Source organism: Komagataeibacter saccharivorans (genome assembly GCF_003207825.1).
Taxonomy (GTDB): Bacteria; Pseudomonadota; Alphaproteobacteria; order Acetobacterales; family Acetobacteraceae; genus Komagataeibacter; species Komagataeibacter saccharivorans.
The window spans coordinates 57,672-106,895 of sequence record NZ_NKTY01000009.1 but is presented as its reverse complement, the minus strand read 5'-3'; the positions used below and the strand labels follow the sequence as shown (position 1 = coordinate 106,895).

Here is a 49,224-nt window from a genome sequence, read left to right as displayed (position 1 = left end):
TGGAGATGGGTCGCAACACATTATGACAGATGCCCGAATGTCTTCTTCTCAGCCATATGCCTCGCTGCAACTGTCATCTCCTGGTTATGAGTCCGGAGCCTACCTTCGCCGATGAAATCCGGCGCGTGCTGCGTGAATGGGGTACGGAGCGTTTCAATTATCTGGTCAACATGGCCGGAACGTCCCATAGCAGGCTGTTTAGTGACGTGACCGAAGACGATTTCGACGCCGCCTATCGCGTCCACGCCAAAGGTCCTTTTTCCTGACCCAGACCCTGTTGCCGCTGATCGCGGACGGTGGCCGGATCGTGAACATCTCATCCGGCCTGACGCGCTTCGCCTATCCCGACCGGGTTGCCTATGCGGCCATGAAGGGGGCAGTAGAAGTTATGACGCATTACATGGCCAAGGAACTCGGGTCTCGCCGCATTGCCGTCAATACAATGGCGCCGGGTGCGATCCAGACGGATTTCTCGGGAGGTATGGTGCGGGACAATCCGGACATTGCGCGCCATATTGCAGAAGTAACCGCACTCGGACGTCCCGGCCTTCCTGACGACATCGGCCCGATGATCGCCTCCCAGCTGTCCGAGGACAATGGCTGGGTGAACGCGCAGCAGATTGAAGTCTTTGGCGGCCCGGCCATCTGAACGGGCCGTTCCACAAATGGCATGCCGCAATGCTACCGTCAGGATACCAGCAGACGTTTGCGTGTAATCTTGCCAGATACGGTGGTTGGCAACTGCCTGACAAAGCGGACTTCCTTCAGACCAATCCAGCGCCCGAGGACTTCGTGGACCCGTGCTGCGATTTCGTCGGCAGAAGGTGCACATTCCGCCTCGGGATGAGGAACCACGTAGGCGACAGGTCGCTGCCCCCTCAATTCGTCGGGGGTCGCGACTACAGCACAGGCATGAACGGCAGGGTGTGAAGCGATGATCTTTTCGATCTGTACGCCCGAAATCCGTCGACCTGCGACCTTTATGACGTCGTCAGAACGACCGAGCATATGCACGGCACGGTTGGCTTCGATCATGCCTTCGTCGAAGGTACGATAATACCTGCGTGTTTCATCAAGATACGCTGCAGGAGCACGGATCACCCTGTCCCTCCAGACACCCGCCAGACAGCCAGGAGGCAACGGCAAGGAGAGAACAATCTCGCCGCACCGTTCCCCCGGTATGGACGACACGATGGCCGGACGGAATCCCGGCGCAGGCCGTCCGATATCATTCATGAGCGCCACCGGCTCACGCTCGGGCAGGCCGAAGAAATGGGCGGTGATGCTCCACCCGGTTTCGGTCTGCCACCAGTGATTGACCACGGGTTTGCGAAAATAGGACCGCGCCCAGTCCAGCAAGGTTGGATCCGCATATTCCCCGGCGATGAAGATGCGGGCCGGCGCAGGCAGGATCGCTCCTGACAGATGGCGGCTTTCCTGTCGCATGAGTCGCATCTGTGTTGGCGTCGTGAACAGGCATTTCACCTCGTGCTCATGACAGAGAGCGTGAACGGCGGAAGCAGAAGCGCCCCCTTCCACGATTACGCTGGTGCAACCGCTGATCAGCGGCGCATAGACGCCATAGGAATGGCCGACGACCCAGCCAAGATCCGATGTGGTGAAGAAGGTATCTCCGGGTTTGCAGCCATAGATCAGTTCCATGGACAGCGCGAGTGCTACGGCATGACCACCGTTGTCGCGCACAATGCCCTTCGCATGACCCGTCGTGCCAGATGTGTGAAGAATATAGAGAGGATCTTCGGAACGCAGCGTTACCGGCTCTGCTGGCGCGAAGTGTTCCAGCATGTGGAAATCATGAGCCCGCACCGGCAGAAGTGAGGCCGGACAGGCTTTGCGCTGCACGATCACGCAGGCTTGTAGCCGATGCGCGGCCTCGGCCAGTGCCTCATTCAGGGCAGGTGCGGACGGGATTGCTGTCTGGCCCTGAAAGCTGCAACTGGCAGCGATGATGACTTTCGGCGCTACGTCATCAATCCGGCGCGCCAGTTCCGGCCCGGCATAACCCGCAAAAACCACGACATGTACGGCACCGATCCGCGCACAGGCCAGCATGGCGATGGCTGTTTCGATCATGGTCGGCATGACGATCAGGACACGGTCGCCTTTTTCCACCCCGAGCGAGCGTAGACCACCGGCAAACCCGGCTACCCTGCCCTGCAGTTCCCGGTAGGTTACAACCTGCCGTTCTTTTGTAGCGCAGGAATGCCAGATCAATGCTGCCTGTCCGCCGCGACTATTTTCAACATGTCGGTCCACGGCATTGTGGCAGGTGTTGAGCGTGGCGTCAGGAAACCAGTCATGCCAGCCATCCGCCCGCGTTCTGCATGCGATTCCAGGCGCCTGCTTCCATGTGATGCGCCGTGCGGCATCCAGCCAGAATGCCTCTGGCTGGTTCAGGGCTGCGTCATACATCGCTTCATATGTTGTCCATGGAAGCATGGCGCTGTCCTCCGTTCAGGCTACGGGCACGTCTTTGCCGATGATCTGGCTGGCCAGCCACGCCGCATCACGCGAGACACCGGAGAATCGTCCTGATCCCCATGTGTGCAGCCACGGCAGGCCGAGGAAGTAGAATCCCGGCGCGTCGGTTACGCCGCGATGCCAGACCGGCTTGTTGGCCCCGTTGAAGACCGGAACGTCGATCCAGCGATAGTTCGGACGGAAGCCGATGCACCAGATGATCGAGGTGATCCCGGCAGCCTTCAGATCCAGCGGGGTGTTACTGCCATCGGGCTCCCACACAGGTGCATAAGGAGCTTCGGTTGGGGCCGTGATCCCTTCGCGGGCGATATAGGCGTCAATGGACTTCTTGATGTCGGCATTGGTCTTGTCCGCATCGTTAAGGTTTTCTTTCAGGTCTGGCGCGCAGTGCGCGATTTCGTCACGAATGGTCTCAAGCGTGCCATGCAGGCCCACGCCCTCCCTGGCAAAGAACCGCAGATCAAGATCGTGGCCTCCATTTCGGCCGGTGACATAATGATTGGTCTTGTCGCGTGCACCGTCACGCAGGGGGTGATTATCCACCGTCAGATCGTAGAAGTGCATGTCCGCAAGCCAGTCCACCACGTCGCGGCCACGATAGAAGCGCGAGACACGCGGGGCGGAGCCGACGCAAAGGTGGACCTTGCGTTTTTCAAGAAACAGGTCCTCGACGATCTGCGCACCGGACTGACCGCTGCCCACGACCAGAACCGCGCCGTCCGGAAGCTGGGCGGCATTGCGGTAATCCTGTGAGTGGACCTGAAAGATTGATGGGTCGATCGCACTAGCATAGCCGGGGATAACCGCATCCTGATAGGCACCTGAAGCGATGACGACATGCTTTGCATGCCATATCTCTCCGCCCGCCACCACGCGGTACCCCCCGCCTTCATGGCGCGTGATGGAGGTGACTGCCGTGTGTTCACGAAGCGGTGGATTGAAGGACTCAACAAAGCCTTTGACGTAGTCGATGATTTCCTGCTTCACCATGAAGCCGTGAGGATCGCTCCCTTTGTAGGGATGACCGGGGAGTTCGCACTGCCAGTTTGGTGTGACCAGGCAGAAATTGTCCCAGCGTTCATCGTCCCACGAATGGCAGGCCGTCTTTGCTTCAAAGACAATGTGCTCCACCTTCTCATGACAGAGATACCAGCTCATGGAGAGCCCGGCCTGTCCGCCACCCACGATAATGACGGGAATGCTTTTTTCGTTCTGTGTCATGGTCGTTCTTTTCGTCTCAATAACTGAAAGACAGGACACGCACCTGCGCGTCGGGTCGATTGAGAAAGGGCGCACTGGCCTGCCGGATGGCGTGCAACTGGCCAAGGGCGCGGCTGCACGGGAAGCCATAGCGGGCACAAACCCGCTCACTGGCTTCCGTCAGGGCCGTGTCCGCCTTTTCAAGGAACTCCCGGACCGGATAATTCTGACCGGGCGTGAAATGGTCTCTTATGACCAGTGATGGGGAGTAGCAGTCGGTCTCCGTCCCATCGGGCCAGCGCACACGAAAGGTCATTTCGGGCATGGTGACAAAGCTCCTGAATCAGGGGGCATCGGCATGCCATAGAGCTGCCAGACGCCGGTACGCAGGGAGGTGCCGACCTGCCACGCTGCGCCAGTCGAAACGGCGGGCCGTTGCGGGGCCGCTGACCCGGAAATGGTCGCGGCTTTTGACGTTCAGCGCGTCCCGCAAGGCCAGAAGCAGGGTGTCGGAACACGTCAGGTCGCACCACAGCGCATCCGCCCGCGAAAGGTGCCCGGTGAAGGGGGCAATCTCCGGCACAATGGCAGGCGTGCCACAGGCCAGCGCCTCCAGCGGGCACAGGCCGAACCCTTCTGTTACGGACGGATAGGCCAGCACGGCGGCTTGCCGGTAAAAGGCTGGCATGTCGTCATCCGCAACCGGTCCGGTTATGGTCACGTGATCCACTGCACCGCTTTCGCGCAGACGTGCGGCGAACAGGGCACGGTAGGCAGAATGATCCAGCAATGAAGCCCCGCCCGCCACGACCAGATGCACATCAGGCTGTTCGCGCCGAAGGGCAAGAAACGCGTCGAGCAGTTGCAGGGTATTCTTGCGGCGCTCGATGCCGCCGACGGTCAGGATCAGGCGACGGCCAGCCGGCAGACGATACCGTGCCCGCAGCGAGGCATCATACGTGGTTGGTGTGGGCGAAAAGCGCATGGGATCGACCCCGTTGCCGACGACGGGGGCCTCGCGACCATGTTCGTCACGCAGGATGCCTTCCCACAGGGTACTGACGGTAAAGAGTTCGGCCGCCGCCATGAAGCCCCGCTCCTGCCGTGCAGCAAGGACGGGGTTGGAGAAATGATCGAGATGGTGGACCGTGCGGGCAAAGCCCGGTATCCGCCCCTTTTCCACCAGATCGGCCAGCGCATTGGCGCTGATGGGGTCCTGCGCGTGCAGCACGTCAAAATGCTGCCCATTCAGTGCGTCCCTGATTTCACCAATGCGGCGTTCCACCAGCGTTGGCAGATCGGTCTCCGGCACAGCCGGAATACAGTATGTGGCGCAGCGGGGCGCGCGGAAAAAACCGGTCCCGGTCACATCCGGGGCGATCAGCGTCGCGTCATGGCCAGCATCGCACAGGGCTTCCGCCAGCGCCATACCATGCACCACACCGCCGCGCGGATTGGTGGAATGGGTCAGGATGCCGATGGACAGACTCATGGCGCAAATCCCATGAGCGGCGTCCGGGCAAGATCCCAGAAGGTTTCCTTCTCATCCGTCCATGTGACATCCACACGCCGCGTCTCATTGCACTGGCCGATGGCAGAAGCTGCAATGCCCCGCCCATGAAAGCGGGCGATGACCGCATCCGCATCTTCGGGATGCACCGTGAGCAGATAGCCATAGCTGGGGAATGCGGACAGCCAGCGTTCCATAGGCGCGGCATCGGGGCGCGGAATGTCATCAAGCGTGATCGTCATGCCCACGCCTGAACATTCGGCCAGCATGAGGGCAGTCCCCAGCAGCCCCGCCATACTGATGTCCTTGGCGGCACGGCTTAGCCCATCCTCGGCTATGCACGGAAGAAGTTCGAGATCCCCCCGCAGCCGGGCCGCCCCTTCGGTGCTGCACAGGGCGGAGCTTGCATCCCAGAACGGATGCGGATCGTGCCAGCGGCCACGCAGGTCGATGGCGGCGATCAGAACGTCGCCCGGTCGGGCATCGAAGCTGGTCAGCAGATGACGGGCACGGCCAAGGATCGCCACTGACAGCGAGTTGTGAGTGCTGCGCATGTTGGTATGTCCGCCAACAACAGGCACGTCATAGGTACGTGCTCCATCATGCAGACCGGTCAGTATGGACGCGGCCGTCTCGGACGTATCGCTCCACAACGCATCCACCACGGCCACCGGACGACCACCCATGGCCGCGATGTCGCTGACATTGACCATTACGCCGCAATACCCGGCAAACCACGGCATTGAGCGGACAAAGCTGTCCTGAAATCCCTCGCTGGCCAGCAGGAGGTAGCCGTTACCGTCCGGAATTGCAGCGCAGTCATCGCCAAGGCGGATGGCATCAGGATTTGCAGGCTTCAGGATCGCAGCTGCTTCAGCAATATCCTGTTTGCCCGCAAGGGCGCGACCGTGACGCAACGTGCGCAGCAGTGAGGCAAGTTCGTATGCCATCACGCCACCTGCCGCGGTCGGGGTTGCGGACGCAGCAGCCATATCTGGTCCTGACCGTGCGCCGGATAGCGCGCAAGGTCGGCCTGCATGTCGTGATGTGGCAGACCGTGCAGCGTGATGACGCCGAGACCCTTCCAGTGCAGGCGGCGGAAAAACAGCACATTCTGTTCCTGGACCTGTGCCAGGAACCGGGTGGCCCCAAGTCCATGCGCCGTGCTGACCGCCATACGGATAAGTTCCGCCCCGATCCGTCCGAGCTTGCGATGATCGGCATGGACCGCCAGACGGGAACCACGCCAGACACCGGGCTTGGCTTCATGGATACGTACCGCGCCCACGATCCGGTCCGGCATTCCCGCGATACAGCAGGCCGCGATGATGGGAATGGCAACCGCATCGATTGCGTCCTGGTCATCCTCTGAAAAAACGTGCTGTTCTGTGCAGAACACTTCGCGACGCAGCGCGTGATACCCGGCACGTTCCCACGGTGTGCGGGCGAGGCGTACGACATATTCCGTGGGGATGAAGGGGCGGTCTTTCACGCCTTCGAGCATCATACTCATTGTTCGTACGCCGAGAGCGAGGAACAGGCGCCACACCGGCCACACCCCGCCCGGATGTCGGTGGATTTCATGTTTGCCTCGCGCAGCATCCGGCCCAGCGGCGCCAGCACGGATTTCATGAACTCGGCTGAAGGCGGCGCGTGATTTTCCAGCGGTGTGCCGGAAATGGGCACGAACGGCACGACGAAGGGATAGACCCCGAGCGCAATCAGGCGTTCGGCCAGAGCCAGAATGTCTTCGGCGCTGTCACCAAGACCCGCGAGAATGTAAGTATTGACCTGCCCACGTCCGAAGATCGGCACGGCGGACGCAAAAGCGTCCATATAGCGATCGACGCTGACTGTGGCCTTACCGGGCATGATCTTCTCGCGCACGGCCTGTGTTGCGGCTTCGAGATGCATGCCCAGACTGTCGGCCCCCGCCTCGCGCAGACGCTGGAGCCAGCCGTGGTCACGCGGCGGCTCGCACTGGACCTGAAGCGGCAGGTTCACTGCCGCCCGGATGGCACGGGCTGATTCCGCCAGCACGGCAGCGCCCCGATCAATCACGTTGGGTGTCCCGGTGGTCAGTACCATATCGCGCACGCCGTCGAGTTCCACGGCGGCTTTTGCAACTTCGGCCAGTTGCGCGGGCGTCTTGCAGGCGATCGTCCGGTCGGCCTCCAGCGACTGGCCGATGGCGCAGAACTGGCAGGACGTGCGCCGGTCGGTATAGCGGATGCAGGTCTGGTGCACCGTGGTCGCCAGCGTGTCACGGCCATGCAGAAGGGCGATCTTCCAGTAGGGAACGCCATCCGCCGTGCTCAACCCGTAGAAGCGTGGGGCCGTTGGGAAATGGATCGTGCCCAGTGTCTGACCATCACGCAGCAGCGTGCTTGTTCCACTCTGGTCAGGCAGACTGGCCTGAAACGGAGACCGTCGCGCACCGGACGTATAAACCGGAACCATGACGGTCTGACCCGCGATGGTGATTGTCTTGTGGTCGGAAGGACCGGCGCCGCCCTTGCGGGCTATACCCCCGGTCTGCTCGCCGATCTGAAGCCCGAAGGATTGCAGGTCAGTGACAAGCCTGCGGCCGGAAAGCGTGCCGCGTGTTGGAACGGTCATGGCGCAACCTCATCTGTAGATGCAGGAAACAGATCGGCTTCCCCAACGTAATGGACAGTGCGGGCAGGCTTCCGGTCATGAAGCAGGCTGAGCAGTTCGGGTCGTGCGTAATGCCCCACGGAATCCATCATCCGCTTGCGCTTGGTAATCAGGGCGAAATCGAGATCAGCGATCACCATCCCCTCGCCTTCCGTCAGGGGTGTGCCCAACAGCTTGCCTTCAGGTGAGACGATGGCGGTGAAGCATCCACCCCGCAGCGGCCCTTCCAGTGCAGGGTCGCGCGCTATGTCCCTGATCTGATCTTCCGTGAGCCAGCCTGTGGCGTTCACGACAAAGCAGCCGGATTCCAGCGCGTGGTGGCGGATGGTGACTTCCATCTGGTCGGCGAAGATCTGGCCCACCAGCGAACCGGGGAACTGCGCGCAGTGGATTTCCTCATGCTGGGTCATCAGTGCGTAGCGGGCGAGCGGGTTGTAATGCTCCCAGCAGGCCAGAGCGCCAATGCGTCCGGCCGCACTTTCCACCACTTTCAGCCCCGAACCATCCCCCTGCCCCCAGACCATGCGTTCATGATAGGTGGGCGTGATCTTGCGGCGTTTGAGCAGGATCTCGCCTGTCGCATCAAAGATGATCTGCGTGTTGTAGAGCGTGCCGAAATCGCGCTCGTTCACGCCCAACACTACGACCATGCCGGTCTGGCGCGCGGCCTCGGCCACCATGTCGGTCACCGGACCGGGGATGACGACAGCGCGTTCGTAAAGCGCCAGATGCTCGCCGCCGAAGCGGAAAGCCGGCTGGATGAACGAGAAATAGGGATAATAGGGCACGAAGGTTTCAGGAAAGACCGCAAGCGCAACGCCTTTTTCGGCGGCATCGCGGATGGCCTGACAGACTTTCCGGGCAGTCCCCAGACCATCGTCACCAAGGACGGGGCTGATCTGGATGGCTGCGGCGCGAACGATACGGGACATGGCTTGCGGTAATCCCTTCGGCCTTCAGAGAGTCCAGGTATTGAGGATGAAGGCGTTCTCGCGGCGGGCCAGCAGGATGATGTCGAGCACGTCCTGCGGATTGATCGGCGTGATGCCGGGGATAAGGTTCTGCTCGCCGTAGCCATAAAGGGCCTGAAGCGCGAAGCGGCAGGCATAGACTTTGCCGCCTTCTTCAAGGATTTTCGCGATCTGCTTATTGCAGTTCATGTGCCCCGGAAAGGCCTCGTCACCCAGACGGGGAAAGCCGCGCTGCACACCAAGGGTCACACCCGGACCGTACAGCAGCACCGACGTCTCGAAACCCTTGCGGATCAGGCGGGTGGCCTGCAGCAGGTTGACGAACCCGACGGAGCCTTCATTGGCGACGGTGTGGAAGGTGATGAGGGCTTTTTCGCCGGGCTTGGCTTTGACGTCCTCGAAGACCTTATTTTCATAATTGACGAAGCAATCGCCATCTTTATGCGGAGCGTGTTCGACTTTCGGCATGGTATGTCTCCCGTGTGCTGCGGTCTCCGGCGGGAAGCCGGGACTGACCGCGTTGCCGAGACGAACGTGGCACGGGATGGCGGAGAGCCAAAATATTGTATGCCTTCTGACAAGCGTACAAACGGCTCAAATAAAATCAGACAAAGCCCTTATGCCAAGACAGAGGCATACAAAAAATATACAGAAACCATACAATCGTAAGAAATTACCGTAAGTGACTGTTTTAACACGATTTTACAATCACGCATTCGTGAATAAAGTGCCTTTTTGTTTTCCGGAATATCCGCCTTCCATCTCATGAAATCAGAAGATTTCGTCAATTCCGGGTTCTACCATCCGGTCACACAATATCGGCAAAACCGGGGGAGCGTTTGTGCTGCAGGACAGACAGCACCCCGTGCAGGGATTCCTCAAGGCTCGCGGCATCTGGTGCGCTGCCCAATGCGATCCGCGCCCGCTGCGGGGGCTCGCCACTGATGGTGAAAACGGTACTGGGCACCAGCGCCAGACCCCGCCTGCGGGCATAGGCCACAAAATCCGCACTGCCCCACCAGTCCGGCAGTTTCAGCCAGACATGCGGTCCGTCCGGATTCATGCAGTGCCCCTCCCCAAGCACCTTGCGGGCAATGGACTGGCGCAGGCGCAGTTCCGTGCGGATGGCATGCAGGATCGTATGGGCCTGCTGCGTCTGCATCCACCGCGCTGTCAACGCGCTAAGCAGGCCGGCATTGGTCAGGGCTATGGCCCGGATGGCCGCCGTAACCCGCCGGGTCATATCCGCATTGGGCAGGGCAACATAAGCCGTGCGCAGGCCAGGACTGATCGTCTTGGCGAGGGTGGCCACATAGCTGACACGGCTATGGTCTAGGGCTGCAAGTGCTGGCAGCGGATTGTCCATCAAAAGACTGTAGGGGTCGTCCTCGGCAATATGCAGATGATGGCGCTGGGCGACCTTCAGGATGTCCTTGCGCCGTTGCAGGGACATCGTGGCTGTGGTGGGATTGTGGATGGTCGGAATGCAGTAGAGCATCCGGGGATGATGCTCGGCGCAGACCCGATCAAGCTGGTCCGGCATCATGCCTTCCATGTCACTGTCCACACCGACCAGAATGAGATCGAACTGCGCTGCGATGGTCCGGATGCCTGGATAAGCAATACGATCGGTGACAATGACATCGCCGGGCTGGGTGTGCGTGCTGACGATCGCCGCAAGCGCACTCTGAGCGCCCGGTGAGACAAGGATTTCGTCCGTTCGCCGCTGCCCGATGACGGGCGCGATCCATTTCGCGCCCAGCTGGCGTTCTTCCTGTGTGCCGCCCGTTACCCGATAGGACATCAGGCTGTTCAGATCCTGCTGCTTCAGGATAGCCGTAATATCGCTCTGGATAACGCGTTGAAGGGGCGGGTCCTGCGGGATGGGCGGCAGGTTCATGGTCAGGTCAACCACGGCGGGACCGGTATGACGCCAGTGGCTTTCCCCTGCACCAACACGGACAAAGGTGCCCCGGCCGACCGTCGCGTCAATCAGGCCACGCCGCCGCGCCTCGGTAAACGCCCGGGTCACGGTCGTCAGATTGGTGCCAAGATGCTCCGCGATTGTTCGCTGTGGCGGCAGCCTGTCCCCTTCGCGCAGATCTCCCTTGCGGATGGAAAGTGCCAGGGCATCAGCCAGTGTCATGTATATCGCATTCGGACTGCGGCTGATCTCTTCTTTCCAGTGGACCAGATAAGGGTATGCAGACATGGTATGAAAATTCCATACATTCAATGGAATTCCATTTGACCATGTGCCATACAATCAGCGCAATAACGATACCGGCAAGACTGGATATTCGGCGCAGGGGGGGCTTACCCATCTCGACCGGGAATGTATTTCTGCGGGAGGCTGAAGATTCTATACAAGGTGGCTGGAAGACCAGACCTGAAATTAAGGCAATGAGAAGTTATTAGTCCGAGAACAGGATGAGATGATCAGAACCGATCTCGGCAGGACCATGTCGGAATACAGGCACTGCACAATGGTCGTGCTCGCTATATGCTGCGCACTCCTGTCAGTAGTGGCTGATGCCAGCGACCGTCCTGCCCCAAGGACCACTGCCAATATCGTAGATCCGGACATCGATGAACGTGTTATGACCATACCTCTCCGGGCGGGCGGGTCTGTCCGGGCCATCTTCAGTTCTTCGGAGCGGTCACGGGCAACGATCATCATGTTTCCTGGCGGAACAGGTGACATCGGTCTCGGGCAGGACGGGCGCATCCGGCATGCCGACAACTTCGTCGTGCGAACCCGCGAGGCATGGAATAGGCACGGCTATGCGGTGCTCATTCCGGACACGGTTGGCCACCGCAATCTTCGGGGGCAGCGTAGTTCCGCGTACTATGCCCATCTTGTCGAGGATATCATCGTTTTCGTACACTGGCAGGATTCAGGCCCTGTTTTTCTGCTCGGTACAAGTCAGGGTGCGATTGCCGCCGTCAATGGCGCGGTCCATGCCGCTCCGGGGGATATTGCCGGTGTTGTGCTGACTGAATCGGTGTCCGTTATGGGAAGTAGCGGGGAAACCGTTTTCAGTGCCCATCCAGAGAAGGTACAGCCGCCGGTTCTTGTTGTTGCCAATCGCGATGACCGATGCAACGTCGCCCCGTCACAAGACGCAAAACGAATTGGCTCGGCCATGACAGGCAGTCATGAAGTCACCGTGTTAATGGTGGCAGGCGGTAAAACCCGGTCTGGAAAAAACTGTGGTTCGCTTACGCCACACGGTTATTTCGGCATTGAGGCAGAGGTCATTACCAGGATCATTACATGGCTGGATGCCACGATCCGAACTTCTACCTTGAGATAGAACAAGGCGCTTGTTGGAATATGGATCTGTGTTTACCCCACCGTCAGGCATTTTGTTCAGCAGCCTGTTCCGTCAGGATAACCGGGATGCCATGCGCCAGTCTGGACTTGCGACGGTTTTGTGCCGGTCAGGAAGTGATTACGCCCCCCTTGCTTCGAAAGCGAGGGGGCTGATGTCGCCCAGATATGAATGGCCTCGGCGTGGATTTTAGGCTCATGACCTATTGATTTGTGTAGGGAATTTTGATTCAGGCTTTGCAAGGAGATTGAAGATGAGCGAATTGTTTTGGCTGACGGATGAACAGATGGAGCGTCTGCGGCCGTTCTTTCCCAAGAGCCATGGTAAACCTCGCGTTGATGACCGCCGCGTGCTGAGCGGCATCATTTTTGTGAACCGCAATGGTATGCGCTGGCGTGATACGCCCTATCTCAAGGCACACCGCACGGCTTCAAGCCTGCGGTTAAAAAAGGGGATCCATGTCGCTTGATCGGACGCACTAAAGGGGAGCATGAACACCAGGCTGCATGCGGTCACCGATCAGAACGGACGACCGCTGAGCTTCTTTATGACAGCCGGACAGATCAGTGATTACACCGGAGCCTCTGCTCTGCTGGACAGCCTTCCCATGGCACAGTGGTTGCTGGCGGATCGGGGTTATGATGCTGACTGGTTCCGGGATGCCTTGGAGGAAAAAGGGATCAGGCCCTGCATTCCGGGAAGAAGATCCCGCGGAAAACCAGTCAAATACGACAAGCGAAAATACAAAAGACGCAACCGCATCGAAATCATGTTCGGCCGCCTCAAGGACTGGCGGCGGGTCGCAACACGCTATGACAGATGCCCGACCGTCTTCTTCTCAGCCATTTGCCTCGCTGCAACCGTCATCTTCTGGCTATGAGTCCTGAGCCTAAGAGGAATTCAGATGCATCCGGATGTCCCGGAGAAAACGGTCTTGGATATGTTCCTGGCCGGGTGCGCGGCACCGGTTCTTTTGACGGGTTCCATGCCCGCACGGCCTCTGTCACGAAAACCTGCCTGGTCCGCTTTGACAACAGTCGGTATTCCCTCTTCAGCAGTGCGGTTGGTCGCCCGGTGGAATTCAGGGCTTATGCCGCTCGCATCGAGATCCGGCAGGATGACCGGACGATTGGTGTCCATGTCCGCCCGTTCGGGCGGGAGCGGACGGTTTATGATCCATGGCATTATATTGGAGTACTGGGGCGCAAGTCTGGCGTCCTGCGCAATGGCGCGCCGTTTCAGGACCGTGTCCTGCCCGTCTCCATTGAACGGATCCGCAGGCGGCTGGTTGCCGTGCTCTTGAATGGCAAACCAGACTGCCTGTTCCGTCGGTCCCTGCGTCAGCCCTCTCCTGCTGGTTCTGTCCATATTCTGTGCCGTGGCCATTATCGGCCCCCACGTTCCGATGGAACGCGGGGTTGCGGTCAGGTCAGATCCTGCCCTTCAGCCGGATGTCGCCTGACGAAGCACCGACCAGGATCGGGCGTGTCCCCGGCACCTTGCGCCATGCATGGTCATGTGTGGACCAGTACTGCAGGGCACGGGGAGCTATATGCAGCGTAATGTCCCGGCTTTCCCCGGCATCAAGATGCACCCTGTCGAAAGCGACAAGGCTTCTTACGGCAAGATCGGCACCGGGTACAGGCGTCCCGGGGGCGTCGATATAGACCTGAGGAACTTCATCCCCCCCGGCCCCGCCGCTGTTCCTGATCCTGAACCGGACGTCCAGGCCACCTGCATTATTGGCATCAATATGTAGCCGCGAATAGGCAAAACGGCTGTAGGACAGGCCATGCCCGAACGGGAACAGGGGCCTGCGACCGGATTTAAGGAAGGCACGATAGCCAATATTCACCCCTTCCGAGAACACGGTCTTTTCGTCCTGTCCCGCGCCGGAGCGCTCCTTGTGCATCGGGTCGGTTGCGGGATAATCGCTCAGTTGCCTGCCCCATGTAACGGGCAGACGGCCAGCAGGATTGACCTGTCCCGTCAGAACCCTGGCTGCGGCAACGCCACCCCGGTCGCCTGACCACCACATTTCCATCACGGCCGGTGCCTTATCAAGCCAGGGCAGCGCCACGGGCTGGCTTGTATTGAGCATGATGACCGTATGGGGATTGGCGGCCAGAACGGCCTCCGCCAGTTCATTCTGCTCACCCGGAAGCTGGAAGGGCGGCTGGCCCCGGCTCCACAGGAAAAGGATGACCTTGCGTGCATGCCGGGCGACATCAACCGCATGATCCCGGTCCGCCCGGCGTGTTGCTGGCGTTGCCCATGCCAGCCTTAGTCTTTCGGGGGTACCGGAATCATCGGGTACGGCATGGATCACAACCTTATGTCTGCCGGTAGCCAGTTTGACCGGCACACGCACGTTGTCCAGTCCGTCCGTGCCCGGTAGCAGGTTATCCTGATTGGGTTCGACAATATCCCCGTGCAGACCGCCCTTCAGGGCATGGGTGCCGCCGATGCGCGTGCCATCCACGATAATGTCGGCCCGCGCACCCAGCACATGCAGGCACAGCCAGTATTCCCCTTCTTCATCAATCTGGAGATCACCGCTCCAGTCCATCGTGCTGCCTGCGGGCACGGTGGCGCCCGTAGCTGCGGTCAGGGCAGAAAGTGGCGCCTGCCCTGCCTTGCGCCCCATGTCCTGTGGCACGGGGCTGATAACATGGTCCGCGGCGATGACGTGGCCATCCATGTCATCCGCAACGGCGGTCTGGATATGGGCCTTCCCACCCCCGATCTGGCGCAGCGCGGTAACGGGGCTGACCTGATGATCAGGTTCACCCAGTGAACGTTCATTGGGTTTGCCAACCGCAATAACCTGTGAGCCCCCCGGCCCGATAACCGCCAGGTCCGTCAGGTCATCAGGGGTGAGCGGTAGCACATGATGGACATTCCTGAGCAGGACGGCAGATGCAGCACTGGTGCGTTCATTGATGTCGTCAACCTGCCCGGGCGTAAGGCGCGTGCCTGTCCCCTGACCCGTCGTGCCCGGCAACCGACCGAACAGGGCCATTTCAAACAGGACACGCCCCGCCGCGCGGTCGATTTCAGCCTGCGTCACCGCCCCGTCGTGCAGGGCGTCATACAGGTTTCTGAACTGGTGATTGACGGGAAACAGGACATCCCACTTTACCGGCTCGGGCTGCGGTTCTTCGGGAATGGTCCCTTCAAAGATACGATGCATGGCATCAAAGTCGGGTGGCGGAACATGGTGGGGCGGCGGCGTATTGTCATAATAAGCGGGAATGATGCCCGCAAAGGGATTGGTCGGATTGAGGTGCCCCGGCATTTCCATGTCCAGACCCGCCGTCAGGCCCAGATTATCATGCACCGCGCCCCAGTCCGATACGACAAACCCTTTGAAGCCCAGCTCATCACGCAGCACATGGTCCATAAGCGCCCTGTTTGCGCAGGCGTAAGGTCCATTGATCATATTATACGCACACATGATCGATGCAACATGGGCGTTGATGGCGGCTTCGAACGGGGCCAGATAGATTTCGTGCAGCGGCTGTTCATCAATAAAGACATGTTGGCCGTCAGTATCGTAGCCGATGAAATGCTTGGCATCGGCCATGACGTTGCGTGACTGGATGCCGCGTATTTCAGCAGCACCGATCACGGATGTCAGGGTCGGGTCCTCGCCAAAAGTATTATAGGCCCGGGAATAGGTGATATCCCGATCTATATTGATGAAAGGCTGCAGGACAACGTCAATATTCAGTCGATTGGCTTCATCCGCAATCAGGACGCCATTATCAAATGCAAGCTTCGGGTCGAATGTGGCCGCAACCCCCATGGTCGCGACTTCAGCGACCGATGGTTTGCTCAGCAGCAGTCCCGGCGGTCCGTCCGCCATGCGCAGCGGTGGCACATTCAGCCGTTTTACGCCCGGCAGGTAGCCTGCCTCCCCATCATTGTGCGCCGCAGGTTCTTCCGTTCCCCGGATAAGGTTCAGCTTTTCCTGAAGGGTCATCTGCTTCAGCAGGCTGGACGCGATACGGGTTGCCCTGACGTCCGCATCCTCCTGGTCGGCAGCCTGCGCGGGGTGGAAGGGATTGCAGACCGACAGGGCCAGACAGCAGGCACTGCCATATAGAAGTATTGTGCTGCGTTTTTTCAGGATCCGGGCCAGTCCATGGACTGGCCTGTCTGGCCAGCGCGAGGTGAGGGCTGCAAGAATCCGGGTTGGCATGACCATGTACCTGTCCCTTTCTAATATTATACATACCTGCGCCTGACCGTTTTCCCGACCAGGCGCATGATACCGTCCCGAAGGGTCTGCTACTGCAGGGGGACAGAAGTCCGGTCCTGCGCGGGTTGTGACCCCATGGCGGCAGGATCTTTCGCAGGACGCGGACTGTATTGCTGATGGATATGAGGTTTTTAGAACTTCATATCTGCGCGGAAGTAATAGAATCCACCGTTGAAGGCCAGTTGCGACGCATAATAATCATACTTGGTCACGCCATAGGCACGTCCCTGCGCCGGTACTTCGGTCGGGTGGGTATTGAAGATGTTGTTCCCACCAATGGCCAGATGCAGGTTGCGCGTTGCCGCGTAACCGAATTCCAGATCGGTCACCCACCGTGGTTTTGCTTCAAACGGGAAGAACGTATTGACCGACCATGCATTCGGACCCGTTGTATATTGCATTTCGTCGGTCACGGAACCCCAGCGTGTTTCACGCAGCGTTGCGTCAAATCGACCCAGTGACCAGTGCCCGGACATGATGATCTTGCTGCGCGGCGTTGTCGTTGTCAGGAACGCAACCTGCTGGGCATTCAGTACGGGGGTACCGTTACTGTTATAGGACATGTGCGATACACGTGTTCTGTTCAGGTTCAGGCCAAGTGACCAGTCAACACGCCCATACTTCTTGAAATCGGTCAGATAGGTCGCGGTGATGTCCAGCCCCTGCGTACGTGTGCTTGCCCCATTGGTGAAGTAGTTGACCGAAACGGCCGAGGGATCGAGGCTGGTCGGCACTGGAATACCGGACAGATCGATGGCGTTCAGCGCTTCCGCGCCCGAGGCGTACCCCCCTTCCACAATACGATCACGGATATTGATCTGGTAGACATCGGCAGCAATATGCAGTTTTTTCAGCGGATTGATGACAATACCGCCGCTAAGGTTGGTAGAGCGTTCTGGCTTGAGCGCCTTGGCACCCAGTGACCGTGCTGCCGCCGAATTGACGGCCAGCACGCCACTGGCGGCTTCGGGGCTGACATTCAGGTTGGTGAAGTTTTCTTCCGCCAGTGTCGGGGCACGGAAGCCGTTGCTGATCGTGCCACGGATCGCAACCCACTTATTGATCTCATAACGGGTGGAGACCTTGCCGCTGATTGCGTTGCCCACGTCGGAATAATGTTCCAGACGGCCTGCCAGATCGACTTCCCAACCATTGAGCGGCTTGAAGTTTACATCCGCATAGCCTGCGTAGATATGGCGCCCATGCACGCCGGATGCGACGTCGGGCAGGCCAGGCAACGCCTGTGAACCATTGCCGTAAAGCGACGCGGCGTCACCTGCGCCCATCTCGTACTGCTCGTTACGGTTTTCAAACCCGAGCGCCACCGCCACCGGAGCCGCGAAGAACGGCGCCGCGATCGAACGGCGCAAATCGACGTTATTGACCCACTGCGCATTACGGTAATTGCCGATCGAGAAACTGTTGGGGGACGTGCCCGTGGCCTGCAACAGATCCAGGTTGATCGACTGATCCAGACCACTATGGAACCAGTCAGATCCATACGTGCTGCTGACATCCCACGAGAAACCAAAGAAGTTGTCCCCCTTGAATCCCGCAGTCACACCCATGTCGTTTTCGTCTGATGTCTGGATCGGGCTGTAACCGTTGGGATAGATTCCAGAGTAGCCGCTTGGCATGGTGCGGTAAAATGCCCAGGCCTTGGCATCCCTGTGGGCATAGGTTGCGTTGCCGTAAAAGGTTACGTGTTCCGTAAGCGGCAGATTGAAGTTGACGCCCAACGCCTCGCGGTCACTGGCCGGGATACCGAACAGCCGGTCGACCTTGGCGTTATAGCGTGTATCCGTGCCGTCATGATGGGTTGGGTCCTGGTGACGGTAATCGAAGCTGAGCTGCAGGGAACCGCCATGGCCGATCCTGAAGCCCTCATTGAACATGCCGCCCGCGGTAAAGCCCTGATTGTTCCCGTAATTGCCAACGAGGCTCTGGGCGGAAATGCCATGATCCTGTGATTTCAGGATGATGTTGACCACACCGGCAACAGCGTCGGACCCGTACTGGGCGGCCGCGCCATCACGCAGGATTTCGATATGATCGATCATGGACATCGGAATCATATCAAGATCGGTTGGGGTCGATCCCTGCTGTGAACCGGGAGACGCATAGATATTGGCCGTCGGGTGGCGTCTTTTCCCGTTGATCAGGATGAGCGTCTCGTCCGGGTTCAGGCCGCGCAGCGATATGGCATCGGTCAGACCGCCTGCCCCGGTGCCGAATGCAGGCGTCGTGACCGACGGCGATGTCACGATCAGCGCATCACGCAGGTTCGTCTGGCCCGTGCGCAGGATCTGCTGCTTGGTGGTCACATCAACCGGGCTCATGCTCTGGTAAAGCTTGCGGTTGGTGGTACGGGTGCCCGTTACGATAAGCTGTTCCGCCTCACCCGAATTACGGGTGGTTTTCTTGTCTTTGGTCTGTGTTTCAGCCGTTGCCGCAGCGTACCCCGGCATGGGGACGGTGGATATTCCTGTCAAAAGGAACAGAAGAAACGGCAGCTTCCTGTTACGCATCCAATTCTCCATCCTGATTACTGTTATGAGAAGCACGCAGATGCCGTGACTTCGAAAAAGGGATTACCCGGTTGCGTGTAAAAGGCGTGGTCCGCGCCGTACCGACCGGGAGTGACGTGGGGTAGAGAAAGTAAGTCTTTCTTCACGTGAATATGGACACATCGTATGAGAAGCTTATGTCTAAGTCAATACGAACTAAAAACGTTTCTCACTAAAAATGCGGTTGGTCATTTCTGTACGATAAAAATAAAAGTATTTTATTTCAGTATATTAGATCGATTTACCAACGGTAAAAGTTACGGTATCGAAAATTTGCGTCAGGTCATGTTGCAAAAATGCCAGAATAGCTGGCGGGATCAAGTCCATCTGGATTTTGGCAAAATATTACTGCACCGATATGTAATATCAATTTGGTTTTGTTCTGGTCCATCCGATTGGACAGCGTGTCAGGTCTAAAATCCAGCCCGAAAACATTACAAAAACGAAACGTACGTTTCCGGGGAAGATTTCTTTTGGGAAACTATAGAAAATGCCACCTTCATGAAAAAAAAAAGGTGGCACGCAGGATTGTCTGTTATTTATATAAACGCGTTGTTCTGAAATAATATCCAGATCCCCATGGCCGGATAAAGCCACGGGGCTGGAGGTGCCGTCGTGACGCGTTACACTACAGCCTTGCCGCCGCCGATAAGAAAACCATTGCCCAGCGGATCATATTTCGAGACCACCAGTTGGGACAGCGCGGTGATCCAGGCGGAACCGGTTACGCGCGGCACAAGATAGGTGCTGTCGTTTTTCCGTTCTTCCTTTACAATCCTGCCCCGATAATGTGTTCCCATGATGCTTTCGTTAACGAAATCATCGCCTACCTTTAACAGACCCTTTGCCACCCTGACCGCCATCCTGGCACATGTGGCTGTTCCACAGGGCGAACGGTCAAAGGAGTGGGCACCGGAAACCGGAACATTCAGCCCATCGGCCCCTTCCGCCCGCGGTTCATCGATCCAGACGATATTGCCCACCGATGGCACGACGCCGGTCAGGGGATCGGATAAGGTGGATGTCCGGCCTAGTTCCTGACGGATGAATTTAGCTTTTTCAATCAATTCATCTATCAGGTCAGGCTGAACTGACAGACCGACACTGTCTGATTCAACAAATCCATAATACTGGCCGCCATAGGCTATTTCCACGGTTGTTTTTTTACCATGGCCAGTATCGACCTCAACAGAGCCAATATAATATGCTTGGGGAATCTGGAAGGAAACGGCCTGGCATCGGCCGTCCTTTATTTCCACTTCTATCGCCAGAGTGCCTACGGGCGTCAGGAGTGGAAGTTGAAAATGCCCGTCCGTGCCCAGGTCAATCGACGGGATCAGCGCCAGTTCGCACAGTGTTGTCACAACACCGATCGTGGCGTGTCCGCACATATCCGGATAGCCGTTTGCATCCATGAATACGATCCCGAAAGGTTCACCGGCAGCGCTGGGCGCAATCAGCGCGGCGGCAAACATTGACCGGTGTCCACGCGGTTCCAGTACCGCCATCCGCCGAACCCAGTCGGCCTGAGTTCTGAAGTGATCCCGGGCCGCGGTGGGGGAAAGGCCGACAAGGTTTTCGCCGCTGTCCATAATCACGCGTGTTGTCTGGCCACAGGTATGGGAATCCACAACATGCAGGGTCCTTGCGTTGTCATATGACCCGTTGTGATGAATAAGGCGCGTGCCGTAATCGTGCATGTTATTACTCATGTTTTTCCTATCTGGACAGAAGAGGGAAAAGGAAATACTCACCGGGGTCACAAAAGACGCGCAGCTTCGTCAGCAGGAAGTCTGTTTCACCGTTCCTACGGAAAAGGTGGACATTTTTCGGCATGTCAGGACCAGCCCGCAGAACGAGATGATGGACACGGCATAAAATATGACAATCACGCCGTTGAAGGACCCGGTCCTGTACAGGATGGTCGTAGAGATCAGGGGAATGAACCCCACGATAACCGACGCGATGGACTGCCCCAGTGCCAGACCGGAGGAGCGTACCTGAACCGGAAACAGCGCCGTCAGCAGGCCGGGCTGGGTACCAATCATGCCGGCATGGAAAATGCCGTTTGTAATGACAAAGGCCGCCATGATGACATAGGGGTTGCCAGTACCGACCGACATGAAAAACGGGTATATGGAAATGGCGGAACACAGGATGCCAAGCCCGTAAACAACCGGTGCGCCCAGCAGGTCGGCCAGCCGCCCGAATACGACCATCATGACCGTATCAGCAGTCATGGAAACAAAAACCGACGCAATCAGGATACTTTCATTCACATGCAGCCACGCGCCATAAGAGAGCGAGACGGTTGTGGTCATGAGAACATAGATCATCTCGGACAGGATCAGGGTGGAGGCAGCCAGGACCGACGTCTTGTAACTGCGGATCACTTCCGTCATGGGGGTCTGGACGCCGTTTTTTTCTGCAACCCGGGCAAATTCGGCCGTGTCGCCCACCTTCAGCCGGATCACGACACCAAGCACGACAACCACGATACTGACCAGAAATGGCAGGCGCCATCCCCAGGTCAGGAACTGGTCACCGCTGATGGCGCGGAAAAGGAAAAACAGCCCCGACGAAAGTATGAACCCCACTCCGACCCCTGCCTGGCTCCACGCGCCATAAAATCCCTGCTGCTTCGGGGGGGCGTTTTCAGTCGCCATAAGGATCCCGCCACTCCATTCCCCTCCGGCTGCAAATCCCTGGATCAGACGTAGCGTAATCAGGGCGATGGGGGCGATGATGCCCGCCTGCTGGTAGGTTGGTAGCAGACCGATCAGGAATGTCGCCCCACCCATCAGTGACAGCGTCCATGTCAGCGTGGTCTTGCGGCCATACCGGTCTCCGACCGAACCGAACACGATTCCACCCAGTGGCCGTGATACAAAGCCCACTGCATAGCCCACAAAGGCACCGCTGGTGCTGAGTATGGGGTTGCTCAGGGGGAAAAAGGATGGACCAAAGACCAGCGCGGACGCCAGCCCGTACAGAAAGAAATCATAAAATTGCAGCGCATTGCCAATAGATGACGCCAGTATTGGCAAAATGACCTTGAAGTGCCGCAACAGTCCACGTTCCACACTGAATACTCCAGGTATGAGGGCAGTTATATCCGGAAAGAAAACCCGTCAGAAACAAGACGGGATGACAGGCAGCAGTGCTGCTTATCGGGTCATACGGGTGCCTCAAGTCGCCGCTTCCCATCGGCGCAAAGCCGCGTGTCCGGGCTGTTCAGGGCGGCGCGGTCCCATAACCGGCAGGTCACGGCCTTGTGCTTCTGGTCCAGTCCTTCACAGTAATTGGTGTATTTACAGACGCGCATGCTGTCGGCACGTCCGGCCCGCGCCTTGAGCAACCAGTCCGGGTCCGCCATGAACTGCCGCGCGCTTGCAACCACATCGGATGTGCCGTCTGCCAGCATCGTTTCCGCCATCTCCACGGTATGAACGCCGCCGGCACAGATGACGGGCGTGTCAAAACCGGCGCTACGGAGTTGCGCGCGGATGAAGCGCGATGCTTTTGCATTACGGCCAAACGGCCCGAAGGAATCTGAGATCGCGTGTGGAATGCATTCATATCCGCTTGGGCCGGTATAGGGATAAGCCGCCTCACCTACCCGTGGCTGGAGCGCATCTTCAAACTTCCCCCCACGGGAGAGTGAGAGAAAATCAAGTCCGCGCGCCGCCAGCCGCCCTGAAAACCATGCAGCATCTTCTACCGTGCTGCCACCCGCAATGCATTCTTCGGCCAGCAGACGGCAGCCGACCGGATAGTCCGGACCGACCCTGTCACGCACACTGTCCAGCACGACTTCCGCCAGCCTTACGCGCCCTTCGCGCGTCTGGCCCCACCCGTCCCCACGCGTATTCAGTGCGGACAGGAACGAGGCCATGGTATAGGCATGGGCATAATGCAGTTCCACCCCGTCAAAACCGGCATTGCGTGCCCGCAGGGCTGCGTTGGCAAACAGGTCGGGCAGAACATCGGGCAGGTCCTTTATCCACGGTAGATGCACATCCGTTATCCGCTCCCGCGCCCCGTAATCCAGGGCTTCGCGTTCACGTAGGTCAAGAATGGTCTCAAGTTCGGCCCGGCTCATGTTTCTCAGGCGGTCGCGGATGATCGTGTCGTCCGTCTCGCCAAGTAATGCCCGGTGGCGGTCGGTTATGACCAGAAAACGCGTCAGGAAACGATCAGGCTCCGGCCTGCGGCGTATGTTCAGGAAATCGATAAGCTGGACGAAAACCTTTGTCTCGCCTCCGCTGGCCTGCCGAATGGTCGCAACCAGTTCCGCCATGCCGGCCACGTATCTGTCATGCGACAGGCGAAGAAGCGGGCCGCTGGGAATATCCCTGATCCCTGCCGCTTCCACCACGATCGCGCCGGGCCGACCCATGGCGATGCGTCTGTACCATGCAAGGGTGGATGGGGTGACATGGCCGTCCTCACTTGCCCGCCAGCTTACGACGGCGGGGTACCAGCTTCTGGTTTTCAGGGCGAACCTGTTGACCGTAACAGGTCGGAACAACGGGGAATCCGCCGCGGCGGCGGAAGCTGCCGGTGCATGGGACTGCCACTGAATTCGGTCCGATGGTTTCCACATCTTACCCTCTGCCTTTCCTGATCCCATTCATGCCCGAAGAACCTGAAACATTCATTATAATTACGATTTCGTAACGAACAGCATGGACGTGCCGATTGCCATGACCTGTTTCCTGTTACGGAATGACGGCAGTCGCCTCGATTTCCACAACGGCCCCGGGCTCAACCAGGCGACCAACCTGCACCAGACTCATGACCGGGTAATGCCGTCCCATCGTCTGCCGGTACACAGCCCCCAACGGGCGCAGGCTGGCATTGTAGACGGCTATGTCCGTAACGAACCAGGTCATCCGCACCAGATGTTCCGGCATGGCTCCTGCCGTTTCCAGCAGGCAGCAGATGTTCTGCAGCGCCTGTTCGCACTGCGCCACGAACCCGTCGCGCATGTCGCCCTGCGGGGTTATTCCGATCTGGCCACCCAGTACCAGCAGTCGCCCGGACGCGGCAATGGCATGGGAATACCCCCGTGGCGCGGGCCAGCCGTCCGGCAGCAGGATCTTGTGATCCGTTTTTTTTGTAAGACATGAATCCATGTTTGTTTCCACCTGCATGAAATAGAAAAAATCCTGGCCAGAACAGGCAGGACTGGTCGGGAACGGGCCTACCCCACCTCTCCCCCGGCTACGGGCAGTGCAATGCCGTTGATGGCACCTGCTTCGCGCCCGCACAGGAAGGCAGCCGCCACGGCCACTTCTTCCACGCTGTTCAGGCAGCCACGGGGATTGAAACGGGCAAATTCGGTGCGGATGTCCTCCGCCGGGCGACCACTTTTCCTGACGATGCGCTCCACGCTGTCGCGCACCAGGTCACTTTCCGTAAAGCCCGGACAGACGGCATTCACGGTTATGCCGTAACGCGCGTATTCAAGCGCCAGCGAACGGGTCAGACCCAGCAGGGCATGCTTGGCGGTGACATAAGGGGAAACATAGGTATACCCGCGCAGTGCCGCCGTGGAGGCGACATTGACGATGCGTCCGTCCCGTCTTTCCACCATGGATGGCAGTACAAGCTGACACAGTCGCGCCGCGCCTAGCACGTTCAGCCGGAATGCCTGCACGAACGCGTCCATCGCTATATCGGCAAAACGGGCGCTGGACGATCCACCGGCGTTGTTGACAAGGACATTGATTGCCCCCGCCTGTGCAACAGCCCGGTGAAAGGCGTCATCCAGTTCCTTTTCGCACGTAATGTCTGACACGACGTAATGATGTGCATCACCCGCGCCGACCACCGCTGCAAGCTGCGCTTCCGAGCGGCCAAGAACGGTCACGATATCGCCGCCCTGCATCATTTTACGGGCAATTTCGCGGCCTATGCCCCTTGAACCGCCTGTAACCAGTACATGCCTTGCACGCATCAGGATTCTATTCCCCTGTCGGTCGGGAAGACCGTATTATTATCTTATATTTAAGATACATTGATATGAAGTATATCCGCAACCGCTTTATGGGCCTCCCCCCGCAGGCTGCTGCTTGCGGGAGTGGCTGGCCCTATCAGGTCACTGCATGGCGACGGGGCCGCGCCCGGATGCGTAACGCCTGCTCCTCGGCAAAATTGCGGCCTTCGTTACGTTCCAGCGCATGCAGACCGGGCAGGTTGCCGGGGCACAGGCGCGGCATGGGCGCACCATAACGGGCCGCCGCGCGCAGGATGAGAGCGGTATCAACCAGCATGGGACGACCCAGCGCAACCAGATCCGCACGACCGGCGGCAAGGATGGTATTGGCCTGGTCAACGGTGGAAATATTGCCCACGCACATGACGGGCAACCGGGTTTCCGCCCGGATCTGCTCGGCAAAGGGCACCTGGAACATTCGGCCGAATACGGGTCGGGCATCAGGCGTTGTCTGGCCGGTGGAAACATCAATCAGGTCACAACCTGCCTGTGCGAACAGCCGCGCTGCCGTCACGACATCGTCCATCGTGATGCCGCCTTCCTGCCAGTCGGTTGCTGAAATACGGACCGCCATGGGACGTTCGGCAGGCCAGGCCGCCCGTACGGCCCGTACCACCTCCAGCGGATAGCGCATGCGGTTTTCTATGCTGCCGCCATATTCGTCGTCCCGGATGTTGGTCAGGGGCGAAAGGAAACTGGCCAGGAGGTATCCGTGGGCACAATGCACCTCGATCATATCAAAGCCACAGTTCACGGCCCGTCGGGTCGCGGCAACGTAGTCCGCCGTAATCGCGTCCATGTCATCACGCGTCATGGCGCGGGGCATCGCACTGTGCGGATGATAGGGCAGAGGTGACGCGGAAATCAGGTCCCAGCCCCCTTCGGCCAGTGGCTGGTCCATGCCCTCCCACATGACACGGGTCGCGCCCTTGCGGCCCGCATGTCCCAACTGCAGGCAGATCCGGCTGTCACCTTCGGCATGGACAAAATCGACAATCCGGCGCCAGGCGGCTTCCTGCGCATCGGTATAAAGACCGGTGCAGCCCGGGGTGATCCGGCCATCGGCGCAGACATCGGTCATTTCCGTATAGACCAGACCGGCTCCGCTGGCGGCGAACTGCCCGTAATGCACCAGATGCCATTCCCCCGGCACGCCGTCACGGGCGCGGTAGGTGGACATCGGCGACACCACCAGGCGGTTGGGAATGTCCATATCACGCAGCCGGAACGGCTGGAACGCGGGCACGACCCCTGGCCTGGTGGCATGGCCGGATGCCGTGCAGTCCGTCTCGAAATCCTTCTGCACCTGCGCCACGAAATCCGGGGCACGCAGGGCAAGGTTATCCCATGTAATGGCTTTTGAACGCGTCATGAGGGAGAAGGCGAAGCGGATCTCGCTCATGGGCCAGTAGCGGTTCAGGTGCTCAAACCATGTCAGCGAGACTTCCGCCGCATGCTGGAGGCGTTCGACTTCATCACGCCGGTCGGAATCATATTTTGCCAGCGCATCGCCAATAGTGTCGGTCGCCATGACGGCGGCGTGCAGGGCAATGGCATCCTCCATGGCAAGTTTCGTGCCCGAACCGATCGAGTAATGGGCCGTTGACTTGGCGTCACCCATCAGGACGATATTGTCCTTTGACCAGTTTTTGCACTGGATGGCGGGGAACCGGCGCCATATGGACCGGTTGGCGATCAGCCCGTGGCCGTCCAGTTCCTCGGCAAAGACGCCCTCCAGATACGCGACATATTCGGCCTCGGTCATGTCCCCCAGCCCGCACCGGGCAAAGGTTTCCTCGTCCACCTCAATGACCCAGGTGCTGCGTTCGCGTTCGTACTGGTAGCAGTGCGCCACGAATACGCCGCCCTCATGTTCGCGGAAAAAGAAGGTGAAGGCGTCCAGCGCGCGCGTGCTGCCCAGCCAGACAAAACGGTTGGACCGCAGGTCGATGGCGGGCTGGAAATGGGCGACGTTCTTTTCGCGGATTGCGCTGTTGATGCCATCGGCCGCCAGGACAAGATCCGCTTCGGGGAATTCCTCGGGCGATGCTTCGGTGCGGAAGGCCAGTTCCACGCCCAGTTCTTCCGCCCGCCGGTACAGCAGTTGCAGCAGCGTGCGGCGCGAACAGCCGCAGAAGCCATTGCCTGGTACCCGGAATGTCCGCCCCCTGACCGCTATGTCCAGATCATCCCAGTACGAGAACTCACGGCGGATCATTTCGTAGGACGGCAGATCAGCCTGCGCGAAGATATCAAGGGTCTGGTCACTGAATACCACGCCAAAACCGAACGTGTCGGCCGGGGCATTCCGTTCGAAAACCCTGACCCGTGCCTGCGGAAGATCGCGCTTGAGCAGGATTGCAGCGTACAGACCGGCAGGCCCGCCACCGATTGAAACGATGTCCATCCAGACATTCCTTTTTTTGGCAGGTCCAAAGTATTATATATTAAATAAATTATTTATATAATACTTCGGAATTGCAGTTGATATTTTAATATATTATCTCGTTACAAGGGCGAAGACCCGCAGCGGGCTGCCTGATCCGTCACGCAGTTTCAGTGGCGCCGCCATGACAATCGCACCACGCGCAGGAAGCCGGTCCAGCCCGGTCAGACATTGCAACCCATATTTGCCCGCGCCATGCAGCAGGGTATGGGCGGGGTATTTCGGGTCAAGCAGATGGGCCTGGCCACAGTCGGTGCCGATCGTTTCCGTTCCAAATCCAAAAATGTCCCGCTCCTCAATCAGGAAACGGATGCATTCGGCAGATGGCCCTGGCGTATGCGCGCCGTCCTCCTTGCGGTTGGTATAATCCTCCGGGCTTCTCCTGCCCCAGTCCGTGCGCATGAAAACCCAGGTACCGGGTTCGATCGTGCCGTGTGCTTCCTCCCACTGGCGGATATGTTCACATGTCAGCAGGAAATCGGGATTTTCCGCGGCGGCGGCAGCACAGTCTATGACATTGACCGGTGCCACGAAGTCGCGGGCGGGCATGGTATCGACGGTGTTGTCCGGCAGGTTCCGGCCACTGATCCAGTGGGCCGGGGCATCAAAATGCGTGCCGGTATGTTCCCCGACGGTAAAGTTGCGCCAGTACCACGCAATGCCGTTTTCATCGTAGCGGGAAATGACTTCGCTGGAAAATGGCAGTGTCTGACCAAAGGGTTCGGGCAGGATCAGCGTGGGGAAATCCTCGCTCAGTGTGTGGGTAAGATCCACCACCTCTATGCTGCCGCTTGCAAGACCGGCAGCCAGCTCGGGCAAAAGTGACATGATCGTGCTCTCCTATGCCATGGCGCCGCGCTGGAAGCGGGCCAGTGCGGCCTCCAGCGCCGTGCCTTCCGGGTCTTTCAGGGCGGCTTCTCGCAGCAGCCGGGTCCATACCGCCGCCCTGCCCTGCAGCAGCGGCCTGTCGACCATGACGCCAACCGCCGTCATGACCCGATCGAATTTGGACAGGCCGCGGGCGTGGGTGTCGCTGTAACCCTTGACCAGACGCCTGCAGCGCAGCACCTCGACACCGAAATCGTAATCCTGTTCCAGCGCGGCGCGGGTCAGGTCGAGCCATTCGTCCCGATGGCGCATTTCGCGTTTGTGGCGCAGCGAAACAGGGCGCAGGCGATAGAGTTCGGCAGTAATGGACAACAGCACGAACCAGCGCAGTCGGTCGGTCCGCACCCGCCAGCCCCTGCGAAGGAACCGCCCCATGAGCAGTCTGCCCAACCCGGTTTTTTCCAGCATCAGGGCAAGGCCGGATGGCAGCAGGCCCAGCACTTCCTCAACGCGCGGATGCATGAATTCGGTAATGGAAAGCGGCTGACCGGCGGCTACACCCATTTCCGCCGCAATGCGGGAAAAGCGGGTCCGGCGGGTCTTGAGATCTGCCACCCGGATCACGTCGTCATAGGCCATGGCGTTGGCAATATGGCGCGCGGCTTCGATCGTCAGCTCAGGCATGCCCTGCGCGCGTTCCTTCAGCGCAAACTCACGCACAAGCGCCAGATAGGCGTCTGCATACGCAACATCCTGAAAATCCGCCACGCGCCGCAGTCCGGCATCAAGCATGGTGGCGGCACCGGAAGGCAGCCCGGCCGCGGCGTGCAGCAGCGCATCGAAAGCCGCCACGCCCGACGGGCTGAACGGGGCCACCGCCTGCTCCACCGCAACGGGGTGGGCGGGTTCGGGCATATCGCCGGTGGTGCGCGCAAAGCCACGGTCAAAGGCGGCCAAGCTTGGCTTGACCCCGATCCCGCCATTGCGGATTGCATCCTCGAACGCTTTGCGTGGAAATGGAAGGGCATTACTGGCCGCCAGTGCCCCCAGCATGACGGCGGAAATGACGCTGCGCGCCTCTTTCGCCACCTGCTCCATGTCAAAGGCGATGACTTTTTTTGCGGCAAAGGCCGCGGCGTCATACACCGGCGCGGGATCTATGCGCCCGTCGCCAGGATTGATGCGTTCTTCCACCGCGTAGCTGCGGTGGGTGGAAACGAGCAGGGTCGTGCGTTCCGGTGTGACCAGGCCACGCAGCATGGCCCGGCCGCCTTCCATCAGTTCGGCACCCAGAACGATGTCCACTTCCCCCGGCGTGGGCAGCAGGGCCAGAACGGGCATCCGTCCTGCCGGGTCGGCCGGTGCGATCTCGATGTAATAAATGGTTGCCCCGGTGCGCTGGGCCACGCCGGGAACCGATGTCGACTGGGCGATCCAGCCGCATTGTTCCGCAAGGGAGACAATCCAGCTGACCAGAACGCCGCCGCCCTGACCGCCCATGGCGCAGACGGCTATTGAAATCGGTTTTGTCGCAACGGCCGCGGAGTTTTCTCGTAAAAGAACGGTCATGAAAAATGTTGATCCTGTACAGCTACCAGATGGGGCGATGGCCGGACGTCAGCTGAATACCGGACGGCGCGCTTCGCGCCACCGCTGGACGGACGCAATGAGTGCTGAACGGATGCGGTGTTTCCACCGCTCCGACCGCGCTGCATTGACCACTGCATCCGCACGATAGAAGGAGGGGCACAGAACGGCGGCATCCGCCACCTCGCCACAGTTGCCGCAGGCGACACAGCTCTGGTCAATGCTGGCGACCGGGTCCTCTTTCAGCGGGTCCCCCGATGGCTTGACCGACAGGGAGGGGCAGCCGGACAGCCGGATACATTCATGATCGCCGGTGCAGACGTCCTCATCCACGCCAAAACGCTGGGTGACCACCCGCTTGCCGTCCTTCAGCGCCTTGCGCTTCAGGGGCTTTTCGCGCCGCTGGCGATTGAGCATGCATTCCGAAGATGCCACGATCACCTTCGGCCCGCTTTCGCGCGTGGTCAGGGCTTCGTTCAGCACCTCGCGCATCCGGCCGACATCATAGGTGTGATCGATTTCCCGCACCCATTTCACGCCCACCCCCTTGATCGCCCTGGAGATCGGATGGTGGGTGGACCGACTGGCGGGGGTCGAGCGCGAGGACGGGATGTCCTGTCCGCCCGTGGCGGCGGAATAATAATTATCGACAATGATGGTGACATCATCGTTTTTATTGAAAACCGCGTTCCCGATACCGCTGGTCAGCCCGTTATGCCAGAAGCCGCCGTCGCCCATTACGGCAATCGTGCGTTTGCGCTCGCGCTCCTTGCGACGGCTGTCCCCGCTGAAGGCCGAGGCGGAAGCCGGCGCCAGTCCGTAGCCCATGGTCGTCGCGCCAAGGTTGAAGGGCGGCAGGATGGAAAAAAGATGGCAGCCGATATCCGACGCGATGTGATGTGGCCCCAGTTCCTTTTCCACCAGTTTCATGGCGGCAAAGATCGGCCGCTCCGGGCAGCCGGTGCAAAATCCGGCGGGACGGGCGGGAACGCTGTCTTTCAGCGCCGCGATCTGCGGAGTACATGTGATGGGAGGCTGGTTGGTGGCCCGTGCCGTGCCGTCAAGCAGATCGGGCGCATCCGCCACGAACAGGTTGCGCAGCCCGTCGGTCAGCACGCCCACGGTATATTCGCCCCCCATGGGCAGCATGTCCTTGCCGTGCAGGGTGCAGTCAATCCGGGCGCGGTGCAGGATCCGGCCGATGGCCTGTTCGATATAGTCGGGCTGGCCTTCCTCGATGACCAGAACGCTTTTCTTGCCGCGACAGAATTCCACGACCTCGTCATCAATGACCGGATAGGCAACGTTCATGACGTAAAGCGGGATGTCCGTCTTGCCATACAGATCAGCCAGACCCAGCCGCATCAGGGCACGCAGTGTATTGTTGTACAGGCCACCCAGCAGGATCAGCCCGACATCTGCATCCGGCTGGTCAAAAAATTCGTTAAGCCTGTGCTCCCTGATATACTGCACGGCGGCTGGCCAGCGCTGTTCCAGCTTTTCGGCTTCCTGAACATAGGCCGCGGGCGGGAGCACGATGCGCGAAAGATCACGCCGGGGGCTGCGTGTCGCTTCATCCAGCGTCATTATGGGCCGCCTGTTATCCCTGGCTACGAATGTGCCGTGCAGGTGGCAGCTTCTGATCCGGACCTGGAGCATGACCGGCGTGCTGGAGGCTTCGGACAGTTCGAACCCCTTCTCCACCATATCGACGATACAGGGCAGCGAAGGGCGGGGATCGAGAAGCCACATCTGGGATTTCATGGCGAATGCATAGGAACGCTCCTGCATGATCGAGGAGCCCTCACCATAATCCTCACCGATGATGATGAGCGCGCCCCCCTTCACCCCGCCCGAAGACAGGTTGGAAAGCGCATCGGATGCCACATTGGTACCTGCGGTGGATTTCCATGTCACCGCACCACGGATGGGATACATGACGGAAGCGGCCAGTGTGGCAGCGGCCGTTGCCTCGCTGGCACTTGATTCAAAATGTACGTCCAGTTCCGCCAGCAGGTCCTGCGCGTCCGACAGCACATCCATCAGGTGGGAAATAGGCGCGCCCTGATAGCCTGCCACATAACCCACGCCCGACTGCAACAGGGCCTTGGTTATGGCGAGTATTCCTTCGCCCCGGAAGGTTTCTCCGGCACCAATGCGCAGATCCTGCACTTCAAGCGCAAACGACCGCTCTGCCATGATGTCCCGCTCCTCGTTCAGATATGAAAAATAGTTAGCACATAAGATATTTCGGCTTCAACCATTTACTGTTCGATGTCGAAATGAATTTTTATCCCCCTCCGGGGCGCATGCCCGTTACTTCCGGCGGGAAACGTTGCGTCCAAAAAATAATTTCATGACCTGTCTGATGCCGATTTGTATTCCCGGCCCCGACAGAAATCGGCTGAAGCTCGCGAACGGCGAGACGGGACACGTACCTGTCCCCGTCTGTTTTGCGCACGCCGCATCCATTCATGATCCTGCCAGCTTTTCCGGCCGGATGCTACATAAAACGATCGACATCATGTGATTTTGGTTATAATATTATGCTGACCCTGGTTAATGGATATGCCCTGACATGACCCGTTTCATTACTGTTAAAGAAGAAAAATCAGCACTGACCGCACGGTTCCAGTTACTGGACAAGGAAGCGCCCCGTCACGCCGAAATGCTGTGGCGCATCGCGCAGCAGGGCGGTGACCATGGCGCAATCCATGCCATGTGGACGGGGCCGGAAATCTCATGCCCCGTCGTGGGTGACAGCCTGCCACAGGGCACTGTAATCGACCTGCCGCCGGAAAATGCCACCAGTTTTCCCGATATGGGCGAAATCGCCACAGTATTCGCACCAAAGGGTACATGGAAGGGCGCGCCGGACGCCGATTTTTTTGATATTGGCATTTTTTACGGTCCGGGCGGGCGAATGCTCATGCCTATGGGCTGGATCATGGGTTCCGTCTGCGCCCGCGTGGTGCCGGAAGATCTGGCAGCCCTTCGGGAAGGATGCGGTGCCATCCGCAGGAATGGCAGTTGCAGACTGACCTTTGAAGCCACGAGCCGGAACTGATGGCCCCCTCAGCAGAGCGGCCGCTGTGGCAGGGCAGCGCCACACTGGATATTCCGCACGGACGTGGCCGCCAGCAGGCTGAAACCGTTGTGATCGGTGGCGGCATTGCCGGTCTGTCCACTGCGTTCCATCTGGCCCGCAACGGGCATGACGTGGCTGTTCTCAATGCGGGAACTGCCCTGGGGCTGGCTACGCGCGCCAGTGCCGGTATCATTACCGGCCAGCTTGTGCGCAATACGCCCGCTTCCATCATGAAACGTCTGGGCAAGGCGGAAGGCAGCCGCCTTCTGGAAGCGGTCGCTGCCTCCCCGCGCGAAACATTTGCCCTGATCCGGGAACAGAATCTTGCCTGCGGCGCCATGCCCAACGGGTTTCTCGCGCCGTTTTTCGGTAATGGTCAGCGTGAACGCCAGACAGTGGCGGACTGGCAGGCATGGCGGCAGGACATGTCCCTGCTGGATGCGAAACAGACAGCACAACTGACCGGATGTCAGGGATATGCCGGAGCCGTCCTCGACCGCAGTGGTGGCGGCGTGAACCCTGCGGCCTATGCCGATGAACTGGGCCGGCGCATTGTGGAAGAAGGTGGCCGGGTCTTCAACAATTGCCGCGTAACCTCCGTCACGCGGGATACGGGTAATGGGGCTGCGCGCTGGCTGGTAAGTTTTCCCGGTGGGGAATTCGTGGCGCGCAACGTCATTCTGGCGGCAAATGGCGGCAACCAGTTCCTCCACCGCGCGCTGCGTCATGCGGTGCTTCCCCTGCCGGTGCTGGAGGTGGCCACCGCGCCCGTCTCCCCTGCCCTGCGGAAAGTCATCCTGCCCCAGCGCCACGCCCTGACGGATCTTGCCACCGATGTCTTTTCCATCCGTTTTGACACCGAAGGCCACCTGATTACGGCAGCACCCGCGCCCGAGCATTTTGATTGGGCACGGATTGAAGGCAGCATTAACGACCGGCTGGAAAAGGCCATTCCCGGCTGGGAACGGTTGCCGCTGGAATTCGCCTGGACGGGCACCGCATGGCTGCGCAGTGACTGCGTGCCGCGCATGCCGATCCTGGATGAAGGGCTACTGGCCATTCAGGCGTGCAACGGACGCGGCCTGGCCATCAACACGCTGGCGGGTGGTGATGCGGCCAACTGGATTCTCTCTGCCGGGCGGGATCTGCCGCGCCTGCCGACCAGCCGCCCCCGGGTAGTGCCGGGGTTTATGCTGCTGCGCCATGTGCCACGCCTGATCATGACCGCCGCGCGCCTGCGTGCGCGCGTCACGCAGATGATAAAACGACCCGCGGCATAGACGCGCGGATTTTCACAAAACTGGTAGCGCGGCACGTGATGAGCGTGCCGCGCATTCCGAACTTTCTGACGGAACCTGATCATGAGCCGACTGGCAAAACGTATTACCGAATCATCGCCCAAGAATTACGGAATGTTTTCCAGGGCGATGGCAATGGCAGGCACGCGCGATCTGATCCATCTTGAACTGGGGCAGCCGGTTCATGACACTCCTGCCCATATCAAGGAAGCGGTGGTGGACGCCCTGCGCGCCGGGCACGTTCACTACAGCGATCTGCGGGGCAATGCCGAACTGCGCACGGCGTTGGCGAGCAAGCTGCAGCGGGAGAACGCAATTGATGTTACCCCCGATCAGGTGCTGGTTACCAACGGCCTGACGCAGGCTTCCTTTGCCGCCCTGTTCGCCACCATCAATCCGGGGGATGAAGTCATCCTGCTGGAACCCTTCTATCCGCAGCATATCGGCAAGATCGAACTGGCAGGTGGCGTGGTGGTGCGCGCACCGCTGGACCGGGCGAATGACTACAGCATAAATCCCGACATGATCGCGCCGCACATTACACCGCGTACCAAGGCGATCATTCTGGTTAATCCGTGCAATCCGACCGGCCGTGTCTACAGCCGCGACGAACTGTCGGCATTGGCCGATCTGGCCATCCGCCATGACCTGCTGGTCATTTCCGATGAAGTGTACGAGCAGATCCTGTTTGATGATGCCAGTCATACCAGCATTGCCTCACTGCCCGGCATGGCGGAGCGCACGATTACCCTCTTTGCCTTCACCAAGGCCTATGCCATGGACGGATGGCGACTGGGCTATGCATGCGGCCCGAAGGACCTGATGGCGGGGCTGCTGACGGTCACGTCCAACGAGGTGACGCATGTGAACACCTTTATCCAGTATGGCGCCCTTGCCGCCGTGACGGGTGATAAAGGCCCGCTGCACGGCATGCTGGCGGAAGACCGCAGGCGCCGTGACCAGGTGGTCCATGCGCTGAACCAGTGTCCCGGCGTCACCTGCCCGCTGCCGCAGGGCGCGATCTATGCATTCCCTGACATTTCAGGCACCGGACGCCGGGCGCAGGATATTGCCGATGCCCTGCTGGAACGCGAAGGCGTAGTGGTGGAAGCTGGCAGTTTCTATGGCGCTGCGGGTGAAGGTCACCTGCGCGTGTGCTTCGGTGCGGAAAGCGCGGACCGCCTGACCATGGCGCTGGAACGCATGCGGCATTTCTTCAACACGCTGGCCAGCTAAAAGCGTCGATCCGGCATTTCGCCGCATGACAGGTTGAACGTGACGTGCGCCGCATTAACGACTATGTTCAGCCTGTTTTCATAAACCCGATACAGAGCTGCCCGTGAACAAGAACGTCATACTAGATCCCGCCGCGCATGACTTCGACCTGTTCGGATCCCCTTTCTATCTGATCGCGCATGCGGATTTTCAGTATCACGAAGATGTGGAAGCCGTTCTTGTAAAAAACGGCGTCAATAAAAGTATCTATCGCATACTGACTGTCCTGCGCGCGCAGGAAAATATCAGTATTTCCGGCCTGGCGCAGCATGCGTTGATCAAGCGCAATACGGTCGGGCGACTGATCGAGCGCATGGCGCAGATGCAGCTTGTGACGACCTTCCTGTCCCCTGATGACAACCGCGTGACCATTGTCACCTTGACCCCGGAAGGTCGTAAGCTGCTTGACAGGCTGACGCCTGTTGTCGCCCGTCAGACCATCCGGGCCATGGAGGGCCTGAACCAGGAACAGCTACAGGCGTTTGTAAAAACCCTACGCCATATTATCAAAAATCTGGATAGACTTGGAATAGAGTAGAAACCGTACTGTTCAGGAATGGGCATGCATAAATATAAAGTGTCTGTATTATTTTGAAATTTACCTAGGGCGTGTCGTCAGTTAAGCCCTGAGTGTGGCACGTGAGGGTTGTACTTTGTGTCTGCGTGTGCTGACTGTTTTCCCGTTTTTTGAGGGAGACAGACAGATGCGGCGCTATAGTTTACGCGATGACCAGTGGGAGCGGATAAAGGATCTTCTTCCCGGTCGAGAAGGCTATGTCGGCGGCACTGCGGTGGACAACCGTCTGTTCGTGGAGGCGGTGCTGTATCGCTATCGCGCGGGTATTCCATGGCGCGACCTTCCTGCCCGTTTCGGGGACTGGAAAAACGTGCACCGGCGTCTGCGCCGCTGGTGTGAAAGCGGCGTCATCGAACGGATATTTCGTTATCTGGCCGCTGATCACGACAACGAATACATGATGATCGACAGCACAATTGTCCGGGCGCATCAGCATAGTGCCGGAGCTCTCAAAAAAGGGGCACGGATCAGGCCATCGGACGATCACGAGGCGGGTTGACTACAAAGATCCATGCCATCTGCGACGCTCTGGGCAATCCGGTGGAACTCGGCATCACACCGGGACAGGATGCCGATATCACCCAGGCGGAACCGCTTCTGGAAAACATCGACCCGGATGCTTTCCTTGCTGACAGGGCGTATGACGCGGACAGGTTGATCGATCGGCTGATACAGCGCGGGATTACCCCGGTCATCCCGCCAAAACACAACAGAACGACACGACGGAAAACCGATTTTTCTCTCTACCGCGAACGGAACCTTGTTGAGAGGTTCTTCAATAAACTCAAGCAGTTTCGCGCTATCGCAACCCGCTACGATAAACTGAAATCGACCTTCCTCGCAGCCGTGCAGTTCGCCTCAATCATCATCCTGCTTAACTGACGACACGCCGTAACAGGCCCTAGGTTCTGTTGACAAAAGACGGTAGCCACAATTTTACGGCTGCGAGGTTAAGAAAGGCGAGAAATGATTTTCTTGTCTTGTCATATCGTGTGGCGATACGTCGGAACTGCTTCAGTTTGTTAAACATCCGCTCGATACGGTTTCGATCCCGATAACGACGGAAGTCGCAGGGAATATCCTCTGTGCGATTTAAACGCGGTGGGATAGCAGGAAGAATGCCTCGAAAAAGCAGGTTCTCCCGTATCCTGTCACTATCATACCCCTTGTCGGCCAGAAGTCGGCGCGGTGTCACGACCGGCAGGTCCATCAGGGCATCAGCGCCGGAATAATCAGAAACTTTACCCCCCGTCAGGTCGAAGCCAAGAGGGCGTCCCTGACCGTCAGCACGGGTGTGGATCTCGCTCGTAAAGCCGCCGCGGCTTCGACCAAAACCTTCCTTGTGTGTCCCCCTTTTGCGCCAGCCGCCTGGCTGTGAGCCCGAACGGCCGTGCTGTCGATCATGTGCTGCCAGTCATCGGTCAGACCAAGTTCGACCAGCGTTTCCAGCAGAGCGTCCCAGACACCTTGCTCTGCCCACCGACGGAACCGCACATAGACCGAGTTCCATTTTCCGTAGCGTTCATGCATGTCCCGCCATGGGCAACCGACACGCAGGACATAAAGCATTCCATTGAGAAACAGACGGTTATCCTGTGCCGGTCGTGACCAGCGGCCACGTTCAGGCGGCAGTAGGCCGCCAATGATCGCCCATTCCTCGTCCGTCAGGTCGCCACGCATCCACAGGTCTCCGCAAAGACCAACGTTGAATCACGTCCAAGCCAGTCTGAAAAGACCTTTTGTCAACAGAACCTAGGCTTTCCCTTCGCATCGACAGCCACCACCACGAATGTAGCCGTGGCGCACTGGATAGATTCCGCTTTGCCCAGATCCGCCGCCCACATTTCCAGATGGAAATGCATGGACGTACGCCCCGTCCTGAGCAGCCGGGCATAGACCTTTACATCCTGATGCGGATACACGGGGTGGAGGAACAGCAGTTCCTTGACCGCGACCGTCGTCACGTTTCCCGAACTGGCGCTGCCGCCGGCAAGGCCAGCCGCCTGGTCAAGGCGCGCCATGATCCAGCCACCGAATATGCTGCCCGCCCCGTTCAGGTCGGCTGGCATGGTCATGACCCGTAGTACCAGTTCTGCCGGCGTTTCATCGGCCGGTGTCTCGTTATGTGCCTGCGCGATCTGTTCCGTCATCATTCTGCTCTTGTCCGTTTCTGTTCCCATTGCTCTTCCCTTGCCGCAATGACTGCCTTGGTTTTGCCCAGCAACTGGTGAAGCTGGGACAGTTCATCCTCGGTCATGCCTTTCAGCATTTCCTGTATCCATTCCTGATGGGCAGGCATGGCGGTTGAACAGAGCTGTTCACCCAGCGCGGTCATCTGCACCAGCGTGCTGCGCCGGTCGGTGGGATGAGGGTGACGTTCAACCAGCCCTTCCTGTTCCATAAGGTCGATCAGCCCGGTCACGTTGCCCGTGGTGACCATCAGGCGCTGGGACAGGTCGCCCATCGAGAGCGTTCCGTTGCTGGAATCAAGCTGGGCAAGAACATCAAAGCGCGGCAGGGTAGTATTGTACTTTTTCCGCAAAAGCTTGCGTACGCGCTTTTCAACCAGCTGGGTGCAGGCAAACATCCGGATCCAGACTCTCAGTGCCATCTTGTCGACTGATTTTTGCGTGTTCTCCTTATGCTTGGCGGAGTTTGCTGCGAGCGATGAGTGCACAGGCATTGTCTGTTCCATACCGTATGATGCAGATTATCATAAATCGATGTTATATCATAATAGTTTAGATTAAAGCTTCTAAGGCATGTTTTTCTTTTTTGCAAAGACAAGATTGCTCTGGCGCGCAGTCACGCGTTAAATGCGGCCTTCTGACGACTTTGTGTTGGTCAACCCGTTGCGCCGAATGCATTACGCAGACATCTGATTGTTTATATAAATGATTTTCAATAAGAACAGGTCTGGCCAGAATGACAGTCTTCATGGACATCTGACCATATCTTCGCGCGCATGGCACTATATGCTGGAGATACGAAGTGGACTTGAAACGGATTTGAGCCGGTCATCCAAACATTTTAATGCTCGTATCCAGAGACCGGCGAGATGAAGCGCACGGAAGTTTTCAAGCGCGAGGCCATAAGTATTGCATTAAGCCTTGGGCTGTCACGCACGTGCATGGCTGCGGAGTGTGATGTTGGTGGATCCACTCTGGGTAAGTGAATAATGGATTCTCCTCCGACTGAGTCGGCATCAGAGCATCTGGAGTACCGAACTTACGAGAATGAACGTCTTCATCTTGAAAGCCGGATTCTCAGAACCCTTTTGGAAATTTGATGTAATAGGTTTTCAAGAGGGTTTGAGCGTGATTCAAACGCAGGTTGTAGACGCCAGCACAACGAGGCCGTATGGCCAGCAATACGCGCAAAACGAAACGATATTCATCTGATCTGACCGATGAGGAATGGAAGCGCATAGCCCCACTGATGCCACCTGCGCGCCGACGTGGCCGGAAGCGGGCAACCGCTTTTCGCGAGTCCATCAACGCGCTGCGCTATCCTGTCCGCTCAGGGGGCGGCTGGGAAATACTGCCGGTTGTCTATTGATGGTTCCTCAGGCTGATGCTCGATCGTGAAGCCGCAGGACGCGAGGCCACTCCATCTGGGGGCGTTATCGACAGACAGAGCATCAAGGCACCAGAACGTGGTTATGACGCCGGCAGAAAGATCGTTGGCCGCAAGAGGCACATAGCGGTCGATACGGATGACCGACTGCTTCTGGTCAGGCTGACACCGACCGATATTTCAGATAGTGCAGGAAGACAGATGATCCTGAATGCCATTCGGAAACGCTGGCCATGGGAAGCCTCATGTTACGCCGAACCGCTCATCCGTGAATTTCCAAAAAGGCTCTTACAGGATCAGCCCGTCTGTGCTGCAGATCCAGTAATACCCGCATCTGATTTAGCGGAAAGCCTAACTTTCTTGCACGACGGATAAAGCCCAGACACTTTAAATGTCCCTAGGTGTAGACGCGGAAGTTTCCGGCGAGGCGGAGAGGGCAATGACCGGCACGTTCATAATAGCGGATGGTTTCCCCCTTCGTGTCGGTTATATGGTCCTGCGGCATTCTGTCTTGACCTTGTAGAGGCTACAGGCTGGCCCGACATCATTGTGGCTTGTGTTATGGGCGGGTTGGGGTTGTGGGGCGATTGCGGATTATTCGTTACAGCATCAAAAAATCTGGCGGTATTCTCCCGCGCTGAAAACATCAGACACAACGTTGTGCCGGATACCATTCATGTGGAGGAGCATGGGATCTCGCGGTCTCCGGTATCTTGCGCCGACCTATTTTATAGAATGGCTGCTGAACATGATCAGAAAGCGCGCCGTAATGGATCGGAAATACTTCTACGTGGCGAATATTCTCGTGGGGAATTTTATGTGATTTGAAGAAATAGGTATGTGTCCTGTCAGTCCGTCCGTTCTCCAGGTAATGTTTATTATTAATATTTGTACGCAATTTACAATTATTTATAAAACACCTAAAAATTATCTAATATTATATTTTATTGATGAATTTCCATCCGTAAATCCTGCAAAAATATCAGAACGATAATCATTTTCATAATATAAATTTATTTCGTAGATGACATGTTCAGGTTCACGTCAGGTTTCTCTGTTATCGGTAGGAAGTCATCGTCGTGATGGCAGGAATTATACGTTTTACAGGAAACAGACGCGTATTATGCGAAGGATATTGTACGGCAGCCTGTATACAGCCTGTATTTTCTTTCTGATAATGTCGCCTACCCGGGCAGATAGCGGGACGGAAGGCATATGCATGACAGTCCAGCAGGGCATCCGCCTGCATGTGGACGGTATGTATGGCGGATATCCCCATTCCGTACTGCGCGATGTCGTACTGCAGGGTGTGGCGTGCCCGTCTGATGAGGCTGAACTGCACGCATTCAGCCTTATCGCTGAGCCAGCACCTCATCTGCGTATTTCCGTTATGAGGCCCATGGGACAGGGGCAGCAGGGATCGATTTCCGCCAGGCTGTTCTCGCAGGGGCATTTTGTCATAGGGGAGCGCATGTCCCTCTCCCCCCTGGCGCGGTCCCAGTCTCCCTTTTCGGTTTCGTCCTCCATCAACCTCATGATGGCGCGACTGTGGAGTGACCTGGCCGCACGGATCAGCCATGGTGGTCCCGTCATTCCATGAGGGCCTGAAGCATGAAGCGCGTCATGCGCGCCCTCCTGTCGGTAGTCATGACCGGTGCCCTGACATGGGGGGTGCTGGCCCGGGCTCAGGTGCCCCGGTCCGGCCCGTCCTTCCATGAAGCCGTCAGCATGGCGTGGGCGATCGATCCGGTCCGCACCGAACTGCAGGTCGGCCACCATTCCGCCCGTGCCCGCGCGAGTGCGGCAGGGTCATGGTTTGCCGGTGGCCCGACCCTGTCGGGTGAATACATGGATGACCACATGCTTGGCAGTAACGAAGGCTATACAACGTATCAGGGTGGGGTGTCCGTGCCGCTATGGCTGCCGGGACAGGGTAGTGCCACGCAACAGGTTGCAAGTGCGGAAGCCGCATCGCTTGATGAACAACTCAATGTCGAACACATGGCGCTGTCCATCCGGGTGCTTGATGCGGGTGCCGCCGCCCTGATCGCCCGTACGCGGGTGGATGTGGCCCATACCCTGTATGATGTGACAGCACGTATGGCCACCAGCGCAACACAGGCGGTTCATGATGGCGAACTGGCCTCGGCCGATGGTCAGATGGCGCAGGCGGCAGTGGAGAACGCGCGTAATGAACTGGCCCTGGCGCAGGAGGAGGCCGACAATGCAGCCGCTGCACTGGAGGTGCTCCTCGGCCGTCCGGTTGTGCCGGATCTTGCGCGTTATGGGGCAGGCGACGTCACCCATGCCCGTTTTATCGCGCCCTGTGACATGGAGGACAATGATCCCCGCATACAGGTCGCGCATCGCAATGTTGAAGCTGCTGAGGCTAACATGAAGCTGGCGCACCGTTCTTTCATGCCCAACCCGGAAATCGGCGTGGATGCGATCCATGAAAAGCAGTACGGCAGCCCATGGGATGACCGCGTGGGGCTGAATTTCAGCATTCCCCTGCCCAGCGAGGTCCGCAACACGCCCATCATGGCCGAAGCACGCAACCGGCTGGCTTCGGCTACCAGTCAGGAAACGCAGGCGCGGCGCATGGTGCATCTGGAAATGATGCGGGTACGTGAACGTCTGATTGCAGCCACCACCGCGCGGCAGGCCACCCGCACCGCAGCCGAAAACATGGAGAAGCGGGCCAAGGCGCAGGAACGGGCCTGGCGGTTGGGCGAAGCCAGCCTGGATACGGCACTTGCCGCCCGGCAAACGGCAGCCAATACCCGGCTGGCCAGCGCCCGGGCCGAGGTGGAATGGCATGTCGCCAGCATCCGCATGCTGATCGCAACCGGGATCGTACCGTGAAGCGGCTCACCCCTGCCCTGTTCATCCTGGGCCTGTCCTGCCCGCCAGCCCATGCCACGGACGGGGCATTGCCTCCTGTCGTGAAACTGGATGGGGCTGCCGTAGTAAACGAGGGTATTACCATCGCCACGGCAGTACCCGGCAGGGTTGCGCCCATGCTGCCGGTCATAAGCCGGGTCATGCCTGATACGACCCGGGTCGTGCATATCCACCCCGCTGGCAGCGGCAAGGTGCTGGTGGTGCTGGTGCAGCCGGGAACACCCGTGCGGCGAGGACAGTCGCTGCTGCGTTATCAGGACCATTCCCTGCATGTCGCGCGCCTGCAGGCGGTCCAGATGCGTGCGGCACTCACCGCTGCCATCGCGGCCCGGAGCGATGCGGCGGGCGCCGTGCAACGGGCAAAGGCACTGGCGGGCGAAAGTCTGTCGATGGCCGAACTGCGCCGCAGGCAGGATGCACTGGCGCAGGCTGATGCCACAATGCGCGCGCGACAGGCGGACGTGGACACGCTGGGCCACCGTTTCGCGGAAGAGTTCAATTCATCATCGGAACAGGACAGCCAGGGCACGGAAGACGAGACCTCGACCCTGATTTCCCCTGTTGATGGCATGGTGCAGGCAATCAATACGTCGGTGGCGGGCGACATGGACCCGACCATGGACGTGGCGACCGTGGCGGACCTGTCCGGCATATGGCTTGTCTCCGATATCCCGCCCGATCAGGCGGCGCGGATTGCGCCGGGCGGGCTGCAGGTGACGCAGGCGGCAGATGGCCCGTTCACGTCGCGTATCAATACGGTGGATGGCATGGCCAGTCCGCTGACCGGGCTGGTCCGGGTCATAAGCACTGTGCCCAACCCTGCCGGCGCACTGATGCCCGGCATGGTGCTGGATGCAACACTGGCACAGCGCGACAGCGTTGCGGGCATTGTCGTGCCGTCCGAAGCCTGCCAGCAGATTGACGGGCATAGCATCGTGTTCGTGCGGGTGAGCGAAACCGATTACCGGCCCGTCGTGGTCGATGTGGCGCTGGATGACGGAACACGGGCAGTCATCCGCTCCGGCCTGAAAGGGGGCGAGCCGGTCGTAGGGCACGGCAGTTTCGCCCTGCGTTCGGTCATCGGCCTTGCCGGGATGGATGCCGAGTGATGGCGCGCAGGTATCTTGAAGCCCTGCTACGTGCGCGTATGCTGGTTCTGGGCGGACTTTTCGTGCTGCTGGCGGCTGGCATCATGACGGTGCTGGGCCTGCCGGTGGAGGCGGTGCCCGATATCTCGCCCCGCCAGGTGCTTGTCTCGGTCGTCGCGCCCGGCCTTGCGACGGAGGAAGTGGAGAAACTCATCACCTTTCCCGTCGAGGCCAGCATGACCGGCATTCCCGGCATGACCGACCTGCGCTCCGTCTCCCGTGGCGGGGTGTCGGTGGTGTATGTGCAGTTTGCCGATGACACCGACATCAACCTTGACCGTATCCGCGTAAACGAGCGCATGCAGCAGGCGCGTTCGAACATATCCGTGCCCGGAATTACCATCAGCATGGGGCCGCTGGCCACCGGCATGGGTGAGATCATGCAGTTCCAGATCCGCGGCGCAGGGCGCTCGCTCATGGAACTCAACCGCATCATGAACTGGACCGTGGTGCCGCAGATGCGCCTTGTTCCCGGCGTGGTGGATGTCAACGTCAATGGCGGGGCCGAGGAAACCTATGAAGTCACGCTCGATCCGGCACGGCTGATCGGGGCCAATCTTTCAGTCGGTGAGGTCTATCGCGCGATGGATGAGAATAATGCCGCGTCCGGTGGTGGCTGGATCACGCATCATGCCGAACAGCAGAGCGTGGTCGGGCGTGGGCTGGTGGGCAGTCTGGCGGATTTTGGCAACATCGCCGTGCGGACGAATGCGGACGGCTCGGTCATACGCCTGCGCGACCTCGGGCGCATCACCACGGGCGCACGTACCCGGCTGGGGGCAGTCACGCGCGATGGACAGGGCGAAATCGTGATCGGCGTGGTGATGATGGAAAGTGGGGCCAGTTCCAACGCCACCCTTGCCGCGATTGACCGTGCCCTGCCAGGTATCAGGCAGGCACTGCCCGCAGGCGTAATGCTGGAACCCTACTACACCCGCGCCACCCTGACCGGGCAGACCATCGCTACCGTGCGCGACAACCTGTTGATGGGCGCGGTGCTGGTGGTGGGCGTGCTGGTGGTGGTAATCGGGAGCTGGCAGGCGGCCCTTGTCATTGCCTCGGTCATTCCGGTGGCCCTTGTCTGCGCCATGGCGGGGATGCGACAGTTCGGGATTTCGGCCAACCTGCTCAGCCTTGGCGCGATCGACTTCGGCATGATCGTCGATGGTTCGCTGGTGGTGATCGAGCATGTCCTCTCCCGACGGGAGGAGGAGCCGGATGTGGAGTTCATGCCCCTCGTGGTCTCGTCCGTACAGCAGGTCATGCGTCCGGTCGGGTTCGCCATACTGGTCATCATCATGGTTTACCTGCCCATCCTGACCCTGCAGGGGATCGAGGGGCACATGTTCCGCCCCATGGCGCAGACGGTCATCATGGCGCTGCTGGCCTCGCTTGCGTACTGTTTCATCTGCATTCCCGTGCTGGCCAGCCTGACGCTGGGGCGGGTGCAGCCTGCGGGCGATACACGGCTGATAGCATGGCTGCGCCGCCCCTATACGCGCATGGTGACATGGGGCGAGACGCATCCGGGCATCCTGTTTGGCGGCACGATCGCGGTGCTGGTCGTATCGGCTGTTCTTGCCACACGACTGGGGGGTGAATTCATACCCCAGCTTGATGAAGGGGCACTTGCGGTCACCACCACGCGGCTGCCCTCGGCCGCGCTCGACACCGTGCTGGCGTCGGTCACGAAGCAGGAGCAGATCCTGCGCCGCTTCCCCGAGGTCAGGACGGTGATCAGCAATACCGGCACATCCGCCATCCCGACCGATCCGATGGGGGTAAACGAGACCGACAGCTTCGTCTTTCTCAACCCACCCTCCACATGGAAAACCGCCCGCACGCAGGCCGGGCTTGTGGCCGCGATGGACGACACCCTGCGGCACGAACTGCCCGATGCACTGTATTCATGGAGCCAGCCGGTGCAGATGCGCATGGACGACCTGCTCTCTGGTGTGCGCACCCAGATTGCCGTCTCGATCTTCGGAGATGACCTGACAACGCTGGCCGAACTGGGCGACCGGGTGGTGGCCGTAATGTCCGGCGTGAAGGGCGCGGCGGACGTGGCGGCGGCGGGCGATGGCACCGTGCCGCTGATCGTGGCCGATATCGACCGTACGCAGGCTGCCAGCCGTAACGTGGCGGTGCAGGATATTCTGGATACGGTAGAGGCAGTCGGCGGACATATCGGTACAAGGCCGGTGATGGTGGACAATGCCATCATTAGCACGCAGGTGCGCCTTGACCCGAAGCGCGTGACCTCGGCTGCCGCAATTGGTGCGCTGCAGGTCCAGCGCATGGACGGGCACGGCAGTGTTATGCTCTCACAGGTGGCGCATGTGCATGAAGTCGATGGCCCGCCGCGTATAAGCCGGGACCGGGTGCGTCGGCGCATGGTGGTGCAGGCCAATGTGCGCGGGCGCGATCTTGCGTCCTACGTGGCCGAAGCACAGGCCCGCGTGATGCGGGACGTAAAACTGCCCGCAGGCTATACCATGCAGTGGGATGGCCAGTTCCGTAACCTGCAATCAGCGGTGCTGCGGCTGGAGATCGTCCTGCCCATTGCCCTTGGCCTGATCTTTGCCCTGCTGGTGGTGGCGTTTGGCGCGGTTCGGCCGGCGCTTCTGGTATTCATCAACCTGCCGGTGGCGGCGACCGGCGGCATCGTGGCGCTGACACTGCGCGGCCTGCCATTCAGCATTTCTGCAGGCATCGGCTTTATTGCACTGTTTGGCGTGGCGATCCTAAACGGGGTGGTGCTGGTCAGCGAAATCGCAGCCCTGCGCGCGGGCGGCATGGCGGTAGCACAGGCGGCCTTTGCCGCCGCCGGATCCCGTTTTCGTCCCGTTATGGCTACGGCCCTTGTCGCCAGCCTTGGCTTTTTCCCCATGGCGTTGTCGGACAGCGCCGGGGCGGAAGTCGAACGCCCGCTGGCCAGCGTGGTGATCGGCGGGCTGGTTACGTCCACATTGCTTACACTCCTGGTGCTGCCATCGCTTTACGCCCGGGTCATGCGAGAGAAGGTTCAGGACTGATGCGTATCCTTATCGTGGAAGATGAACATGACCTTGGGGTGGCTGTGCAGGAGCGCGTGCGTCTGGACGGGCATGCAGTGGACTGGTTCATGACGTTGGAGGACGCGCGCGCGGCCATGGCCATCGTGGATTATGATTTCATGCTGCTCGATCTTGGCCTGCCGGATGGCAGCGGGCGCAGCCTGCTGCGGGACATCCGCCGGACGTCATCTAATATCGCCGTCCTCATCACCACGGCGGAAGACCAGATCAGCGACCGCATTGCCGGCCTGTCGGAAGGGGCGGATGATTATATTGTCAAGCCTTACGACCTGAACGAACTCGTGGCCCGTATCGCTGCCGTGGCGCGGCGCTATGCCGCACCGCGCAGGCCGGTCCATTATCGCATTGGCGAGATTACGATCGACCGGGAAAACCGCTCGGTATCGCGCAACGGGCGGGTGCTGGACCTGACCGCACGGGAATGGGCCATTATGGAACTGCTGTCGCGCAGTCCGGGGCGGATCTATTCCCGCCAGCAGATCGACACGGCCCTGTATGCGCTGGATCAGGATGTGGACAGCAACACTGTCGAGGTTTTCGTCAGTCGCCTGCGCAAAAAGGTGGGCAACACGGTGATCAGGACTGTCCGTGGCCGTGGATACTGCCTGACTGCTGGTGAAGCAGTATGAGGAGCTGGAGCCTTGCCACCCGCATTGTCAGCAGTGTCCTGAGCGTGGTGACGCTCAGCCTGCTGGCTCTCAGCCTCGCCGTTGCAGGCTTTACCCGCTACGAAATAACGGAACGGCTGGACAATTCCCTGCAGGAGGTCTCCGAACGGCTGCAGGCCACCATCGCTACTCAGCCTCATGGATCACGGGATACTGTTGCCTGGGTGCCCGGTGTGGGACCGCGCACACTTGCCTATCAGGTGGTCGATCAGTCCGGACACGTGGTGTTGCGTTCACAGAATGCACCGGTTCAGCCCTTTGTGCCCGATATCCATACCGGGTTTGTCGATACCACCCGTTTCCGGGTCTATATCGCAGCCCCGACCGACACGGCCTATCGTGTGCTGGTGGGGGAGCCGACATTGCACCGTCGGGGGGCGACGTGGCGCGCAACGGCGATCGCCATTGTGCCGATACTGGTTTTCCTGCCTGTCATCTGGCTGCTGGTGCGCGTGATCGTGCGCCGTGCCCTGCGCCCGCTTGACCGCCTGCATGATGAAATGCAATCGCGTGGCAGCGGCAACCTGCGGCCCATCCCCTCGCTTGACCTGCCCGTGGAACTCGTCTCCATCCAGCACGCCGTCAATACCCTTCTGGCCCGTCTGGAAACGGCGCTCTCCACCGAGCGGGCCTTTGCCGCGAGCGCCGCGCATGAACTGCGCAACCCGCTTGGCGCCCTGCTGGCGCAGGTGCAGATGCTGGGCCGCATGGTATCGCCGCAAACGGAGGCCGGCCGGAGGGTGGATATCATTGCCGACCGGACGCGCCGACTGGGACGGACGGTGGAAAAACTGCTGCAGTTCTCACGTGCCTCGTCAGGTGTTGCCTTCCGCCGTAACCGCTTCGATCTCCTGACCGTGCTGCGTGTGCTGGCGGACGATCTGGACCAGAACCCGCGTGACGGGTGTGGAATCATCCTGACCGTAAACGGGATCAGCCACATATTCGTGCATGGTGACATGGATGCGACTGGCATCATGCTACGTAACCTGCTGGAAAACGCGCTGCTGCACGGGGTGGGTGACATTCCGGTGCATGTGACCGTCCTGCCAGATGGTAGCATTGACATCATCAACGATTGTCCGGCCCTGGCGGCGGACATGCTGGCGCGGCTGACCAGCCCGTTCGTGCGTGGCGGGACTGGCACGCGCGGTAGCGGTCTTGGCCTGACGATTGCCAGCAATATTGCCCGGCAGATGGATGCGACCGTGTGCCTGCGTTCCCCACTGCCGGAATCAGGCAGGGGGTTTGGTGCCCGCATTACTTTCCCCGACCCGGATGTGATCCCAGCTTCCGGCTTGGCCTGAGACCGCGCGTTCAGTTTCGCGTCATGTAGAACTGATATGAGGACTGGCATGATGCAGGAAACATTCTCCGCACGCATACGCTATGACGCACCGACAGTCCTTTTTCACTGGAGCCGTGCGGCAATCATCATGCGGCAGTTCATAAGCACAAATATATGGGGCCTGTTCCATAATCCACTGCATCACACAGCTTGTGGTCAGCCACCTGACGGCGGGAATGGTGCCGCTCCTGCCCCTCCGCATCACGTGGCGGATCGGGTGGGGGCGGCAGATGTCCGCTTGGCCCGCAGCGTGGAATACAGCCTGTATGGGCTGACCATGATGGAAATCGGCCTTGGCCACCGGCCACGCGTTGGCGGCGTGTTTTCATGACTTCATCCTGCACGACAATGTTCTGCAGCGCATGTTCATTACCGGGAATATATCCAATGGGCGTA

Annotated in this window: 37 protein-coding genes and 6 pseudogenes (1 of these 43 cut by a window edge); 18 read left to right on the top strand and 25 right to left on the bottom strand. The window is 59.3% G+C overall.

Going from position 1 to position 49,224, the window contains the following annotated elements:
• Positions 1 to 56: 56 nt before the first annotated feature.
• A pseudogene (locus CFR79_RS16335) lies at positions 57 to 649 on the top strand (SDR family NAD(P)-dependent oxidoreductase).
• Between the two features lie 38 nt (positions 650 to 687).
• Here the strand turns inward: CFR79_RS16335 and CFR79_RS07565 are convergent.
• The 10 genes and pseudogenes from CFR79_RS07565 to CFR79_RS07520 form a co-directional block, all read right to left on the bottom strand.
• Positions 688 to 2,460 (bottom strand): AMP-binding protein, encoded by a 1,773-nt coding sequence (locus tag CFR79_RS07565; protein ID WP_110547472.1) that lies wholly within the window; start codon positions 2,458 to 2,460, stop codon positions 688 to 690.
• 15 nt (positions 2,461 to 2,475) lie between these two features.
• On the bottom strand, positions 2,476 to 3,723 hold the full coding sequence (locus CFR79_RS07560; RefSeq protein WP_110547471.1) for an MSMEG_0569 family flavin-dependent oxidoreductase: 1,248 nt from the start codon (positions 3,721 to 3,723) through the stop codon (positions 2,476 to 2,478).
• A 16-nt stretch (positions 3,724 to 3,739) separates the two neighbouring features.
• Positions 3,740 to 4,027 (bottom strand): MSMEG_0570 family nitrogen starvation response protein, encoded by a 288-nt coding sequence (locus tag CFR79_RS07555; RefSeq protein ID WP_102324096.1) that lies wholly within the window; start codon positions 4,025 to 4,027, stop codon positions 3,740 to 3,742.
• Positions 4,015 to 5,194, bottom strand: a pseudogene (locus tag CFR79_RS07550) (MSMEG_0565 family glycosyltransferase). Before CFR79_RS07550 ends, CFR79_RS07555 begins: the two are co-directional and overlap by 13 nt.
• On the bottom strand, positions 5,191 to 6,165 hold the full coding sequence (locus tag CFR79_RS07545) for a sll0787 family AIR synthase-like protein (protein ID WP_258373461.1): 975 nt from the start codon (positions 6,163 to 6,165) through the stop codon (positions 5,191 to 5,193). The pseudogene CFR79_RS07550 and the gene CFR79_RS07545 overlap by 4 nt, the downstream one beginning before the upstream one ends.
• Positions 6,162 to 6,725: an MSMEG_0567/Sll0786 family nitrogen starvation N-acetyltransferase gene (locus CFR79_RS07540; RefSeq protein WP_110547469.1), complete on the bottom strand. Its 564-nt coding sequence runs from the start codon at positions 6,723 to 6,725 to the stop codon at positions 6,162 to 6,164. Before CFR79_RS07540 ends, CFR79_RS07545 begins: the two co-directional genes overlap by 4 nt.
• A complete protein-coding gene (locus CFR79_RS07535; RefSeq protein ID WP_110547468.1) occupies positions 6,722 to 7,831 on the bottom strand; it encodes an MSMEG_0568 family radical SAM protein in 1,110 nt (369 codons plus the stop codon). The genes CFR79_RS07540 and CFR79_RS07535 overlap by 4 nt, the downstream gene beginning before the upstream one ends.
• Positions 7,828 to 8,802: a Nit6803 family nitrilase gene (locus tag CFR79_RS07530; RefSeq protein ID WP_110547467.1), complete on the bottom strand. Its 975-nt coding sequence runs from the start codon at positions 8,800 to 8,802 to the stop codon at positions 7,828 to 7,830. The genes CFR79_RS07535 and CFR79_RS07530 overlap by 4 nt, the downstream gene beginning before the upstream one ends.
• Positions 8,803 to 8,826: 24 nt before the next feature.
• Positions 8,827 to 9,309 carry an MSMEG_0572/Sll0783 family nitrogen starvation response protein gene (locus tag CFR79_RS07525; protein ID WP_110547466.1) on the bottom strand — a complete coding sequence of 161 codons (483 nt, stop codon included), beginning with the start codon at positions 9,307 to 9,309 and terminating at the stop codon, positions 8,827 to 8,829.
• A gap of 340 nt (positions 9,310 to 9,649) precedes the next feature.
• Entirely contained in the window at positions 9,650 to 11,053 is a 1,404-nt protein-coding gene (locus CFR79_RS07520; RefSeq protein ID WP_110547479.1) for an aminotransferase-like domain-containing protein, read from the bottom strand.
• Positions 11,054 to 11,519: 466 nt separating this feature from the next.
• On the opposite strand from CFR79_RS07520, the gene CFR79_RS07515 reads away from it, so the two are divergent.
• From CFR79_RS07515 to CFR79_RS16140, 3 genes and pseudogenes are all read left to right on the top strand, one after another.
• Positions 11,520 to 12,158 (top strand): alpha/beta hydrolase, encoded by a 639-nt coding sequence (locus CFR79_RS07515; RefSeq protein ID WP_181417393.1) that lies wholly within the window; start codon positions 11,520 to 11,522, stop codon positions 12,156 to 12,158.
• A 271-nt stretch (positions 12,159 to 12,429) separates the two neighbouring features.
• Positions 12,430 to 13,056, top strand: a pseudogene (locus tag CFR79_RS07510) (IS5 family transposase).
• An 86-nt stretch (positions 13,057 to 13,142) separates the two neighbouring features.
• Positions 13,143 to 13,463, top strand: a pseudogene (locus CFR79_RS16140) (Mu transposase domain-containing protein); the annotation flags it as partial.
• Between the two features lie 142 nt (positions 13,464 to 13,605).
• Here CFR79_RS16140 and CFR79_RS07500 read toward each other — a convergent pair.
• From CFR79_RS07500 to CFR79_RS07450, 11 genes are all read right to left on the bottom strand, one after another.
• Positions 13,606 to 16,380, bottom strand: coding sequence for a beta-glucosidase family protein (locus tag CFR79_RS07500; RefSeq protein WP_181417392.1), 2,775 nt, complete (start codon positions 16,378 to 16,380; stop codon positions 13,606 to 13,608).
• Positions 16,381 to 16,571: 191 nt separating this feature from the next.
• Complete coding sequence (locus tag CFR79_RS07495) at positions 16,572 to 18,908, bottom strand: TonB-dependent receptor plug domain-containing protein (RefSeq protein ID WP_165927279.1); 2,337 nt, start codon at positions 18,906 to 18,908, stop codon at positions 16,572 to 16,574.
• Between the two features lie 722 nt (positions 18,909 to 19,630).
• Positions 19,631 to 20,719 (bottom strand): proline racemase family protein, encoded by a 1,089-nt coding sequence (locus CFR79_RS07490; RefSeq protein ID WP_110547462.1) that lies wholly within the window; start codon positions 20,717 to 20,719, stop codon positions 19,631 to 19,633.
• 69 nt (positions 20,720 to 20,788) lie between these two features.
• Positions 20,789 to 22,090, bottom strand: coding sequence for an MFS transporter (locus CFR79_RS07485; RefSeq protein WP_181417391.1), 1,302 nt, complete (start codon positions 22,088 to 22,090; stop codon positions 20,789 to 20,791).
• Between the two features lie 92 nt (positions 22,091 to 22,182).
• Positions 22,183 to 23,538: an oxidoreductase gene (locus tag CFR79_RS07480; protein WP_220030254.1), complete on the bottom strand. Its 1,356-nt coding sequence runs from the start codon at positions 23,536 to 23,538 to the stop codon at positions 22,183 to 22,185.
• Between the two features lie 190 nt (positions 23,539 to 23,728).
• Entirely contained in the window at positions 23,729 to 24,145 is a 417-nt protein-coding gene (locus CFR79_RS07475; protein ID WP_110547477.1) for a RidA family protein, read from the bottom strand.
• A gap of 68 nt (positions 24,146 to 24,213) precedes the next feature.
• Positions 24,214 to 24,969: an SDR family NAD(P)-dependent oxidoreductase gene (locus CFR79_RS07470; protein ID WP_110547459.1), complete on the bottom strand. Its 756-nt coding sequence runs from the start codon at positions 24,967 to 24,969 to the stop codon at positions 24,214 to 24,216.
• A 136-nt stretch (positions 24,970 to 25,105) separates the two neighbouring features.
• Positions 25,106 to 27,415: an oxidoreductase gene (locus CFR79_RS07465; RefSeq protein ID WP_110547458.1), complete on the bottom strand. Its 2,310-nt coding sequence runs from the start codon at positions 27,413 to 27,415 to the stop codon at positions 25,106 to 25,108.
• A gap of 93 nt (positions 27,416 to 27,508) precedes the next feature.
• On the bottom strand, positions 27,509 to 28,282 hold the full coding sequence (locus tag CFR79_RS07460) for a cyclase family protein (protein WP_110547457.1): 774 nt from the start codon (positions 28,280 to 28,282) through the stop codon (positions 27,509 to 27,511).
• A gap of 12 nt (positions 28,283 to 28,294) precedes the next feature.
• Entirely contained in the window at positions 28,295 to 29,851 is a 1,557-nt protein-coding gene (locus CFR79_RS07455) for an indolepyruvate oxidoreductase subunit beta family protein (protein ID WP_110547456.1), read from the bottom strand.
• Between the two features lie 48 nt (positions 29,852 to 29,899).
• Positions 29,900 to 32,068, bottom strand: coding sequence for an indolepyruvate ferredoxin oxidoreductase subunit alpha (locus CFR79_RS07450; RefSeq protein ID WP_110547455.1), 2,169 nt, complete (start codon positions 32,066 to 32,068; stop codon positions 29,900 to 29,902).
• A 379-nt stretch (positions 32,069 to 32,447) separates the two neighbouring features.
• On the opposite strand from CFR79_RS07450, the gene CFR79_RS07445 reads away from it, so the two are divergent.
• From CFR79_RS07445 to CFR79_RS07425, 5 genes are all read left to right on the top strand, one after another.
• Positions 32,448 to 32,936: a DUF3830 family protein gene (locus tag CFR79_RS07445; protein WP_110547454.1), complete on the top strand. Its 489-nt coding sequence runs from the start codon at positions 32,448 to 32,450 to the stop codon at positions 32,934 to 32,936.
• On the top strand, positions 32,936 to 34,237 hold the full coding sequence (locus CFR79_RS07440; RefSeq protein WP_110547453.1) for an NAD(P)/FAD-dependent oxidoreductase: 1,302 nt from the start codon (positions 32,936 to 32,938) through the stop codon (positions 34,235 to 34,237). The genes CFR79_RS07445 and CFR79_RS07440 overlap by 1 nt, the downstream gene beginning before the upstream one ends.
• An 81-nt stretch (positions 34,238 to 34,318) precedes the next feature.
• Positions 34,319 to 35,491: a pyridoxal phosphate-dependent aminotransferase gene (locus tag CFR79_RS07435; protein ID WP_110547452.1), complete on the top strand. Its 1,173-nt coding sequence runs from the start codon at positions 34,319 to 34,321 to the stop codon at positions 35,489 to 35,491.
• A gap of 103 nt (positions 35,492 to 35,594) precedes the next feature.
• The gene (locus CFR79_RS07430) at positions 35,595 to 36,068 is read left to right on the top strand and encodes a MarR family winged helix-turn-helix transcriptional regulator (RefSeq protein ID WP_162900474.1); all 474 of its coding nucleotides are present in this window, start codon (positions 35,595 to 35,597) and stop codon (positions 36,066 to 36,068) included.
• 166 nt (positions 36,069 to 36,234) lie between these two features.
• A protein-coding gene (locus tag CFR79_RS07425; RefSeq protein ID WP_110547451.1) for an IS5 family transposase occupies positions 36,235 to 36,989 on the top strand; the annotation gives its coding sequence in 2 pieces (ribosomal slippage) (positions 36,235 to 36,574 and positions 36,574 to 36,989; 756 coding nt in all).
• A 22-nt stretch (positions 36,990 to 37,011) separates the two neighbouring features.
• On the opposite strand, the pseudogene CFR79_RS16395 reads toward CFR79_RS07425, so the two are convergent.
• From CFR79_RS16395 to CFR79_RS07410, 3 genes and pseudogenes are all read right to left on the bottom strand, one after another.
• Positions 37,012 to 37,791: pseudogene (locus tag CFR79_RS16395) on the bottom strand (IS5 family transposase); the annotation flags it as partial.
• Between the two features lie 58 nt (positions 37,792 to 37,849).
• The gene (locus CFR79_RS07415) at positions 37,850 to 38,260 is read right to left on the bottom strand and encodes an acyl-CoA thioesterase (protein WP_181417390.1); all 411 of its coding nucleotides are present in this window, start codon (positions 38,258 to 38,260) and stop codon (positions 37,850 to 37,852) included.
• On the bottom strand, positions 38,257 to 38,694 hold the full coding sequence (locus tag CFR79_RS07410; protein ID WP_181417389.1) for a MarR family winged helix-turn-helix transcriptional regulator: 438 nt from the start codon (positions 38,692 to 38,694) through the stop codon (positions 38,257 to 38,259). The genes CFR79_RS07415 and CFR79_RS07410 overlap by 4 nt, the downstream gene beginning before the upstream one ends.
• 773 nt (positions 38,695 to 39,467) lie before the next feature.
• Here CFR79_RS07410 and CFR79_RS07400 point away from each other — a divergent pair.
• A pseudogene (locus CFR79_RS07400) lies at positions 39,468 to 39,941 on the top strand (transposase); the annotation flags it as partial.
• A 4-nt stretch (positions 39,942 to 39,945) separates the two neighbouring features.
• Here the strand turns inward: CFR79_RS07400 and CFR79_RS16130 are convergent.
• Positions 39,946 to 40,056: a MerR family DNA-binding protein gene (locus tag CFR79_RS16130; protein WP_258373460.1), complete on the bottom strand. Its 111-nt coding sequence runs from the start codon at positions 40,054 to 40,056 to the stop codon at positions 39,946 to 39,948.
• 804 nt (positions 40,057 to 40,860) lie between these two features.
• Between CFR79_RS16130 and CFR79_RS07390 the strand changes: the two genes are divergently transcribed.
• The 8 genes in view from CFR79_RS07390 to CFR79_RS07355 are tightly spaced (at most 56 nt apart) and all read left to right on the top strand, a layout consistent with a single transcriptional unit that may run on beyond the window.
• Positions 40,861 to 41,283: a hypothetical protein gene (locus CFR79_RS07390; RefSeq protein WP_306310132.1), complete on the top strand. Its 423-nt coding sequence runs from the start codon at positions 40,861 to 40,863 to the stop codon at positions 41,281 to 41,283.
• Between the two features lie 11 nt (positions 41,284 to 41,294).
• A complete protein-coding gene (locus tag CFR79_RS07385) occupies positions 41,295 to 42,548 on the top strand; it encodes a TolC family protein (protein ID WP_110547448.1) in 1,254 nt (417 codons plus the stop codon).
• Positions 42,497 to 43,696: an efflux RND transporter periplasmic adaptor subunit gene (locus tag CFR79_RS07380; RefSeq protein ID WP_408884564.1), complete on the top strand. Its 1,200-nt coding sequence runs from the start codon at positions 42,497 to 42,499 to the stop codon at positions 43,694 to 43,696. The genes CFR79_RS07385 and CFR79_RS07380 overlap by 52 nt, the downstream gene beginning before the upstream one ends.
• Positions 43,696 to 46,770 (top strand): efflux RND transporter permease subunit, encoded by a 3,075-nt coding sequence (locus CFR79_RS07375; protein WP_110547446.1) that lies wholly within the window; start codon positions 43,696 to 43,698, stop codon positions 46,768 to 46,770. The genes CFR79_RS07380 and CFR79_RS07375 overlap by 1 nt, the downstream gene beginning before the upstream one ends.
• Positions 46,770 to 47,441, top strand: a complete 672-nt coding sequence (locus CFR79_RS07370) for a response regulator transcription factor (RefSeq protein ID WP_110547445.1) — start codon at positions 46,770 to 46,772, stop codon at positions 47,439 to 47,441. Before CFR79_RS07375 ends, CFR79_RS07370 begins: the two co-directional genes overlap by 1 nt.
• The gene (locus CFR79_RS07365) at positions 47,438 to 48,787 is read left to right on the top strand and encodes a sensor histidine kinase (protein WP_110547444.1); all 1,350 of its coding nucleotides are present in this window, start codon (positions 47,438 to 47,440) and stop codon (positions 48,785 to 48,787) included. The genes CFR79_RS07370 and CFR79_RS07365 overlap by 4 nt, the downstream gene beginning before the upstream one ends.
• Positions 48,788 to 48,835: 48 nt before the next feature.
• On the top strand, positions 48,836 to 49,159 hold the full coding sequence (locus tag CFR79_RS07360; protein WP_243705285.1) for a hypothetical protein: 324 nt from the start codon (positions 48,836 to 48,838) through the stop codon (positions 49,157 to 49,159).
• 56 nt (positions 49,160 to 49,215) lie between these two features.
• Positions 49,216 to 49,224 carry the beginning of a VIT1/CCC1 transporter family protein gene (locus CFR79_RS07355; protein WP_110547443.1) on the top strand. Its footprint extends 699 nt past the window's final position, so only the first 9 of its 708 coding nucleotides appear in the window; it begins with the start codon at positions 49,216 to 49,218; the stop codon falls past the right edge of the window.

Excerpts from the sequence above, each read along its gene's own strand:
- CFR79_RS07410 (WP_181417389.1), bottom strand. The coding sequence starts at position 38,694 with ATGTTTGCCTGCACCCAGCTGGTTGAAAAGCGCGTACGCAAGCTTTTG.
- CFR79_RS07455 (WP_110547456.1), bottom strand. The coding sequence starts at position 29,851 with ATGACCGTTCTTTTACGAGAAAACTCCGCGGCCGTTGCGACAAAACCG.
- CFR79_RS07385 (WP_110547448.1), top strand. The coding sequence starts at position 41,295 with ATGAAGCGCGTCATGCGCGCCCTCCTGTCGGTAGTCATGACCGGTGCC.
- CFR79_RS07445 (WP_110547454.1), top strand. The coding sequence starts at position 32,448 with ATGACCCGTTTCATTACTGTTAAAGAAGAAAAATCAGCACTGACCGCA.
- CFR79_RS07535 (WP_110547468.1), bottom strand. The coding sequence starts at position 7,831 with ATGACCGTTCCAACACGCGGCACGCTTTCCGGCCGCAGGCTTGTCACT.
- CFR79_RS07435 (WP_110547452.1), top strand. The coding sequence starts at position 34,319 with ATGAGCCGACTGGCAAAACGTATTACCGAATCATCGCCCAAGAATTAC.
- CFR79_RS07560 (WP_110547471.1), bottom strand. The coding sequence starts at position 3,723 with ATGACACAGAACGAAAAAAGCATTCCCGTCATTATCGTGGGTGGCGGA.
- CFR79_RS07460 (WP_110547457.1), bottom strand. The coding sequence starts at position 28,282 with ATGTCACTTTTGCCCGAGCTGGCTGCCGGTCTTGCAAGCGGCAGCATA.
- CFR79_RS07500 (WP_181417392.1), bottom strand. The coding sequence starts at position 16,380 with ATGCCAACCCGGATTCTTGCAGCCCTCACCTCGCGCTGGCCAGACAGG.
- CFR79_RS07565 (WP_110547472.1), bottom strand. The coding sequence starts at position 2,460 with ATGCTTCCATGGACAACATATGAAGCGATGTATGACGCAGCCCTGAAC.
- CFR79_RS07390 (WP_306310132.1), top strand. The coding sequence starts at position 40,861 with ATGTCGCCTACCCGGGCAGATAGCGGGACGGAAGGCATATGCATGACA.
- CFR79_RS07450 (WP_110547455.1), bottom strand. The coding sequence starts at position 32,068 with ATGGCAGAGCGGTCGTTTGCGCTTGAAGTGCAGGATCTGCGCATTGGT.
- CFR79_RS07530 (WP_110547467.1), bottom strand. The coding sequence starts at position 8,802 with ATGTCCCGTATCGTTCGCGCCGCAGCCATCCAGATCAGCCCCGTCCTT.
- CFR79_RS07475 (WP_110547477.1), bottom strand. The coding sequence starts at position 24,145 with ATGGATTCATGTCTTACAAAAAAAACGGATCACAAGATCCTGCTGCCG.
- CFR79_RS07415 (WP_181417390.1), bottom strand. The coding sequence starts at position 38,260 with ATGATGACGGAACAGATCGCGCAGGCACATAACGAGACACCGGCCGAT.
- CFR79_RS07495 (WP_165927279.1), bottom strand. The coding sequence starts at position 18,908 with ATGCCGGGGTACGCTGCGGCAACGGCTGAAACACAGACCAAAGACAAG.
- CFR79_RS07380 (WP_408884564.1), top strand. The coding sequence starts at position 42,497 with ATGGCATGTCGCCAGCATCCGCATGCTGATCGCAACCGGGATCGTACC.
- CFR79_RS07360 (WP_243705285.1), top strand. The coding sequence starts at position 48,836 with ATGATGCAGGAAACATTCTCCGCACGCATACGCTATGACGCACCGACA.
- CFR79_RS07520 (WP_110547479.1), bottom strand. The coding sequence starts at position 11,053 with ATGTCTGCATACCCTTATCTGGTCCACTGGAAAGAAGAGATCAGCCGC.
- CFR79_RS07540 (WP_110547469.1), bottom strand. The coding sequence starts at position 6,725 with ATGAGTATGATGCTCGAAGGCGTGAAAGACCGCCCCTTCATCCCCACG.
- CFR79_RS07490 (WP_110547462.1), bottom strand. The coding sequence starts at position 20,719 with ATGAGTAATAACATGCACGATTACGGCACGCGCCTTATTCATCACAAC.
- CFR79_RS07470 (WP_110547459.1), bottom strand. The coding sequence starts at position 24,969 with ATGCGTGCAAGGCATGTACTGGTTACAGGCGGTTCAAGGGGCATAGGC.
- CFR79_RS07465 (WP_110547458.1), bottom strand. The coding sequence starts at position 27,415 with ATGGACATCGTTTCAATCGGTGGCGGGCCTGCCGGTCTGTACGCTGCA.
- CFR79_RS07525 (WP_110547466.1), bottom strand. The coding sequence starts at position 9,309 with ATGCCGAAAGTCGAACACGCTCCGCATAAAGATGGCGATTGCTTCGTC.
- CFR79_RS07370 (WP_110547445.1), top strand. The coding sequence starts at position 46,770 with ATGCGTATCCTTATCGTGGAAGATGAACATGACCTTGGGGTGGCTGTG.
- CFR79_RS07440 (WP_110547453.1), top strand. The coding sequence starts at position 32,936 with ATGGCCCCCTCAGCAGAGCGGCCGCTGTGGCAGGGCAGCGCCACACTG.
- CFR79_RS07365 (WP_110547444.1), top strand. The coding sequence starts at position 47,438 with ATGAGGAGCTGGAGCCTTGCCACCCGCATTGTCAGCAGTGTCCTGAGC.
- CFR79_RS07555 (WP_102324096.1), bottom strand. The coding sequence starts at position 4,027 with ATGCCCGAAATGACCTTTCGTGTGCGCTGGCCCGATGGGACGGAGACC.
- CFR79_RS07375 (WP_110547446.1), top strand. The coding sequence starts at position 43,696 with ATGGCGCGCAGGTATCTTGAAGCCCTGCTACGTGCGCGTATGCTGGTT.
- CFR79_RS07515 (WP_181417393.1), top strand. The coding sequence starts at position 11,520 with ATGTTTCCTGGCGGAACAGGTGACATCGGTCTCGGGCAGGACGGGCGC.